This is a genomic window from Yeosuana sp. (assembly GCF_057126245.1).
On record NZ_DBNGMQ010000081.1, the window covers coordinates 56,936 to 109,261 of the forward strand.

General features: G+C 33.2%; 55 protein-coding genes and 2 pseudogenes (1 of these 57 running past the window's edge). 24 read left to right on the plus strand and 33 right to left on the minus strand.

What is annotated here, in order from left to right:
- Both AC15TD_RS11125 and AC15TD_RS11130 read right to left on the minus strand, forming a co-directional pair.
- Positions 1-1,562 carry the 5' portion of a T9SS type A sorting domain-containing protein gene (locus AC15TD_RS11125; RefSeq protein ID WP_484452222.1) on the minus strand. 169 nt of this gene lie to the left of the window's left edge, so 1,562 of the gene's 1,731 nt are visible here — the first part of the coding sequence; it begins with the start codon at positions 1,560-1,562; the stop codon falls past the left edge of the window.
- A gap of 100 nt (positions 1,563-1,662) precedes the next feature.
- Entirely contained in the window at positions 1,663-1,917 is a 255-nt protein-coding gene (locus tag AC15TD_RS11130; RefSeq protein WP_484452223.1) for a T9SS type A sorting domain-containing protein, read from the minus strand.
- 293 nt (positions 1,918-2,210) lie between these two features.
- Between AC15TD_RS11130 and AC15TD_RS11135 the strand changes: the two genes are divergently transcribed.
- Positions 2,211-2,891 (plus strand): response regulator transcription factor, encoded by a 681-nt coding sequence (locus tag AC15TD_RS11135; RefSeq protein WP_484452224.1) that lies wholly within the window; start codon positions 2,211-2,213, stop codon positions 2,889-2,891.
- Complete coding sequence (locus AC15TD_RS11140) at positions 2,891-3,934, plus strand: sensor histidine kinase (protein WP_484452225.1); 1,044 nt, start codon at positions 2,891-2,893, stop codon at positions 3,932-3,934. The genes AC15TD_RS11135 and AC15TD_RS11140 overlap by 1 nt, the downstream gene beginning before the upstream one ends.
- Here AC15TD_RS11140 and AC15TD_RS11145 read toward each other — a convergent pair.
- On the minus strand, positions 3,908-4,975 hold the full coding sequence (locus AC15TD_RS11145) for a glycosyltransferase (protein ID WP_484452226.1): 1,068 nt from the start codon (positions 4,973-4,975) through the stop codon (positions 3,908-3,910). The genes AC15TD_RS11140 and AC15TD_RS11145 overlap by 27 nt on opposite strands.
- Positions 4,976-5,119: 144 nt before the next feature.
- On the opposite strand from AC15TD_RS11145, the gene trmB reads away from it, so the two are divergent.
- The 5 genes from trmB to AC15TD_RS11170 all read left to right on the plus strand — a co-directional run bounded on the left by trmB (position 5,120) and on the right by AC15TD_RS11170 (position 8,456).
- Positions 5,120-5,794, plus strand: a complete 675-nt coding sequence (gene trmB, locus AC15TD_RS11150; protein ID WP_484452227.1) for a tRNA (guanosine(46)-N7)-methyltransferase TrmB — start codon at positions 5,120-5,122, stop codon at positions 5,792-5,794.
- Between the two features lie 2 nt (positions 5,795-5,796).
- Entirely contained in the window at positions 5,797-6,426 is a 630-nt protein-coding gene (locus AC15TD_RS11155; protein WP_484452228.1) for a lysine transporter LysE, read from the plus strand.
- A gap of 3 nt (positions 6,427-6,429) precedes the next feature.
- Positions 6,430-6,759, plus strand: a complete 330-nt coding sequence (locus tag AC15TD_RS11160; RefSeq protein ID WP_484452229.1) for an MGMT family protein — start codon at positions 6,430-6,432, stop codon at positions 6,757-6,759.
- A gap of 317 nt (positions 6,760-7,076) precedes the next feature.
- On the plus strand, positions 7,077-8,213 hold the full coding sequence (locus AC15TD_RS11165) for an Mrp/NBP35 family ATP-binding protein (RefSeq protein ID WP_484452230.1): 1,137 nt from the start codon (positions 7,077-7,079) through the stop codon (positions 8,211-8,213).
- A gap of 3 nt (positions 8,214-8,216) precedes the next feature.
- Positions 8,217-8,456, plus strand: a complete 240-nt coding sequence (locus tag AC15TD_RS11170) for a NifU family protein (RefSeq protein WP_484452231.1) — start codon at positions 8,217-8,219, stop codon at positions 8,454-8,456.
- Between the two features lie 75 nt (positions 8,457-8,531).
- Here AC15TD_RS11170 and AC15TD_RS11175 read toward each other — a convergent pair whose 3' ends face one another.
- From AC15TD_RS11175 to AC15TD_RS11185, 3 genes are all read right to left on the minus strand, one after another.
- Positions 8,532-8,906: a HEPN domain-containing protein gene (locus AC15TD_RS11175; RefSeq protein ID WP_484452232.1), complete on the minus strand. Its 375-nt coding sequence runs from the start codon at positions 8,904-8,906 to the stop codon at positions 8,532-8,534.
- Between the two features lie 113 nt (positions 8,907-9,019).
- Positions 9,020-12,553 carry a pyruvate:ferredoxin (flavodoxin) oxidoreductase gene (gene nifJ, locus AC15TD_RS11180; protein ID WP_484452233.1) on the minus strand — a complete coding sequence of 1,178 codons (3,534 nt, stop codon included), beginning with the start codon at positions 12,551-12,553 and terminating at the stop codon, positions 9,020-9,022.
- Between the two features lie 275 nt (positions 12,554-12,828).
- Positions 12,829-13,179, minus strand: a complete 351-nt coding sequence (locus AC15TD_RS11185; RefSeq protein WP_484452234.1) for a 4Fe-4S binding protein — start codon at positions 13,177-13,179, stop codon at positions 12,829-12,831.
- 156 nt (positions 13,180-13,335) lie between these two features.
- Here AC15TD_RS11185 and AC15TD_RS11190 point away from each other — a divergent pair, with 156 nt between their 5' ends.
- The 15 genes from AC15TD_RS11190 (at position 13,336) to AC15TD_RS11260 (ending at position 27,229) form a co-directional block, all read left to right on the plus strand.
- Entirely contained in the window at positions 13,336-15,192 is a 1,857-nt protein-coding gene (locus AC15TD_RS11190) for a 2-oxoacid:acceptor oxidoreductase subunit alpha (protein ID WP_484452235.1), read from the plus strand.
- 2 nt (positions 15,193-15,194) lie between these two features.
- On the plus strand, positions 15,195-16,208 hold the full coding sequence (locus AC15TD_RS11195) for a 2-oxoacid:ferredoxin oxidoreductase subunit beta (RefSeq protein WP_484452236.1): 1,014 nt from the start codon (positions 15,195-15,197) through the stop codon (positions 16,206-16,208).
- Positions 16,209-16,300: 92 nt separating this feature from the next.
- Positions 16,301-16,651 (plus strand): NADH-quinone oxidoreductase subunit A, encoded by a 351-nt coding sequence (locus tag AC15TD_RS11200; RefSeq protein WP_484452237.1) that lies wholly within the window; start codon positions 16,301-16,303, stop codon positions 16,649-16,651.
- Positions 16,642-17,235, plus strand: coding sequence for an NADH-quinone oxidoreductase subunit B (locus tag AC15TD_RS11205; protein WP_484452238.1), 594 nt, complete (start codon positions 16,642-16,644; stop codon positions 17,233-17,235). The genes AC15TD_RS11200 and AC15TD_RS11205 overlap by 10 nt, the downstream gene beginning before the upstream one ends.
- Positions 17,236-17,244: 9 nt before the next feature.
- Complete coding sequence (locus AC15TD_RS11210; protein WP_484452239.1) at positions 17,245-17,706, plus strand: NADH-quinone oxidoreductase subunit C; 462 nt, start codon at positions 17,245-17,247, stop codon at positions 17,704-17,706.
- 6 nt (positions 17,707-17,712) lie between these two features.
- On the plus strand, positions 17,713-18,834 hold the full coding sequence (locus tag AC15TD_RS11215) for an NADH-quinone oxidoreductase subunit D (protein WP_484452240.1): 1,122 nt from the start codon (positions 17,713-17,715) through the stop codon (positions 18,832-18,834).
- Between the two features lie 10 nt (positions 18,835-18,844).
- Complete coding sequence (nuoH, locus tag AC15TD_RS11220) at positions 18,845-19,909, plus strand: NADH-quinone oxidoreductase subunit NuoH (protein WP_484452241.1); 1,065 nt, start codon at positions 18,845-18,847, stop codon at positions 19,907-19,909.
- A 4-nt stretch (positions 19,910-19,913) separates the two neighbouring features.
- Complete coding sequence (locus tag AC15TD_RS11225; protein WP_484452242.1) at positions 19,914-20,390, plus strand: 4Fe-4S binding protein; 477 nt, start codon at positions 19,914-19,916, stop codon at positions 20,388-20,390.
- 4 nt (positions 20,391-20,394) lie between these two features.
- Complete coding sequence (locus AC15TD_RS11230; RefSeq protein ID WP_484452243.1) at positions 20,395-20,919, plus strand: NADH-quinone oxidoreductase subunit J family protein; 525 nt, start codon at positions 20,395-20,397, stop codon at positions 20,917-20,919.
- Positions 20,916-21,233, plus strand: coding sequence for an NADH-quinone oxidoreductase subunit NuoK (nuoK, locus tag AC15TD_RS11235; RefSeq protein ID WP_484452244.1), 318 nt, complete (start codon positions 20,916-20,918; stop codon positions 21,231-21,233). Before AC15TD_RS11230 ends, nuoK begins: the two co-directional genes overlap by 4 nt.
- A 100-nt stretch (positions 21,234-21,333) precedes the next feature.
- Positions 21,334-23,253 carry an NADH-quinone oxidoreductase subunit L gene (gene nuoL, locus AC15TD_RS11240; protein ID WP_484452245.1) on the plus strand — a complete coding sequence of 640 codons (1,920 nt, stop codon included), beginning with the start codon at positions 21,334-21,336 and terminating at the stop codon, positions 23,251-23,253.
- 10 nt (positions 23,254-23,263) lie between these two features.
- Positions 23,264-24,754, plus strand: a complete 1,491-nt coding sequence (locus AC15TD_RS11245; protein WP_484452246.1) for a complex I subunit 4 family protein — start codon at positions 23,264-23,266, stop codon at positions 24,752-24,754.
- Positions 24,755-24,773: 19 nt separating this feature from the next.
- On the plus strand, positions 24,774-26,201 hold the full coding sequence (locus tag AC15TD_RS11250) for an NADH-quinone oxidoreductase subunit N (protein WP_484452247.1): 1,428 nt from the start codon (positions 24,774-24,776) through the stop codon (positions 26,199-26,201).
- Positions 26,202-26,207: 6 nt separating this feature from the next.
- Positions 26,208-26,537: a hypothetical protein gene (locus AC15TD_RS11255; RefSeq protein WP_484452248.1), complete on the plus strand. Its 330-nt coding sequence runs from the start codon at positions 26,208-26,210 to the stop codon at positions 26,535-26,537.
- Between the two features lie 362 nt (positions 26,538-26,899).
- Positions 26,900-27,229: a 2Fe-2S iron-sulfur cluster-binding family protein gene (locus AC15TD_RS11260; protein ID WP_484452249.1), complete on the plus strand. Its 330-nt coding sequence runs from the start codon at positions 26,900-26,902 to the stop codon at positions 27,227-27,229.
- Between the two features lie 10 nt (positions 27,230-27,239).
- Here AC15TD_RS11260 and AC15TD_RS11265 read toward each other — a convergent pair whose 3' ends face one another.
- The 12 genes and pseudogenes from AC15TD_RS11265 to AC15TD_RS11320 all read right to left on the minus strand — a co-directional run bounded on the left by AC15TD_RS11265 (position 27,240) and on the right by AC15TD_RS11320 (position 37,803).
- Positions 27,240-27,815, minus strand: a complete 576-nt coding sequence (locus AC15TD_RS11265; protein WP_484452250.1) for an electron transport complex protein RnfA — start codon at positions 27,813-27,815, stop codon at positions 27,240-27,242.
- A gap of 2 nt (positions 27,816-27,817) precedes the next feature.
- Positions 27,818-28,423 (minus strand): RnfABCDGE type electron transport complex subunit E, encoded by a 606-nt coding sequence (locus AC15TD_RS11270; protein WP_484452251.1) that lies wholly within the window; start codon positions 28,421-28,423, stop codon positions 27,818-27,820.
- Positions 28,424-28,428: 5 nt separating this feature from the next.
- Positions 28,429-29,025, minus strand: coding sequence for an RnfABCDGE type electron transport complex subunit G (locus tag AC15TD_RS11275; protein WP_484452252.1), 597 nt, complete (start codon positions 29,023-29,025; stop codon positions 28,429-28,431).
- A 2-nt stretch (positions 29,026-29,027) separates the two neighbouring features.
- A complete protein-coding gene (locus tag AC15TD_RS11280; protein WP_484452253.1) occupies positions 29,028-30,038 on the minus strand; it encodes an RnfABCDGE type electron transport complex subunit D in 1,011 nt (336 codons plus the stop codon).
- A gap of 2 nt (positions 30,039-30,040) precedes the next feature.
- Positions 30,041-31,369, minus strand: coding sequence for an electron transport complex subunit RsxC (gene rsxC / locus AC15TD_RS11285; protein WP_484452254.1), 1,329 nt, complete (start codon positions 31,367-31,369; stop codon positions 30,041-30,043).
- Positions 31,362-32,252: a Fe-S cluster domain-containing protein gene (locus AC15TD_RS11290; protein ID WP_484452255.1), complete on the minus strand. Its 891-nt coding sequence runs from the start codon at positions 32,250-32,252 to the stop codon at positions 31,362-31,364. Before AC15TD_RS11290 ends, rsxC begins: the two co-directional genes overlap by 8 nt.
- Positions 32,253-32,257: 5 nt before the next feature.
- A complete protein-coding gene (locus AC15TD_RS11295) occupies positions 32,258-32,686 on the minus strand; it encodes a SoxR reducing system RseC family protein (protein ID WP_484452256.1) in 429 nt (142 codons plus the stop codon).
- Positions 32,687-32,822: 136 nt separating this feature from the next.
- Positions 32,823-33,721 (minus strand): annotated as a pseudogene (locus AC15TD_RS11300) (metallophosphoesterase).
- 60 nt (positions 33,722-33,781) lie between these two features.
- Positions 33,782-34,525, minus strand: a complete 744-nt coding sequence (locus AC15TD_RS11305; RefSeq protein WP_484452257.1) for an SGNH/GDSL hydrolase family protein — start codon at positions 34,523-34,525, stop codon at positions 33,782-33,784.
- A gap of 18 nt (positions 34,526-34,543) precedes the next feature.
- Entirely contained in the window at positions 34,544-35,308 is a 765-nt protein-coding gene (locus AC15TD_RS11310) for an SGNH/GDSL hydrolase family protein (protein ID WP_484452258.1), read from the minus strand.
- Between the two features lie 96 nt (positions 35,309-35,404).
- On the minus strand, positions 35,405-36,583 hold the full coding sequence (locus tag AC15TD_RS11315) for an acyl-CoA dehydrogenase family protein (protein ID WP_484452259.1): 1,179 nt from the start codon (positions 36,581-36,583) through the stop codon (positions 35,405-35,407).
- 131 nt (positions 36,584-36,714) lie between these two features.
- Complete coding sequence (locus AC15TD_RS11320; protein WP_484452260.1) at positions 36,715-37,803, minus strand: SRPBCC family protein; 1,089 nt, start codon at positions 37,801-37,803, stop codon at positions 36,715-36,717.
- Between the two features lie 75 nt (positions 37,804-37,878).
- Here AC15TD_RS11320 and AC15TD_RS11325 point away from each other — a divergent pair, with 75 nt between their 5' ends.
- The gene (locus AC15TD_RS11325; RefSeq protein ID WP_484452261.1) at positions 37,879-39,183 is read left to right on the plus strand and encodes an amino acid permease; all 1,305 of its coding nucleotides are present in this window, start codon (positions 37,879-37,881) and stop codon (positions 39,181-39,183) included.
- Between the two features lie 2 nt (positions 39,184-39,185).
- Positions 39,186-40,064 (plus strand): dimethylarginine dimethylaminohydrolase family protein, encoded by an 879-nt coding sequence (locus AC15TD_RS11330; RefSeq protein WP_484452262.1) that lies wholly within the window; start codon positions 39,186-39,188, stop codon positions 40,062-40,064.
- 1 nt (position 40,065) lies between these two features.
- On the opposite strand, the gene AC15TD_RS11335 is transcribed toward AC15TD_RS11330, so the two are convergent.
- The 15 genes and pseudogenes from AC15TD_RS11335 to AC15TD_RS11405 form a co-directional block, all read right to left on the minus strand.
- Positions 40,066-40,749, minus strand: a complete 684-nt coding sequence (locus tag AC15TD_RS11335; protein ID WP_484452263.1) for a tRNA1(Val) (adenine(37)-N6)-methyltransferase — start codon at positions 40,747-40,749, stop codon at positions 40,066-40,068.
- A gap of 90 nt (positions 40,750-40,839) precedes the next feature.
- Entirely contained in the window at positions 40,840-41,190 is a 351-nt protein-coding gene (locus AC15TD_RS11340; RefSeq protein ID WP_484452264.1) for a four helix bundle protein, read from the minus strand.
- Positions 41,191-41,249: 59 nt separating this feature from the next.
- Positions 41,250-41,774: a ribosome maturation factor RimM gene (rimM, locus tag AC15TD_RS11345; RefSeq protein WP_484452265.1), complete on the minus strand. Its 525-nt coding sequence runs from the start codon at positions 41,772-41,774 to the stop codon at positions 41,250-41,252.
- A gap of 62 nt (positions 41,775-41,836) precedes the next feature.
- The gene (locus AC15TD_RS11350; protein ID WP_484452266.1) at positions 41,837-42,475 is read right to left on the minus strand and encodes a 30S ribosomal protein S16; all 639 of its coding nucleotides are present in this window, start codon (positions 42,473-42,475) and stop codon (positions 41,837-41,839) included.
- A gap of 119 nt (positions 42,476-42,594) precedes the next feature.
- On the minus strand, positions 42,595-43,653 hold the full coding sequence (locus AC15TD_RS11355) for a lactonase family protein (protein WP_484452267.1): 1,059 nt from the start codon (positions 43,651-43,653) through the stop codon (positions 42,595-42,597).
- Positions 43,654-43,722: 69 nt separating this feature from the next.
- Positions 43,723-44,940 carry a glutamyl-tRNA reductase gene (hemA, locus tag AC15TD_RS11360; RefSeq protein WP_484452268.1) on the minus strand — a complete coding sequence of 406 codons (1,218 nt, stop codon included), beginning with the start codon at positions 44,938-44,940 and terminating at the stop codon, positions 43,723-43,725.
- A 200-nt stretch (positions 44,941-45,140) separates the two neighbouring features.
- Positions 45,141-45,554: a c-type cytochrome gene (locus AC15TD_RS11365; protein ID WP_484452269.1), complete on the minus strand. Its 414-nt coding sequence runs from the start codon at positions 45,552-45,554 to the stop codon at positions 45,141-45,143.
- A gap of 19 nt (positions 45,555-45,573) precedes the next feature.
- Entirely contained in the window at positions 45,574-46,158 is a 585-nt protein-coding gene (locus AC15TD_RS11370; protein ID WP_484452270.1) for a hypothetical protein, read from the minus strand.
- Complete coding sequence (gene nrfD, locus AC15TD_RS11375) at positions 46,145-47,500, minus strand: NrfD/PsrC family molybdoenzyme membrane anchor subunit (protein WP_484452271.1); 1,356 nt, start codon at positions 47,498-47,500, stop codon at positions 46,145-46,147. Before nrfD (AC15TD_RS11375) ends, AC15TD_RS11370 begins: the two co-directional genes overlap by 14 nt.
- Entirely contained in the window at positions 47,497-48,411 is a 915-nt protein-coding gene (locus AC15TD_RS11380) for a 4Fe-4S dicluster domain-containing protein (RefSeq protein ID WP_331629680.1), read from the minus strand. The genes nrfD (AC15TD_RS11375) and AC15TD_RS11380 overlap by 4 nt, the downstream gene beginning before the upstream one ends.
- 271 nt (positions 48,412-48,682) lie before the next feature.
- On the minus strand, positions 48,683-49,426 hold the full coding sequence (locus tag AC15TD_RS11385) for a c-type cytochrome (RefSeq protein ID WP_484452272.1): 744 nt from the start codon (positions 49,424-49,426) through the stop codon (positions 48,683-48,685).
- 70 nt (positions 49,427-49,496) lie between these two features.
- Complete coding sequence (locus AC15TD_RS11390) at positions 49,497-49,895, minus strand: c-type cytochrome (protein ID WP_484452273.1); 399 nt, start codon at positions 49,893-49,895, stop codon at positions 49,497-49,499.
- Between the two features lie 4 nt (positions 49,896-49,899).
- Positions 49,900-50,775: a hypothetical protein gene (locus AC15TD_RS11395; RefSeq protein WP_484452274.1), complete on the minus strand. Its 876-nt coding sequence runs from the start codon at positions 50,773-50,775 to the stop codon at positions 49,900-49,902.
- Positions 50,772-52,088 carry an NrfD/PsrC family molybdoenzyme membrane anchor subunit gene (nrfD, locus tag AC15TD_RS11400; protein ID WP_484452275.1) on the minus strand — a complete coding sequence of 439 codons (1,317 nt, stop codon included), beginning with the start codon at positions 52,086-52,088 and terminating at the stop codon, positions 50,772-50,774. The genes AC15TD_RS11395 and nrfD (AC15TD_RS11400) overlap by 4 nt, the downstream gene beginning before the upstream one ends.
- Positions 52,085-52,326 (minus strand): annotated as a pseudogene (locus AC15TD_RS11405) (4Fe-4S dicluster domain-containing protein); the annotation flags it as partial. The pseudogene AC15TD_RS11405 and the gene nrfD (AC15TD_RS11400), both read right to left, overlap by 4 nt.

A 52,326-nucleotide genomic window follows, 5' to 3' on the forward strand; every position in this document is an offset into this window, starting at 1 on the left:
TTGCTAGAAAGGGTAACATACCCTAAAGAGGTTGGATTGGGGTACATTTTAAAGTTGGCTATGCTAAAAGTTTTTGCGTCTAATGTAAAGTCAGCTAAACTTCTGGCATAAATTTGGGCGGTATTATTATATCTACCAGCAACAGCCGTTAAACTTGGTAATTGAGTAGAAGGTATTATTTGTCCTATATAATCAGCACCAAAGAAGTCAGTACGCATTATTACAATATTTGCTCCAGAATCAGATGAAACATCATAGTTTGAACCTGTGCTAAATGTTGCAACGCCATCACCTGCATCAAAAGTCACATTCTCTAGTTCTACTAACTCTGATTCATAAGTTATATAATTAGTATTAAAATCAGGAATGGTTACTATTTGAGGAGTAACTGTGTTTCCTGAAGATGACACAATACCACTATCTGTAGATGGTATCAATATTAAAAGGCCATTAGAAATTTCCGTTTGTCCTTTAAGACCAGTAACATTATCTCCAACATTATATGTTGTCATAAAATTATTACTGTCATATATTAATATTCCAGAAATATTAGTGTCTTGTACCCAATGTCTGTTAAAGTAGCTGTCTGTATGAGTTACAAGTGAAGCCCCCGTAATTTCATAATAAGATCCAGCACCATTAGAGCTAACATCTGCTCTTAAAGTAGCAATATCTGAAACTATTACATAACCTAGAGTGTTTGCTGTAAGCGTATATACTACAGGTGTAGAAAGTGAAGCACCACCGTTGTCTAAAAGCTCCGCGGTTAATGTATATGTTTTAAAAGGGTCTAATGCGGTAAATGGATAAGTTTGAGAAGTGTCAAATACATCTCCCGAATCATGAATTCCTCCATCGGTTATATTTAAAATTTCCCAATGAACGTAGCCATCACCTTGAGAGATAGTGCCTGGTTCACCAACAACAAAATTTGAAACAGCAAATTGAAAGTCACCAGCAAGATCTTCAGGACCAACAGTTACAGTGCCGCCACTTGTTTCAGAATCTAAAAGGGTGAGTGTTGGATCAGTTGAAGGAGGTTCCGCAAAAAATGAAAAATCATCCCAATAAACAGTAGCTCCATTATATGCTCTTACTTCCCATCTAAAACCATTTACTCCAGACGGTGCAACTACTGTTGCTGTATACTGTGCCCAAGCACCACCGTTATTGTCAAAATATGAGTTATTAGGACCTCTTAAAATTGCATCAGTATTTGCATCTGTAACTGTGCTTGTTCCATTTAGCCAATAACTCCATATACGTGCGTCACTGCCATCTCCTGCTTCAACTTTATACCAAATCGTAATAGTATATGAATTTCCTGATATAATTCCTGATATATCTTGAGCGATATCTTGTGTTGAAGTTACCAATTGCTTTGCAGAGTAAGTTCCACCGTGTATTTGAGTAGTTTCTTGAGTTGTGCTTTCTGCTTTAGAATAACTAGTTGGTGTACTTGTATCGTCCCAAGACTCAAAATTACCGTTCAAGAGCATTTCTTGAGAAAATATAAATGAAGTGGTTAAAATACTAAAAAATAAAATGTAAAGTTTTTTCATAATAATAAAGGATTAAATAGTCCTTTAAATTAATTAAAACTAAGTCATTAAAGAAAAAAACAATCTAAGAGGTTGTTTTTAATCGATGAAATACATCAGGTTATTTTATAACTAATTTCCTGGTTTCACTAATGTTGTTTTCAGTAATCTTTAAGATATATACTCCGGTACTAAATTGCGAAATATTTAATTCTTTACCAGATAAATCTATACTGTAGATTCTTTTCCCTAAAACATTATATACTTCTATTTTCTTAGATAGATTTTTTTGGGTAGTAATGTAAACAAATACTTTACCATTAGTTACAGGATTTGGATATATAGAAAGCCCTTCAATACGATCTTGCGAGGACATATTTTGTCTACTTGATTGAGAAAATCCTTGTACGGAAATCAAAAATAAAAGGGAAAATAGAAATAATACAAGGTAGTTTTTTTTCATAGTAGGTACTTACTTTCAGTAAATTTAATGAAATAGTTCAAAAGTTGTACCAAACTAATGTTAAAAAAAAAGGTTTTTCAACGAAAGGTTAAAACACTATAAGTTCAAGGTTATCATAAGGTTATCATAAGGTTATTTATATTAAATTTAATGTGAATATATGTTATTAGTTTTATCTTTACTCTTAGAAATAATTTCTAGCTGTTATGAATAAAAAAGATATTAAGATTCTTTTAGTTGATGATGAACCCGATATTTTAGAGATAGTTGGTTATAATTTGTCAAATGAAGGGTATCAAGTGTTAACTGCCGAAAATGGTGTTGAAGCTGTTAAAAAAGCAAAAAAGGAGCATCCACATTTAATTATTCTGGATGTAATGATGCCAGAAATGGATGGTATTGAGGCTTGCGAAATTATTAGGCAAAACAAAGATTTAAAAGATACAATTATTACGTTTTTAACGGCAAGAGGCGAGGACTATTCTCAAGTAGCAGGTTTTGATGCAGGTGCAGATGACTATATTACTAAACCAATAAAGCCAAAAGTATTAGTGAGTAAAGTAAAAGCACTTTTAAGACGCTTTAAGGAACAAGAAGTGGTAGATTCTGTTAAAATTGGAAACTTGGTTATTAATAGAGATGAATACAAAATTGTTTTAAATGGAACAGAAATTATTCTTCCGAGAAAAGAGTTTGAATTACTATCGTTGTTAGCATCAAAACCAGGAAAAGTTTTTAAACGTGATGAAATATTAGATAAAGTTTGGGGTAACGAAGTTGTTGTAGGCGGAAGAACGATAGATGTTCATATTAGAAAATTGCGAGAGAAAATAGGTGATGAATCTTTTAAGACAATAAAAGGCGTAGGGTATAAGTTTGTAGATTAATGCGAGCAAAATTTAAAAGAACATATAAGTTTGCGATTAAAACATCGCTGTATATAACACTTTTTATTACGCTCTTGATGAGTGTTTTTTTATATGGTTTTTATACAGTTAAATGGATAATTCTGCTCGTATTTGCGCTCTCGACGTATCTATTTTCATTTATTGTTATTCAATTTAGAGTTGAACGTTTTATCTATAAACGGGTAAAGAAAATTTATGATGATTTAACCCTATTAGAATCGGCAAGTTTAGCACGTGGACCCATAAATACCGATATGGTAACACTTACCCAAGAAATAGATAGGTTTGCCAGAGACAAAAAGCTTGAGATAGAAACGTTAAAAGTAAGAGAGCAATACAGGAAGGAGTTTTTTGGCAATGTATCTCATGAGTTAAAAACACCATTATTCACTGTTCAAGGTTATATTTTAACTTTATTGGACGGTGCCATGGACAACGATAAGATTAGAAAAAAATATCTCGAAAGAGCGAGTAAAGGCGTTGAAAGGTTGGTTTACATTGTCAATGATTTGGATATGATTACCAAATTAGAAATAGGAGATTTAAGACTTAATATTGAGAATTTTAATATTGTTGAAGTGGTTAGAAATGTCTTTGATATGTTTGAAATGAGAGCCGCAGAGAAAAAATTAACGCTCACTTTTGATCTGGATTACTCCAAGCCAATTATGGTGAACGCAGATAAAGAGCGTATTCAACAAGTATTGATTAACCTTATTGTTAATTCCATAAAATACGGAAGGGAAAAAGGTACGACCGAGGTTAGTATAGAAAATCTTATAAAAAACAAAGTAATTGTTAGAATTACTGATAATGGAATAGGACTTGGAAAAAGCGATTTATCAAGGATATTTGAACGTTTTTACAGAGTAGATAAAAGCGGATCAAGAGCTGAAGGCGGTTCTGGATTAGGTTTATCTATTGTAAAGCATATTATTGAAGCCCATGATGAAAAAATATATGTTGAAAGTGAAATGGGAGTAGGAAGTGAATTCTCATTCACCCTTGAAAAGACTAAATAAAGTTTTATAATTAACCTCATTTTCTAAGTGTTTAAATCCGTTATAAAGGTTCATATGTTTTAGCTTTTTAATCGTGAAGTCTTTTTGTTTACAGAAAGGTGCTATCTTACTTTTTTGCAGATTTTTGGCTAAATATAATTGTTCGTATTGCCCAGGTGTTGGAATAAAGAAAACTTTCTTTTCAAGAGAAGCAAAATCCATGATAGAAGTATACCCAGAACGCGAAATGATTAAATCACTGCTTTTAATAGTATGTTCAAGTTCAACAGTGGTCATAAAATTAAAAGTAGTTACCTTGTTCTGATGTGTTACTTTTTGAATATTTTCAACATTCCCTTGTATCACAACGACTGTTCCTTTATAGTCTTTTAATTCACATAAAACCTTTTGTTCTAAAAGTGTTCGTTGAGGTTCTGGACCTGATAATAATAGCATAATATCGTAATTTGAGTTTGACATGGTTTTGTTAAACCTACTCAAAGGACCTATAAATTTAAGATTTACCTTCCTCGTTTTAAGATGCCCTAATGTTCCACTCAAGTTAGGCTTATTATCAAAATCAGGAACCCAACATTCATGATACTTTTTTATAATTTGTTGATGAATTTTGGTAGTTAACCAGGTTGTCATGCCACTCAAAACTTGTAATTGATGCGTTAAATATACTGAAGGAATATTTCTGTTTACGCTGTAAACACCAAAACGATTATCAGAAATTATACCTTTAATATGATAGTTTTTAATGATTCTTTGAATTAATTTTTTTTCTTTTTTTATCGAAAAAAAAAGTTTCGGAAGGATTTTGAATAGCTCCCATTTTAATAAAAGACCATATTTAGAATACATAATATGATAAGAAGGAAGTTCTATGCATTTTAAAGCGGGGAATTCTTTTTCAAGTAACTTAAGTGAGGCACCGTCACTTGCTATTATGGGTTCAAAACCGGAATTAATTAAAGCATTAATAATTGGGATGCATCTTGTAGCATGACCTAAACCCCAATTTAAGGGGGCTATTAAAATGCGAGTTTTGAATTTCATCAGTTGGTCAATATTTTTTTTGGTCAGATGCAATTAGAATTTTTAATAAAACGAATTACCTATAAAGGTTAAGATTTTCATTTTATATAAAAACAAAGATAAAGCTAATTTGTTTCCTTAATTTTACCAAAATTTTTAAAAGGCGTGGGAAGCAAAAATAAACTGAAACGATTTAAAGAAAACGAAACATTTAAGAATGTATTTCAACCAACTAGAGATGAGCTGGTTAATAATGAATATGATTTAAAAGGACGTTGGAATGAGATATATTTTAAAAATGATAATCCATTAGTATTAGAATTAGGTTGTGGAAAAGGAGAGTATTCGGTTGCTTTAGCAGAAAAATATCCTAATAAAAACTTTATCGGAATAGATATTAAGGGCGCTCGTTTTTGGAGAGGCGCTAAAACTGCTATCGAAGAAAATCTTGACAATGTCGCTTTTTTAAGAACTCAAATAGAACTTATTGATTTTGCCTTTGCGAACAATGAAGTTGATGAAATATGGATTACTTTTCCAGACCCCCAAATAAAATATAAGCGAACAAAACACCGCATGACGAATTCAATATTTTTAAAAAAATATAAATCAATTCTAAAACCAGATGGTGTCGTTAATTTAAAAACAGATAGCGAGTTTATGCATGGATATACACTCGGTTTATTGCATGGTGAAGGCCATGAGGTATTGTATTCCAATCATAATGTGTATAAACAAGAAGGAAGTCCGGAAGAGGTAACTAGCATCCAAACTTTTTATGAGTCTCAATATTTAGAACAAAACAAACCAATTACGTATATTAGGTTCAAAATTAAATAGCATTGAACATTACTTTCATCTTTTTTTTAGGACTAATTGTGGCATTAATTGGGGTTGTACCGCCCGGTTTGTTAAATATGACCGCGGCTAAAATTAGCTTAAAAGAAGGACATGTAAGAGGCATCATGTTTTCTATTGGTGTTTGCGTTATTGTTTTTGCACAAACGTATATAGCCTCTATTTTCGCTAGATATTTATCGTATCATAGGGAGGTTATAGATATTCTTCAGCGTGTCGCCTTTGTTATTTTTATTTTAATTACTATTTATTATTTATTTATAGCAAAAGAAAAACTTAAATCACAAATAGAGCCTCAAATAAGAAGTAAACACAGCCGTTTTTTTCAAGGTGTATTATTGTCAGCAATTAATGTATTTCCTATTCCTTATCAAGCGTATATGACCATAACGTTGGCATCATTTGGGTGGTTAGATCTTAGTCAAATAAGTATCATATCATATGTTGCAGGTGCCGGTATGGGGACCTTTGTGATGCTTTATGTGTACATGTTCTTTTTTCATAAAATAAAAGATAAATCTATTGCTTCACAAAAAAGTATGAATTATCTAATTGGTTGTATTACTGGTATTATTTCTATAGTTACATTAGTGAATATTATTAAAGAATTATAGACTATGTCATTAGAATCATCCAGTTTTTTTGATAAAGTTTATGAGGTCGCCAAACAAATTCCTTTTGGAAAGGTTACTAGTTATGGTGCCATAGCTACCTATTTAGGAGCGGCCAAAAGCGCACGCATGGTGGGATATGCCATGAATGGTTCTCATAACAAAGATGTGCCTGCACACAGAGTAGTAAACCGTAAAGGGTTACTAACGGGGAAGCATCACTTTGAGGGAACTAACCTTATGCAGCAACTTTTAGAAAGCGAAGGTGTTAAAGTTGTGGATAACCAAATTCAAGATTTCGAAAGCGTGTTTTGGGATCCTAACCAAGAGATTTAACTAAAAAAATGTCCTTTAAATGATTATTTCATGTCTTATTTTTTTTGATATGATTTAAATCAGTTTTTATAATAATCAAAGCATATATCTTTATCAATCATTTCAATAAACCTGCTTTAAAGTATTAACTTTTCAATGTATATTTGTACTTTAGAATAAATCTAAATTAATGATTATAAATTAGATTTATTGAGATGATTTAAAATTCAAATTAAATTAAAAAGCAGATGAAACATTCATGACTATATATGTAGTCGCTCAGAGATATAATTTTATGAATGTAACATATGACGAAAAAAAACGATAAATTTTAACACATGAAATTAAGCAAACAAGATATACTTAAAGCACTTGAATCCATAACGGCTCCCGGTGACGGTGGCAATATGGTTGAAACTGGAGCTGTAAAAAATGTGATGACATTTGGTGATGAAGTTATCGTAGATATTACGATTACTAACCCAAGTTTGCAAGCAAAAAAAAGAACTGAAGTTGATATCATGAAAGTAATTCATGATAAGGTCTATGAAAAAGCTAAAATTACTGTTAATGTAAAAGTTGAAGCTTCAGAAAAACCAAAAGTTAACGTTATTAAAGGCAATGCCATTCCTGGAATTAAGAATATTGTAGCTGTGGCATCTGGAAAAGGTGGTGTAGGAAAGTCTACCGTTACAGCAAATTTAGCTGTATCATTACAGAAAATGGGTTTTAAAGTTGGTGTTTTAGATGCTGATATTTACGGACCTTCTATTCCTATTATGTTTGATGTTGCAAATGAGCGTCCCTTGGCTGTTGAAATTGGTGGAAAATCTAAAATGAAGCCTGTGGAAAATTATGGTGTTAAAGTACTTTCTATAGGGTTTTTTACTCAGCCAGATCAAGCAGTAGTTTGGCGTGGACCTATGGCAGCAAAGGCTTTAAACCAAATGATTTTTGATGCGCACTGGGGAGATATTGATTTTTTATTAATTGACTTACCTCCAGGGACGGGAGATATTCATTTAAGTATTATGCAGTCACTTCCTATTACAGGAGCTGTAATTGTAAGTACACCGCAAGTAGTAGCTTTAGCTGATGCCAAAAAAGGAGTAGCGATGTTTCAACAGGAGAGTATTAACGTGCCAGTACTTGGTATTATTGAAAACATGGCCTATTTTACACCAAATGAATTACCTAACTATAAATATTATATTTTTGGAAAAGATGGAGCAAAAAATCTTGCAGAAGATTTAGGTGTTAAATTTTTAGGAGCTATACCTTTAGTTCAAAGTATTCGTGAAGCTGGTGATGTTGGGAGTCCTGCTGCCTTACAAATAGACACACCTCTATCTGAGGCACTTAAAGTGATTACCCAAAATGTTGTTCAGGAGGTTGTTAATAGAAATGAAGATTTACCACCAACTGAAGCTATAAAAATCACCACAATGGCAGGATGTTCTGCCGTAAAAAAGTAGGTTATGACCACTGAAGAATTAAGAGAAAATATAGAAAAAGCATTAGATGAGATCCGCCCTTTTTTGCAAAATGATGGCGGTGATATTTCATTAGTTTCAATTGAAGATAACAAACATGTTAAGGTGCAACTTAAAGGTGCTTGTGTAGGATGTAGTGTTAATCAAATGACATTAAAATCTGGTGTTGAAATGACTATAAAAAAGTTTGCACCACAAATTGAAACGGTTACTAACGTTCTCTAATTACTAATATTACGATAATAGAAAAAGGCAGTTAATCTTAGATTAACTGCCTTTTTCAGCATTAATTAGTTTAGTTTAAATGATTTTTTCTTTTCTTAAGAATGTATCTAAGTTGTCAGCTGTATCAAAACAGTTGGTTACTGTTGGAATTTCAGTGCAAAATCGAGAATCTAAATTATGTCCTTTACATTGAAAATCTGATAAATCAACTTTTTCGAAATTTTTATTAATAACTAGACATTGGTCATATAGATTATCTATTGTGGTACAATCTTCAATATCAACGCCGTTTTTTAAAAGATAGCCTTTCAAATAATTTTCAATAGCAAATTGTGAGTTTTTGCAAACCAAGTATGAAACTATATCTTCTTCAGGTCTGAATAATTCTTTTTTGGCCTCATCTAGTTTTACTTGGGCACTTAGAAAATATTCCTTTGCTTTTGTTCCCATAATAAATGAATTTTAAAGTTTATTTTTAAAAGATATTCTAAATGCTAGTATTTCATAGCATCTAGAATATCGCTTTAAGGTATTTAACTTTCAACCTTTAGATTTTTATAGAATTACATATCTCTATAAATCTCTAAACGTTCCCATTTTGAATTTACTTCTTCTTGAGCTTGATTAAGCAGTGATTTACCTAACTCAGCATTCTCTTTTACAACTCTTGTAAAACGTGTTTCATTATACATGAAATCACTTAATGGAATAGTAGGTTTTTTAGAGTCTAATCTAAATTTTTTCCCTTTTACTTGTTGAGGATCAAATCTAAATAGAGGCCAATAACCAGATTCAACAGCTTTTCCTTGTTGTGAGGCTCCGTCTTTTAAATCATAGCCATGCTCACCACAATGAGAATAAGCAATAATTACTGAAGGTCCAGGATAAGCAGCAGCTTCTTCAAAAGCTTTAAGTGTTTGCATATCTTTTGCACCTATAGCTACTTGAGCTACATACACGTTTTGATAAGAAACAGCTTGTAAGGCTAAGTTTTTCTTACTTGTTAGCTTCCCAGATACTGAGAACTTAGCACTTGCACCTAGAGGCGTAGCTTTTGAGGTTTGTCCACCAGTATTGGAATAAACTTCGGTATCCATTATTAAAATATTAATATCTTCACCAGAAGCTAATACATGGTCTACACCACCATAACCTATATCGTATGCCCAACCGTCTCCACCAAGAATCCAAACGGCTTTTTTACGCAGATACTCAGTTAATTGACTAAGTTTAATAGCATCATCATTATTATCAAGAACGAGTAATGTTTTCTTAAGTTCTTCAATGTCTGCTATTTTTTTAGCTTTTTCTGTTTCTGTTACTTCAGGATTATTTAGAATTGATTCAACAATTTCACTACCAACTAGAAATTCTAATGATTTTAATAAATCAACAGCTATTTCTTGTTTCTTAGTGAGTGCTAATTTCATTCCTAAACCAAATTCAGCATTATCTTCAAAGAGTGAATTTGCCCATGCTGGCCCCCTTCCAAACTGATTAGTTTTGTAAGGCGTTGTTGGAAGATTTCCTCCATAAATAGAAGAACATCCTGTCGCATTCGCTATTAAAATACTATCGCCGTATAATTGAGTAAGTAATTTAATATAAGGTGTTTCACCACAACCAGAACAAGCGCCTGAGAATTCAAATAAAGGTTCTAAGAACTGTGATCCTTTTACATTAGTAATCTGTAATTCGTTACGATCATAATACGGAAGCGTTGTGAAATAGTCCCAATTTATATTTTCTTCTTTATCAAAATCAAGTTTTTTCCTCATGTTGATAGATTTAAAATCATCTATTTCTTTACTTACTGCAGGACAAACGGCTACACAAAGATCGCATCCAGTACAATCTTCTGGAGACACTTGTAAAACGTAAGATTCTGTTTTAGCATCAAAAGGCCGTCCTTTAGCAGGAACATGTTTTAATGATGATGGTGCATTTGTCAACATATCATTATTAACTACTTTTGATCGAATGGCAGCATGAGGGCAAATAGCAACACACTTATTACATTGGGTACAGATGCTTTCATCATCCCAAATAGGAATAAAGTCTGCAATACCACTTTTTTCATATTGTGTAGTGCCTGTTGGGAAGGTTCCATCAACAGGAAAGGCACTTACGGGAAGTTCATCCCCAGCTCCTGCTAGTATTTTCTCTAATACTTCAGTTACAAATCCGTCAGGAGCACCAGTCATTGCTGATTGTAATTGCTTTTCACTGGTTGAAATATTTGGGTATTCAACTTTCTGTAAATTCTCAAGGGCTTTATCAACTGCATTAAAATTCATTTTTACAACCTTTTCTCCTTTATGAGAATATGATTTTACAATGGCATCTTTAATTTTTTGAATGGCTTCTTCTTTTGGTAAGATACCAGAAATAGCAAAGAAACAAGTTTGTAAAACCGTATTTGCACGTTTTCCAAGGTTAGCATCTTGTGCAACCTTACTTGCATCTACTACATAAAACTCTACTTCTTTTTCAATAATTTCTTTTTGAAGTCTTTGAGGTAATTCATCCCAGATGTCATCTTTTGAATAAGGAGAATTTAATAAGAAGGTACCACCTTGTTTCAAGTCAACTAACATATTGTATTTTTCAATAAAGTTAAATTGATGACTTGCTATAAAATCGGCCTTATCAATTAAATAAGTAGAATGAATTGGGTCTGGACCAAAACGCAAGTGAGAAATAGTTTGTGCACCTGCTTTTTTAGAATCATAAACAAAATATCCTTGAACATAATTATCAGTAGTGTCACCAATAATTTTAATGGAGTTTTTATTGGCTCCAACTGTACCATCGGAACCTAAGCCATAAAACATACAATTGATAGTAGATCGTTTTACAGTAAAGTAATTGTCAATTTCTAAATTAGTATGTGTAACATCATCATAAATGCCAACAGTGAAATGGTTTTTAGGTTTGTCTTTTAATAATTCATCATAAACACCTTTAACCATTCTTGGGTTAAATTCTTTTGATGATAATCCGTAACGTCCACCAACCACAATAGGCATCTCTCTTTCACTCTCAGAAATTGCTGTAATAACATCTAAGTATAATGGTTCACCAATACTTCCAGGTTCTTTTGTTCTGTCTAATACAGCTATTTTATTAACGCTTTCAGGAATGGCGTTGATGAAATCTTCTATTGTGAATGGTCTAAATAATCTAACTAAAAGAGCCCCAACTTTTTCGCCTCTTTCTACCATTTCATTAACGGTCTCTTTAACGGCACCTTCACCAGAACCCATAATGATAATAACCCGTTCTGCTTCTGGATGACCTATATAGTCAAATAAATTATAGCGTCTTCCGGTATGTTCGTAAAACTCGTCCATGGTATTCTGAACAATTTCAGGAACGTTTTGATAAAATAAATTAGCAGCTTCACGTGCTTGGAAAAAGACATCTGGATTTTGAGACGTTCCTCTAATTACAGGATGATCTGGATCTAAAGAGCGTTTTTTATGATCCATAATATTATCTTCAGGCATCATAGCTTTTATAATACTATCAGGAATACTATCTATTTTTGAAATTTCATGGGAGGTTCTAAACCCATCAAAAATATTCAAAAAAGGCACTCTAGATTTTAAAGTAGCGACTTGAGAAATAAGAGCAAAATCTTGAGCTTCTTGCACAGAACTTCCAAAAAGCATCGCATAACCTGTCTGTCTGGCTGCCATAACATCTGAATGGTCACCAAATATTGATAAGGCGTGGGTAGCGATAGTTCTTGCTGCTACATGAATAACATTTGGTAATAATTCTCCAGCTATTTTATACATGTTCGGAATCATAAGGAGTAATCCTTGTGATGCTGTAAATGTTGTTGTTAATGCTCCAGCTTGTAATGATCCGTGAACTGCACCTGCAGCACCACCTTCACTTTGCATTTCAACAATTCTAGGAATATTATTCCAAATATTCGTTTGATGTTTTGAACTATAAACATCTACATGTTCACCCATAGGTGATGCAGGAGTTATAGGATAGATAGCACAAACCTCATTAGTTTTATGCGCTACTCGGGCTACCGCTTCATTGGCATCACATATTATCTTTTCAAATCCTTTTTCCATAATACTATATAATTTATTTTCAGATACTAAAAATATTAGGAAGTGAAATTATAAACATTGAATAAGTTATTCTATGATTAATGTCAGTTATAAAAAAAACATCAAATTTTTATTTTTATGATATATATCATATTTGAAGAAAAGCTAAACAAAAAAAGGTACAGACTAAATTTTAGCCTATACCTTTTTCTATATACCAAATTAAAAAAAATAGTATATTAAAGATGCTTAATCTTAAATATTGCCTAGAGCAAAAAGTAATTATTTTTTAAAAATTACTCGCCGTGTAACCAAGCTTTTTTCTCAAGAAGAGCTTCTTCAGATTCTACATGGTCTTCATCGGGAACACAACAGTCTACTGGGCAAACAGAAGCACATTGTGGTTCATCATGAAATCCTTTACATTCAGTACATTTATCTGTAACAATAAAATAGAATTCATCTGAAATTGGATCATTTTCCGCATCCGCATCAACTACTCTTCCATCGGGAGTTGTTACGCTTCCGCTTAAAGCTGTTTCATCAGAGTAAGACCAGTTTTGATCTGGCTCATAAATTGCATTGTTAGGACATTCAGAAACACATGCGTCGCAGTTTATACATTCATCAGTTATAATTATAGCCATAATTTAAAATGTTTTAATAAAAATATAGTGCAATATTAATCTTAATTTGAATTCTTTTAAATGACATAAATCATATTTCATATTAAAAAGTGAAATTATCTTTGATCACATTAAATATAATAACATTTAATGAATTTGAACTAAATTAAATAGATTATGTTAGCAGAAAAAATGGAACTCCAACCAGAAGTGTTAGAGGCCGTTGTTATTCGTTTTGTTGGAGATTCAGGTGATGGAATGCAATTAACAGGGACTCAATTTTCCGATACATCAGCCATGTTTGGTAATGATATTGCAACATTTCCTAATTATCCTTCAGAAATTAGAGCGCCGCAAGGAAGCTTATATGGTGTGTCAGGTTTTCAGGTACACATTGGAAGTGTTGAAGTAAGTACGCCAGGTGATAATTTAGATTTATTGGTGGCGATGAATCCTGCAGGTTTAAAAACAAACTTATATGCATTAAAGCCGGGTCATACTATTATAGTAGACACAAATGCTTTTAGTAAAAAGAATTTAGAGAAAGCACAATATGAAAACAATCCGCTTGAAGATCATAGTTTAGATAACTATAGAGTGATTCAAGTCGACATGACATCATTAACAAAAGAAGCGTTAAAAGATGTTGAAGGATTAGATAATAAATCCATAACTCGAAGTAAAAATATGTTTGCTTTAGGAATGGTGTATTGGATGTATGGACGTGCTAAAGAACATACTATTGATTTCTTCAATAAAAAATTTAAAACAAAACCGCATTTAATAGAAGCCAATACTAAGGTTTTAAATGCAGGTTACTATTTTGCTGAGACCTTGGAATTAATTCCAAACGCCTATACCATTTCACCTGCAAAAATGGCTGCAGGAACCTATAGGGTTATTATGGGTAATACGGCTACGGCTTGGGGATTTTTAGCGGCAGCTGAAAAATCAGGTTTAGAGTTGTATTTAGGATCCTATCCAATTACACCAGCTACAGACATATTACATGAACTGGTAAAACATAAACATTTTGGTGTAAAAGCCTTTCAGGCTGAAGATGAAATCGCTGGAATATCTTCTGCTATAGGTGCAGCTTTTGCCGGAGATTTAGCGATTACAACAACTTCTGGACCTGGGTTGGCTTTAAAAGGTGAAGCTTTAGGCTTGGCTATGATGATGGAATTGCCTTTAGTGGTTGTTAATGTGCAGCGTGGAGGTCCATCAACAGGCTTACCAACAAAAACAGAGCAATCAGATTTATTACAAGCTATGTATGGTAGAAATGGTGAAAGCCCAGTAATAGTTATTGCAGCAAGCACACCTTCTAATTGTTTTGATTTTGCGTTTCAAGCATCTAAATTAGCTTTAGAACATATGACACCAGTCATTCTGTTAACAGATGGATATGTTGCTAACGGATCTGCTCCTTGGAAAATCCAAAGTATTGATGATCTTCCAGAAATAAAAAATAATATATCTAAAGGTGTTATAGAAGATTGGCACCCTTACACAAGAAATGAAGACACTTTGGCTCGTAATTGGGGGATCCCAGGAACCTTAGGTTTTGAACATCGTTTAGGAGGTTTAGAAAAAGACAAAGTAACTGGTGATGTCAATCAGGCGCCAGAGAATCATCAAGAAATGACTAATATCAGAGCCGAAAAAGTGAAGCGCGTTCAAAATTATATTCCTGAAATTAAAACGGAATTTACTGATTCAGGAGATTTATTGGTTATCGGTTGGGGTGGAACCTATGGTTCATTACATTCTGCTGTAAAACAAATAAATGAAGACGGTTATAAAAACATTGGGTTTGCTCACTTTAATTACATTAATCCATTACCAAAAAACACAGGTGAATTGTTATCTAGATTCAAAAAAATTGTTGTTTGTGAATTAAATAATGGTCAGTTTGCTAAGGTTTTAAGGATTAATTTCAGTGGTATTGAATTTTTGCAATTTAATAAAGTTCAAGGCTTACCATTTGGAAACAATGAACTTATCGAAGAATTTAAAAAAATAGTAAAATAATTATGGAAGCAACTCTTGAAAAAAAATACACTTTTAAAGATTTCGCGAGCGATCAAGAAGTAAGATGGTGTCCTGGATGTGATGACTATGTTATTTTACGTTCTATGCAAAAAGCACTTCCAGAAATGGGGGTTAAAAAAGAAGATGTTGTATTTGTGTCCGGTATTGGGTGTTCATCACGTTTTCCTTATTATATGAATACCTACGGGATGCATACCATTCACGGTAGAGCTCCAGCCATTGCTACTGGAGTAAAATTGGCGAACCCAGAATTAAGTGTTTGGGTTATGACAGGTGACGGTGATGCCATGGCTATTGGTGGTAATCATTTTATCCATGTACTGCGTAGAAATGTTGATTTAAACATTGTATTGTTTAATAATGAGATTTACGGATTAACAAAAGGACAATTTTCACCAACATCATTAGTTGGTCAGAAAACCAAATCGTCTCCTTACGGAAATACACAACCACCATTTCGTCCTGGTGAGTTGGCATTAGGAGCAGGAGCTAGGTTTTTTGGTAGAATAGGAGGGAATGTGCCAAAAGATATTTCGCAAATGCTTATTGAGGCCCATCAGTTTAAAGGAACCTCATTAATTGAAGTCTTACAGAATTGTGTTATCTTTAATGACGGCTGTTTTAGTAATATTACAAATAAAGACGTAAAAGAAGATAAACAGATCTATTTAGAACATGGTAAACCAATGGTTTTTGGTAAAAACCGCGATAAAGGATTGGTTTTGAATAACCTAAAATTAGAAGTTGTTACTATTGGTGAGAATGGTATTACTGAAGATGATATTTTAATACATAACGCCAAAGAAAAGGATCCTACCATGCATCAAATGTTGGTGCGCTTAGAAGATCCTGTCGCAACTGGTATCATAAGAAGTTTTGATGACGTAACTCTAGAAGAGCGAGAAGATGACTTAACAAGACAAGTAAAGGCAAATTCTAAGTTTACAAAAACAAATGACTTGTTCTTTTCAGGAGAAATATATACGGTAAAATAAGCTTTAGTAATTAATTTTTAAAACCTGACATATGTTAGTATTCAGGTTAATAAATACAATTAATTTTGAATTTTTAAAATCAGATTATTTAAATGGGATCAGAAGCGATTATAGTATTTTTATTAGCTGGAATTGTATTAGTTGCAGGAGCGAATTTCTTATCAAATTTAATTTCTCATAAATCAGATAATCCACAAAAACGAGAACCTTATGAAAGCGGAATGGTTACTATTGGACCTACTTGGGTACAGTTTAAAGTTGGCTATTACCTCTTTGCTATATTATTCTTAATTTTTGATGTTGAGGTGGCATTTTTAGTGCCCTGGGCTGTTGTTTTTAAAGATTTTGGATCTGTAGCTATTATTGAGATACTTGTTTTCCTATTTATTTTAGGATTAGGGTTAATTTATGCATGGAAAAAAGGAGCATTAAAATGGGAGTAGACGACAAAGAACGATATTTATCACAAGCCGAATATAGAAACAATCAAATTCCTGAAGATTTCCCTGGAAAAGTTATTCCGGCGGGAAATGGAGCTAACGTGATTGTTACTTCATTGGACAAAATAATCAATTGGGGGCGATCAAATTCACTTTGGTCGCTTTACTTTGGTACCAGTTGTTGTGCCATTGAAATGATGCAAACTGGTGCGGCCAGACATGACTATTCAAGATTTGGTTTTGAAGTAGCAAGACCTTCCCCGAGACAAGCAGATTTAATTATTATCGCAGGAACTATTGTCAATAAAATGGCACCGGTATTACGTCGTTTGTACGACCAGATGGCAGAACCAAAATATGTTATTGCCATGGGAGCTTGTGCAATTTCAGGAGGCCCATTTTTCTATAACACCTATTCTGTAGTAAAAGGAGCAGATCATGTTATTCCAGTTGATGTGTACGTACCTGGTTGTCCGCCTCGTCCAGAAGCGTTGTTACAAGGTATGCTCATGCTTCAAGATAAAATTAGAACTGAGAATTTGAAGCATAAAGAAAATCCTATTGACGGATTTGATGAAGGTAAATAATAAGAAGCTATGACTAACGAAGCCTTACAAAGTTTAATAAGCAACTGGATTCCAGATTTAGAATTTTCTGAGGAAGAATCGCAATTTTTAAATATTGCGGTTACGCCCGAACATCTTCATAAATTAATGAGAGATTTAAAGACTAATAAAGAAACTAGTTTCGATTATTTATTCTGTTTAAGTGGTGTAGACTGGCAACCAGAATTAGGTGTTGTTTATCATTTAGAGTCTACAGCGCATAGGCATATGATGGTTGTGAAAGTAAAAACTGCTGATAGGGAAAATCCAAAATTGGATTCCGTTTGTGATATATGGAAAACAGCCGAATTTCATGAACGTGAGGTTTTTGATTTCTTTGGAATAACATTCAATAATCATCCTAACTTAAAGCGTTTGTTTTTAACAGAAGAATGGGAAGGCTTTCCTTTAAGAAAAGACTATGAAGATGAGATTAATATGGTTATTAAATAAATGATGATGGAAACAGCGGCAATTAAGAGCAATTTCAAATCAGAGGAATATTTCATTAATATGGGGCCACAGCATCCTGCTACGCATGGGGTGTTACGACTTTTATTAACTATTGATGGTGAAATCATTAAAAAAGTGGAGCCAGATTTAGGATACATACATCGTTCTATTGAAAAAATGTGTGAACGCGATAGCTATCAGCAAATCGTGCATCTTACGGACAGAATGGATTATTTGTCATCTCATATAAATAATGAAGCCGTTTGTTTAACGGTTGAAAATGCCCTTGAATTAGAAATCCCAGACCGTGTAAAAGTGATTAGAACTATTCTTAGTGAGTTAACGAGAATAGCGTCTCATTGTTTATGGTGGGGTGTAATGGGAATGGATGTAGGTGCGTTAACAACCTATTTCTATGGCTTTAGAGATCGTGAAATGATTAATGATATTTTTGAAGAAACATGTGGTGCGCGACTCACGATGAATTATAATATTCCTGGTGGATTAATGTTTGATATTCATCCTAATTTTGTTAATAGAACCAAAGCGTTTATTGCTCATTTTAAAACAAAATTACCTGAGTATGATACCTTATTAACAGGTAACGTTATCTTTCAAAAAAGAACAAAAGGGGTAGGCGTTTTATCAAAAGAAGATGCTATTTCATTCGGGGCTTCTGGTCCCGTTGGTCGCGGCTCTGGTTATTCATGTGATGTTAGAAAACATCATCCCTACAGTGCCTATGATAGAGTTACTTTTAATGAAGCGCTTCTAACAGAAGGAGATACCTTCGCAAGATATCAAGTGAGGATTCAGGAAATGTGGGAGTCAATGGCAATCATTGAACAATTGATTGATAATATTCCAGAAGGAGAACATAAAGTAGCAACCAAGGCTGTTATAAAATTACCAAAAGGTGAATTTTATCAAAAAGTAGAAACGGCGCGTGGTGAATTAGGAGTTTATATTATTAGTACAGGAACAAAAAATCCGTATCGAGTCAAGTTCCGTTCACCTGGATTTTCAAATTTATCATTATTAAACCATATAGCAGTTGGTGGAAAAATAGGGGATTTAGTAGCATCTATGGCTACGTTAGATCTTGTAATACCAGATATTGACAGATAATATGAGCACAATGAATATATCTTTAAGCATAACAGAAACAATTCAAGATTGGCTTATTACGATGATGCCAGAAGGCGTTGCGAGCATTGTTGCAATGGCCTTAGTTGCATTGATTTATTTAGCAATTTTTGCTGTGGCTGGATTGTACTTGGTACTTCTAGAGCGAAAGGTGGCTGCTTGGTTTCAATTGCGAATCGGACCCAATAGAGTTGGTTTTTGGGGACTGTTTCAAACCATGGCAGATGCCTTAAAATTAGTTTCAAAAGAGTTGACAGGTACTGTTAAAGCCGATAAATTTTTATACAATTTAGCGCCTTATTTTGTCATTATATCTTCATTAATGGCATTAGCGGTGTTTCCGTTTACCAAAGAATTTCAAGCCTTTGATATTAATATAGGAATCTTCTTTTTAATTGCCATTTCATCCATTGGTGTTATTGGTATTTTATTAGCTGGTTGGAGCAGTAATAACAAGTTTGCTCTTATTGGAGCAATGCGTAGTGGTGTGCAAACTATCAGTTATGAATTGTCAATTGGGTTGTCTTTGTTAACGATGATATTATTAACAGGCAGTTTACAATTATCAGAAATTGTAGAGTCACAAAAGGAAGGCTGGCTAATTCTACAAGGTCATGTGCCTGCTATCATAGCGTTTATGGTATATATGATCGCTGGAACCGCGGAAACTAATAGAGCACCTTTTGATATGGTTGAAGCTGAATCTGAATTAGGAGCAGGTTTCCATACAGAGTATTCTGGAATGAAATTCGCCTATTTCTTTTTGGCAGAGTTCATCAATATGTTCATTATTGCAGCGATTGCAACAACGGTATTTTTTGGTGCTTGGTTATCCCCTTTCGGAATAACAGAATCTCTTCCTTGGTTAGGTGTTTTCTGGTTCTTAGGCAAAACCTTGGTATTAGTATTTCTAATGATGTGGTTTAGATGGACATTCCCGCGCTTGAGAGTAGATCAGTTATTAACACTTGAATGGAAATATTTGTTACCAATCAATTTGGTTAACATCGTGATAATGGCCATCATTGTTTGGTTGAACTTAACCATTAAATTTTAGAGGCATGAGTTATTTTTCAGATATATATAACGGAATAAAAACACTGCTAACCGGTATGAGTGTTACCGGAAAGTACTTTTTAACTTCCAGAAAAGGAGCGATTACACAGGAATATCCCGATAACAGAGATACCTTAAAGATGTTTGAACGTTTTCGTGGTGAAGTCGTGATGCCTCATGACGAAAATAACGAGCATCAATGTACTGGTTGCCAAAAATGTGAAATAGCTTGTCCTAACGGAAGTATAGAAATAATATGGGATAGGGGTATTGATGAAGCAACGGGAAAAAAGAAAAAAAAAATAGACAAGCACGTATATCATTTAGGATTATGTACCATGTGTGGTTTGTGTATTGAAGCGTGTCCTACTGATGCTATTGTCTGGGCTCAAAATTATGAGAACTCAACGTATGATAGAACGCAATTAACAAAAGTGTTGAACAGACCGGGATCAAAAATTAAAGCTGGCGTAGAAGATTAAGCATATGGAAAAATATATATTTTACATTTTATCGGTTATAATCATTGCATTTGCATTGGCTTCAGTTAGCAGCCGTAAAATGCTTCGTTCTGTGATATACCTATTATTCGTTTTGTGTGGAATAGCAGGTATCTATTTTTTAATTGATTACAATTTTTTAGCAGCCATTCAACTTACCGTTTATGCAGGTGGTATTATAGTACTTATTATTTTTTCGGTATTGCTCGTACATCATATTGAAATGGAACTTGAAATGGCTAAACCATTAAGGAAAGTCCTTACGAGCTTATTATGTTTATTAGGTTTAGGCGTTTTTTTATATACCATTTATAATAATGATTTTAATGTTGTAGAAAATAACGTTACTACTTCAACGGCTGATATAGGAGCGAAACTTTTAAGCTACGATACAGGCGGATTTATATTGCCATTTGAGGTAATAAGTGTATTGCTCTTAGCTTCTATGATTGGATCTATTGTGATAGCTAAAGGAAGAAAACTAAATGATAAAAATAACGAGGCGTTATGATAGCAGGCATTAGTATATACGAGATTTTAACGGTAACATCCATGTTGTTTTTTATTGGGATATACGGTTTTATAACACGGAAAAATTTGATTTCAGTATTGATTTCTATTGAATTAATATTGAACGCATCTGTGGTGAATTTTGTGGTGATTAATAAGTATTTATATCCAGATATGTTGCAAGGGGTGATTTTTTCAATTTTTATTATAGCCGTTGCAGCCGCCGAAACAGCCTTGGCAGTTTCCATAATTATTAATCTTTATAGACAGATTAGTTCTGTTGAGGTTAAAGACACTGAAATCATGAAATATTAATAGGTTGAATTATGAAATACTCATTTGCAAAATATACAACCCAACTGAAGATATTTTTAAGAGTATTCCATCTGACTACTAAAATAATAAACACAAACAGATGAATATTAGTTACACGATATTAATTCCTTTAATTCCACTGGCAGTATTTTTATTGTTAGGGCTTAATAGTAAAAGAATAAAACCTGCAATTTCTGGTTACATAGGAGTTCTTGGGTTGTCTACTTCTGCGGTATTATCGTTTTATACAGCCTATCAATACTTTTTTGTAAATGGAAAAGTGGATGGCGTTTATCAAACCTTTGTCAATAAAAGTGTATGGATGAATTTTACAGACACCTTGCATATTGATATGGGTGTTTTAATTGATCCTATTTCAATCATGATGCTTATCGTGGTTTCTATTGTATCACTCATGGTTCATATTTATAGTAGAGGTTATATGAAAGGCGACGACGGGTACACCCGATTTTTCTCATACTTATCACTGTTTACGTTCTCCATGTATGGATTGGTTTTGGCCACAAACCTCTTCCAAATTTATATTTTTTGGGAATTGGTGGGAGTGTCTTCGTTTTTGTTGATTGGCTATTATTATACTAAACCATCAGCTGTTTCTGCAGCGAAAAAAGCTTTTATAGTCACGAGGTTTGCCGACTTAGGATTCCTAATAGGGATTTTAATTATGGGTTATTTTACAGGAACCTATGATTTTGAAACCTTAAATAACCCAGAAGGAAGTGCTATTTTAAGTTGGGCATCTACATCATTTATGGGTCTTTCAGTTATCACTTGGGCATTATTATTAATATTTTTAGGGGGCGCTGGAAAATCGGCTATGTTCCCGTTGCATATTTGGTTGCCCGATGCTATGGAAGGTCCAACACCTGTTTCCGCATTAATCCACGCAGCTACTATGGTTGTGGCTGGGGTTTATTTAGTAGCGCGACTATTCCCAATGTTCTATTTTGTCGAACATGGTTTTGCATTGAATGTTGTAGCGTATGTAGGTGCTTTTTCTTCATTGTTTGCAGCAATCATAGCAATTACTCAAACCGATATAAAACGAGTTTTGGCATTTTCAACCATGTCACAAATTGGTTATATGATGCTAGCTTTAGGCGTATCTGGTTATGATGGTCACGAAGGCGTAGGGTATATGGCATCTATGTTCCATTTGTTTACGCATGCCATGTTTAAAGCCTTATTGTTTTTAGGAGCTGGTTCTGTAATTCATGCAGTACACAGTAATTATTTAAAAGATATGGGCGGTTTACGTAAGTATATGCCTATTACGAACATCACTTTTTTAATCGCAGCATTGGCCATTTCGGGTGTGCCACCATTTGCAGGATTTTGGAGTAAAGATGAAATTTTAGTAGCTGCTTTTGAACACAATAAACTTATCTATTATGTTGGTGTGTTTGTAGCAGGATTAACAGCCTTTTATATGTTTAGAATTTACTTCGGAATCTTCTGGGGAAAAGAAAAAAAATATGAGCACGTCCCTCATGAATCACCACTATCAATGACAGGACCTTTAATTGTTCTTGCTATATTTAGTGTTTTAGGAGGGTTTATTCCTTTCAGTGAATTTATTACTCCAGATGGAGCAGGATTTGAACCTCATTTAAACTATAAATTAGCTGCCATTGCAACAGGTGTCGGTTTCATTGGAATTACACTGGCATGGGTATTTTATAAAAAAGAGAACAGCCTATCAGACAAATACGCAACCGCATTTGGTCCTTTTTATAAATGGGCATCTGATAAATTCTATTTTGATGAAATTTATTTATTCATCACAAGGAAAATCATATTCAAGTATCTTTCTGCGCCTATTGCAAAGTTCGACAAAAAATATGTAGATGGTACCATGGAAGGCATTGGTAACAAAACCGTTTTAATTTCTAAAGCCATAAAAGGAATTCAATCGGGTAGGGTGCAAGATTATGCGTTTTCATTTGTTATGGGAGCTGTCATCATAGCATTAGTATTTATTTATTTATGGACAAACTAAATGGATTAATATGGATATTTTAACTCTTTTCATAATTGTACCTATCATCACCGTTATAGCTTTAATCTTTTCTAAAGGTTTAGAACGAGCGCGTGTTGTTTCAATGATTGGAAGTTTCATTCAACTGGGTATGGCAATCAATTTAGTGTTTGCATATTTGAGAGAAATAAAGGTTAATAGCGACATTATGGTATTTACCAAAGATGTTGTCTGGTTCAAAAATTTTAATATTCATTATAATATTGGGGTTGATGGTATTTCGGTTGCTTTGATATTATTAACGGCTATTGTAGTTCTGGCTGGTGTTTTTATTTCATGGAAGATGAAAGAATTGCCTAAAGAATTCTTTATTTCACTTATTGTACTGTCATTAGGGGTTTATGGGGTGTTTATTTCCATTGATTTATTTACCTTATTTGTGTTCTTTGAGATCGCTGTAATCCCCATGTATTTGTTAATTGGTATTTGGGGCTCTGGTCCTAGAGAATATTCAGCAATGAAGTTAACCTTAATGCTTATGGGTGCTTCGGCTGTTTTATTAGTGGGTATCTTAGGAATCTATTTTAATTCCAATGCAGATGGAGGTGCTTTAACATTCAATATTCTGGAAATAGCTAAGGTTAGTATTCCTATTGAAGCACAAAAATTATTTTTCCCATTTGTATTTATCGGTTTTGCTGTTATCAGTGCATTATTTCCATTTCATACATGGTCACCAGATGGTCATGCTTCGGCACCAACAGCGGTATCAATGTTGCACGCCGGTGTTTTAATGAAATTAGGAGGTTATGGCGTGTTTAGAATTGCTATGTTTTTACTACCAGAAGGCGCATTGCATTGGTCTTGGTTCTTTATTATTTTAGCGGCTATCGGTGTTGTTTATGGGGCTTTTTCAGCCATTAGGCAAACCGATTTAAAATACATCAATGCCTATGCCTCTGTGAGTCATCTAGGTTTGGTATTGTTTGCGCTATTAACGCTCAATAAAATAGCTTGGAATGGAGCCATCATTCAATCACTATCACATGGATTATTAACGGCCTTATTTTTTGCACTTATTGGAATGATTTATGGAAGAACGCATACAAGAGATATAACCAAACTAGGAGGGATGATGAAAATTTTACCTTTTATTGGGGCAATTTATGTTATTACCGGATTGGCCTATTTAGGATTGCCAGGGTTTAGTGGTTTTGTGGCAGAAATGAACATTTTTGTTGGGGCCTTTCAACAAAATTCAGATACGTTTAATAGAATACTTACTATTTTGGTAGTGTCTTCAATAGTTGTGACATCGGTATATATTCTAAGATTAGTTGGAAAAATTATGATGGGACCTTTAGAAACCAATGATATTAATGACCTGCCAAAAGCAACTTGGTATGAAAAAACAGGTATTTTGTTATTAATGATTCCAGTAATTGGAATTGGTGTAGCACCGTTCTGGTTAAGTGAAATGATTATGAATAGTTTAGAACCCTTTATTCAAGGAGTATTATAAAATTAAACAGATAACTAAAATGAATTTTAGTAGCTTTTTATTGATGCGACAAGAGATTATACTTCTAACAATTATAGTATTGTTATTAGTTGCTGAAATTTCAATTCCAAAAACCAAAAAACAGAGCATCGTTCATTTGGCAATTTTCTTATTTGGAATTCATACGATTGTTGGTTTTTTTGCCATGGATTCAAGTAGTCTATTCGGAGGTATGTTTAGAACAAGTGAATTAATTCACTTTTTTAAAAATGTGCTTAATGTTGGGGTATTTATTCTATTGCTTCAATCAGCAGACTGGTTACAAGAGAAAATAGTAGATCAAAATAGAGGAACTGAATTTTTCATCCTCTTATTTTCCTCATTATTAGGAATGTATTTTATGATTTCATCAGGTGATTTCTTGATGTTTTATTTAGGATTAGAACTCTCTACATTACCAGTAGCAGCTTTAGCAGCTTTTGAAGTAACTAAAAGAATTTCTAGTGAAGCAGGAATTAAATTAATTTTGTCCGCAGCCTTGGCTTCGGGTGTTTCGTTATTTGGTATTTCCATGTTGTATGCAACCTCAGGATCCATTTATTTTGATGATATTATCACAATGATTTCGTCCACGAATTTAACAATATTAGGATTTATATTATTCTTTACTGGTTTAGCCTTTAAAATATCCTTAGTGCCATTTCATTTTTGGACTGCCGATGTCTATGAAGGTGCACCTATTAGTGTGGCTTCCTATTTATCAGTTATTTCAAAAGGAGCGGCTGTTTTTATACTCATGATTTTATTGTTTACCGTATTTAAAACCTTAATGCATGTTTGGGAAAACATAGTTTATGTAATAGCACTGGCAACCATGTTTATAGGTAATTTATTCGCCATAAGACAGCAAAACATGAAACGCTTTTTAGCATTTTCATCTATCGCACAGGCAGGATTTATTTTGTTAGGATTAATCACAGGAACCCAATTAGGAACCGCTACCATTATATACTTTGTAATGATTTATATCTTTTCCAATTTGGCAGCATTCGGTGTCGTTCAGGCCATTTCATTAAAAACGGGCAAGGAGAATATGAATGATTATGAAGGCTTATACAGAACCAACCCTAATCTAAGTTTGGTCATGATGTTAGCGTTATTTTCACTCGCTGGAATTCCACCAGTGGCTGGTTTTTTCGGTAAGTTTTTCTTGTTTACAGCGGCCGCAAGTGAAGGATATTATGTATTGGTCTTTTTAGCTGTTGTTAATGTAACCATCTCATTATACTACTATTTGTTGGTAGTAAGAGCTATGTTTTTAAGAACAAGTGATCAAGCCATTCCGTATTTTAAAAATAAATTATATATGAGATTAGGGCTTTTAGTCACTGTTATAGGGATTTTAGTTATAGGTCTTTATAGCCCATTGTATGATTATATTTTTGAATTAAGTAGTAATTTAAATTAGAAGATTATGTCATTGACAGGAAGTCATAAGTTTGGGAGTATTGGAGAAACGAGAGTTACGTTTGTTGAAAAAGGAGTTGATGATAATAGGCGAGATTTTTTAAAAAAACTATTAGAACATAATGGTTTTGAGGTTATTATCGATGAAGAAAAACGAAAATCCGAAGAAGACCCACAGTTATACACAGTAGCCGTAACCGATATGGTTTTTAATCCAACCATATGGGTGTATCAAAGAAAATTAAAAACCTTTGATGGCCATAAAGTTAATCAAGATTATTGGGAACAACGTTCTGAAGATACCAATCCGCATTATTGGAATAATGGAGAGAAATAATTTTCTTTATATTTTAAACGCAAGAACTCCATATATTCTTCTATTTTAAACCTGAGTCGATTACTCTAAAAAATATATAAAGCTATGAAGTTAATTATCAGGTTGTGTACAGTCGAAACCTGATAAAATCTCGGTAGTTTAAACCTTTCGTTTCACGTCGTAAGGCGACATTGTTATATTTTTAATTGAATTAAATTCTTAAAATTAGTATATTATTTTTTACTTGTTTTTATCTCTTAGAGCATCATATTCCTACTAAATTAATAGGAATTATTTTTTTATTCTGAATTAAATTTTATTTTTGCTACTATTTCTTATTCTTTTAGGAAAATGAGAAATAAAAAGAAAAAAAATTAATTGCTATGGAAGATGTTACCATTAAAATAACAGATAGAAAAGGAACCAAACATGACATTGTAGCGCCAACCGATATGGCTATGAACCTTATGGAAGTGGTGCGTTCTTATGAATTAGCTCCTGAAGGAACTATTGGAGTTTGCGGTGGGATGGCTATGTGTGCTTCTTGCCAGTGTTATATATTAAGTGATACAGAATTACCAATAAAGCAAGACGAAGAAGATGCGATGCTTTCGGAGGCGTTTTATGTAAAACAAAATAGTCGTTTAGGCTGTCAAATACCTATTACACCAAACCTTCATGGTTTAGAAGTAGAATTGGCTCCTGAGAGTTAATATTTTTAATTTAAACTAAGGCTGTAAATCCTAAAAAAGCTAAAGATAAAAGTCCTGCAACTAATAAGTTAATTGGGACACCTTTCATGCCTTTTGGAATATCAGCTAGTTCAAGTTGTTCGCGTATACTTGCAAAAACAATTAATGCTAAGGCAAATCCTATCGAGTTTGAAATAGCGAAAAATACGGCTTTTAATAAGCTGCTATTATCTAAACCTAGCGCTAATATGGCGACACCTAAAACGGCACAATTTGTTGTTATTAAAGGAAGAAAAACCCCTAATGCTTGATATAAAGGTGGACTTACTTTTTTCAGAATTATTTCTACCATTTGAACTAATGCGGCAATAACCAGAATAAAGGTGATGGTTCTTAAATAATTTAATCCGGTAGGAACTAACACATATTCATGTAACAAATATGTCACGGTCGTAGCTATGGTCATTACAAATAATACAGCGCCAGACATTCCGATGGATGTTGATACTTTATTAGAAACTCCTAAAAAAGGGCAGATACCTAGAAATTGTGATAATACAATATTGTTTACGAATACGGCAGCTATGAGTATAATGACATAATCCATATCTAAGTGGTTTTTGTTGTTAATTTATTGAAGATAACGGTTAAATACGCCAAGGCTATAAAAGCGCCTGGTGGCAGTATGAATAGTATAAACGTATTCGCATCATCAGGAACAAAAGAAACCCCGAACAAACTACCACTCCCTAATATTTCACGCACAGCCCCTAAAGCAGTTAAAGCTAACGTAAATCCTAAGCCCATTCCTAAGGCGTCAATTACAGAAGACAATACATTGTTTTTTGAAGCATATGCTTCTGCTCTTCCTAATATGAGGCAATTAACCACGATAAGCGGAATAAAAATTCCTAATTGCTCGTATAAAAAAGGAACAAATGCTTCTAAAACCATTTCAACAATTGTTACAAATGATGCTATAATGATAATAAAAGCAGGTATTCGAACTTTTGCTGGTATTTGGTTTTTTACTAATGAAACAACAACATTAGACATTAGTAATACAAAAGCTGTAGCTACACCCATACCCAGACCATTAAAGGCCGAAGAGGTAACACCCAACGTTGGGCACATACCTAATAACATTACAAAAATGGGATTTTCTTTAATAACTCCTTTTAAGAAATTTTGCTTTTGATTAAGTGTTTCAGCCATAATTCTTAATGTTTTAATTCAATTAACGAACTATTATTTTTTATAAAAGCATCATAAGCCATTTGTGTTGCATCACAAAAAGCTCTTGAAGAAATAGTAGCACCTGTTAAAGCATCAACATCACCTCCATCTTTTTTTACTTGCAATTTAAAGTCTGAAATATTGATGCCTTTAAATTGTTTTATAAATTTATCTTCTGTCATTTTAGTGCCTAAACCAGGTGTTTCTTTTTGTTCTAGAACAACCGCATTTTCAATATCTCCATTTGGTTTGAAACCAACCATAAGTTTCACTAAACCACTAAACCCTTTGTTCGTTGAGCCAATAACGGCAGCGCCAACAAATTCATTTTTTGAATATGCAGGATATATTTCTATGCTATCTGAAACCTTATCATATTTTATCATTTTGATATCTTCAACAGGATTATTATCAAACACAGGTAACACCAATTTTAAGGCATTGATCTTTTTTTCTAGCTTTGCTTTGGCCTTTGGTTCTATGGTTAAATCATTAACAAACCCTAATGCAAAACCAGATACTAATGTAATGACCAAAAGTGATAGCAACATTCCGAAAAAAGTAGATTCTTTCTTGCTCATAGTTATACGATTTTAGCTTTTATTTTTGAGCCAAATCTTCGAGGCTTAAAATATTTATTGATTAATGGCACGAAGGCGTTCATAATTAAAATAGCAAACGAAATACCTTCGGGATATGCTCCAAAAAGCCTTATAACAACCGTTATTATTCCTATGCCAATAGCAAAAATAATCATGCCTTTTTTCGTCATAGGGCTGGTCACTAAATCTGTTGCCATATAAAAGGCCCCCAAAATAGCGCCACCTGATAAAATGTGAATAATAGGGTTGGCATAATGTTCAGGATCTAATAACCAGAAAACACCAGTCAAAACCGCCATAGTCATTAAAACCATAACTGGAATATGCCATGAAATAACGTTTCTAAATATTAAATATAGGCCTCCAAGTAATAGGGCTAGGGCCGACATTTCTCCTATAGAACCTCCAGTAAATCCAAATAACATCTCAATAGTAGAAGGGATTCTCGAACTAATTTCAGTCATAGTTTCGCCATATTGAAGTCCTTCTTTTATAACGCCAAGAGAGGTGGCTCCAGTTACCGCATCTACAACATTGGTGTTATTTTCTATGGCTGTTGGCCACATCGTCATTTGAACGGGAAAGGATACCAATAAAAATACACGACCAACTAAAGCGGGGTTAAAAATATTAAAGCCTAAACCTCCAAAAGATAGTTTAGCAACGCCGATGGCAACTAATCCACCAACAATAACCATCCAAATAGGTAAGTTTGAAGGTAAATTGAATGCGAGTAAAATTCCTGTGAGTAATGCAGAACCATCGGTAATTGTTACCGCTGTTTGTAAAAGATATTTCTGAATGAGATATTCAAACAACACACATGAGGCAATAGCAATAGAGGTTACGATTAAAGCGCTTATTCCAAAAACATACATAGATACTAAAAAGGCAGGTAGTAATGCTAGAATGACATCATACATTAGTTTTTTAGACGTTCTATCTGAATGCACATGTGGAGAAGCGGATACAATAATGGGTTGCGTACTCATAGTTAGTTTTTAGCAGTATTTAATTTTTTTACAATAGTTTTTCCGAACCTGATATAATCTAATAACGGACGATGAGACGGACATATATAACTGCAAGAGCCACACTCTATACACGTCATAATATCTTCGGAAGCAGCTTTTTCATACATACCTTTTTCAGCTAAATTCATTAAAAGATGAGGTTCTATTCCCATCGGGCAAACATCGACACATTCACCGCAACGAATGCAGTTTTTTGGTTCGCCTCTACTAGCTTCATCTTCAGAAATGACTAAAATTCCTGAGGTTCCTTTAGTTACGGGAACATCTAAGTTTTTAATAGCTTTCCCCATCATAGGGCCGCCATTAACAATTTTCCGGGTTCCTTCGGGTAATCCGCCAACTTCTACGACTAAATCTTTAATAGGCGTACCAATTTTTACCCAATAATTTGAGGCGTGTTCAAGTTTCTTTCCAGTAACGGTAACAACTCGTTCTGTTAAAGGTCTGTTATGCTGAATGGCCTGATAAATAGCAAAAATAGTTCCTACATTATGGACAATCACACCAACATCAAGTGGCAATCCGTTTTTTGGAACTTCCCTGTTTAATATAGCTCTAACCAATTGTTTTTCCCCGCCTTGCGGATACTTAACTTGTAAAGCTGCTACTTTAATACCATAATCGTTCGTAGTGAGTTTTTTGAAAATATCAATAGCATCTTTCTTATTGTTTTCAATCCCAATAATCGCCTTATCAATATGTAGTGCAAGCATTAAAATTTTAATTCCAACGATTATTTCTTCAGCTTTTTCAAGCATTAGACGATGGTCGGCTGTTAAATAAGGTTCGCATTCTACACCATTAATGATAAGGTGGTCTAAAACAGTACTCTCATTAACACTTAATTTTACATGAGACGGAAATGTAGCACCACCTAAACCAACAATACCATAGTCTCTAATGCGTTGAAGAATGTCCTTTGGTTCCATAGTGATATCCTTTATTAAGGGATGGGCTATATCTTCAAAGTTAGATTCGTTTTTTGTATCAGTTCTTATGACAATGCATTGTTTCTTGTATCCACTGGTATCAATTATCTTATCTAGTTTAGTAACAACCCCTGCCACTGGAGTATGTACATTTGAAGAAACAAAACCACCAGATTTAGCAATTACTTGACCTATTTCTACTTTATCCTTAACATTAACAATTATTTCTGCTGGAATACCTATATGTTGCGAAATGGGTACGTAGACCATTTTTGGGACAGTCATTTTTTTGATGCTTTTCCCTGAGGTTAACTTATTTTCTGGTGGATGAATACCGCCTTTTGGAAATGTTTTAAGCATTGGTCTTTATTTTTTCAGATTCAACTTTCGCTTCAACTTTCGGCGCTTCTTTTTTTACTTTCTTCGGCGGAAAATTTGTTTCTATAATAGAATTTGTTGGACAAACATCTACACATTTTCTACAAAGCGTGCAAACGGATGGGTCGATGTATGCTAAATTGTTTACCATAGTCACAGCATCTTTTGGACAAATATCTTGACACTTAGAACAGCCAATACAAGCTACATCACAGGCTTTTTTAGCAATACCGGCTTTATCTTCATTAAGGCAACCAACAAATATTTTTAAATCTCTTTTGTGCTTTGGTCTCATTTCAATAATATCTCTTGGGCAAGCTTCTACACAGGCGCCACAAGAGGTGCATTTGTCTGAGATTATGACTGGTAATCCTGTAGCTTTATCCATATACATGGCATCAAACTTACATACAACAACACAATCACCGTCACCTAAACAGCCATACTGGCAATCGGTTTCTCCACTATAAATCATAGAAGAAATAGCACACGATCTAGGACCTTGGTATTCGGTAGTTTTTGGTCTCACATCACAGCCACCTTGACAGCGAACAACAGCAAGTGTAGGGTCTTTTTCTGTAACTTCTTTTCCTAAAACTTCGGCAACAAGTTTCATAATGTCATTACCACCAACAGGACAAAATAGGTTTGAAATATCCTCGCTATTAACTAATTTTTCAGCGAAAGATTTGCAACCAGGAGAGCCACAACCAGCACAGTTAGCAGCGGGTAATAAGTCTTCAACTTGAGCAATTAAAGGGTCTTCGTAAACATAGAATTTTTTAGAAACAACATACAGTACAATCGCTGCAATAGATCCTAAAGAGACTAATAAGAAAACACTATATAAAACAGATTGTGACATAATATTTATGTTTTTAAAATGGATATCTCAAAGGCACTTTTAAGTGTATTCTTTAATACATAAAGTGTTACGTAATATGGCAATAACACAATAAGTGATAATACGCCTGCCAACCATTCTTTTAAAAAGCTTGATGCTAATATTAATGTTGAAAACATGAGTATAAATGGAAATATATAAGCCCAGAATACAGCTTTAAAACCTAAAGCTTTTTTTAAAACTACCTTAACTTGTTCGTTAATTTTAAAAGAATCGTTAGAGTTTACAATTTCGATTTCTTTAGTATTTGATTCTGAAATACCGCAAGCGGATTTTGCTCGACAAGATTCACAATGTATATTTTGTTCTAAAGAGACCGTAATAGAGTCACTAGTGATTTTAGAAATAACACCAGAATGAACAAATGTATTATGTTTAGATAATTGAGAACTCATATACCCTTTTAATATCAACTAAGCTAAAGTACTATTTGAGTATATGAGAATATATGATTTATATCAGATTAGGAGGATTAATTCATTCGTTTTTATGTACGAAATCGGTGTAGTTAATTTATTTTAAATAACTATTCTACGCTGTTTTATAATCAATAATGTTTTGGGGACCTTCAAGAATTTCTCGTATTATTTGAAGTGTTCCATCTTCTTTGGTTGAAATTTGCCATTTAATTAATGAAATTTGGCTATTTTCAATCTCGATGCCAGTAATGCTTCTAGGATGAACGCAACTTCCATCATTAAAAAATGCAATGTCACCAGGTTCAGGAAATCGTGGCCTGTGTGTATGACCCGCAATTGTTATTAAATTATTGTTTTGGGCAATCCATTTTTTAGTTCTGTGTTCAACTTTAATAAGTTCTTTATAGTTTTTCGCTGGGCTTGTTGGGTCGGCAATGCCCATGACATTCAGTGGTTTCCAAAGAATTCTAACCATAAACCGGCTCCATTTCCAAAACAGATAATTCCACCAATCGGCTTGATGCCATGTGTTAAAAACAATTCTTGCTGAGTTTCTTTATGTTTTAAAACAATACCTTCTTGATATTTAAGGTCTTTAAAGAGTTCAATATCTTCCTCTGTTTTAGGATCGAAATACGTGGATAAATGTTTTTTAACATAATCATGATTTCTGTAAACCATATCATGATTTCCCCATATTAAATGCAATCTGTTTTCGATATAAAATTGCTTCATTAGCAAATACACATTTTTATGAGCATTAAAAATGGAGCTAAATGATAGGTTTTCCCAAAGTTCATCACCATCACCAACTTCACAATATATAAAACCGCTTTTAAAATAATGCTTTAAAGCATGGAAGTAGATATTACGGTTATTGGCAAAATCATCTGCAAAACTATTATCGCCTCTATGGCAATCACTAAACAAAATAAATTTGGAAGTCGTGTCAAACTCAATAACTTTAGCCGTTCTATATGCGTTGTCTAAACGTTTTTGTGATGAAAGCATAAAGTAAATGTAAACAAAAAAGTGTTTCAATTTGAAACGCTTTTTTAAAATGTTATCACATTAATTTTTAAGTTTTTGAATAGCAAAAGGAAGTATGCGTTCCACAAATTTTGTATAAGCTAATTCAGATGGGTGTAAATTGTCTGTGGCTACTAATACCGGATTATCTAATCCCATCCTTGTAATATCTGTAATGTTAATGAACGTAATATCATTTTCAATACAGTACTTTTCTGCAAAATAATTATATTCATCGATTCTTTCAGAAATATTAGGGTTTCCATTGCCAAAAGGTGTAAAGGCATAATCAGGTATAGAAATAACAATAACATTATTTTTGTTCCCTTCTCCCTTGGAAATAGCCGTGTTTACTAGTTCGGGAAATTCCTTTTCATACACTGAAAATGGTCTGTTTTGATATTCATTATTTACTCCAATTAAAAGTGTTACTAAATCGTAATATGTCGATGGATTATCGGTTTGAATAGCACTTATTAAGCTGCCAGTTGGCCATCCTGTTTGCGCTATAATTTTTAAACTAATACTGATTTCGGAATCAAATTTTAATTTAAGACTATCTTTTAATTGTTCGGGAAAACGGCACGTTTGACAGACGCTTTGACCTATTGTATAGCTATCTCCTAATGCTAAAAGGTTATAATCTCCTTGAATCTCAGGGCCATTAACTGAAGGGTCAAAACCAATGTTAATTGGTTTTGAATAATCGTCAATTGAGCCTCTTTCGGTGCTACAGTTGTAATTTAGTATTAAGCAACATATAAGTACATATACATTCTTTTTCATCTTTTTTCTATAAAGATATTAATTTTTAAGTTTTTGAATAGCAAAAGGAAGTATGCGTTCCACAAATTTTGTATAAGCTAATTCAGATGGGTGTAAATTGTCTGTGGCTACTAATTCAGGATTGTCTAAGCCCATTCTGGTGATGTCTGTAATCGGTATAAAGTTTATGTTTTTTGAGACACAATAGTTGTTGGCGAACGCATTATAGCGATCTAACTCATTTGAAATAGTTTCATCACTATTGCCAAAAGGTGTATAGGCATAATCTGGTATAGATACTACAATAAGATTGTTTAAATCTCCTTTTGCTTTAGTAATTGCCATATTCACAAGTTGCGGAAATTCACTTTCATAAATAGAAAAATCTTTGTTTTGATATTGATTGTTGACACCAATTAAAAGCGTTACCAAATCAAAATTATTAGTTAAGTTTTCTGAATTTATAGCATTAATTAAGTTAGTAGTCGTCCATCCAGTTCTAGCAATAATTTTTAATTCAAATGTTTTGTCTGAATCAAATTCTGAAATTAATGCTTCTTTTAATTGTTCTGGAAATCTACAAGTTTCGCATACACTTTGCCCGATGGTATAGCTATCTCCCAAAGCTAGTATTTTGTAGGTATCTTGTGTGCTCGTATTTTGGTCTGTTCCTGAAGTGTCGCCTGTTTCTTCTGGAATATCTATTTTAACTTCTTTTTCTATTTCAGGTTCTTGTACCGCCGCATTTGTGCTGCAGCAACTTAGGATTAAGCAGTAGATTATTAAGTAAAATATCTTTTTCATTTTTCTATAAATATACATAATTATCTATTCTTAAGTTTTTTGCAAAAAAAAGTGCTCTTAACTAAAAGAAGCACTTTAATTATAAATTATAAAATTTTACTTAAATGCATTTAAACCTGTGATGTCTAACCCTGTAATAAGCAAATGAATATCGTGAGTACCTTCATAAGTAATCACGCTTTCTAAATTCATAGAATGACGCATAATACTGTATTCGCCAGTAATTCCCATGCCTCCTAACATTTGTCTGGCTTCACGAGCTATATGTATAGCCATATCCACATTATTACGTTTGGCCATTGAAATTTGTGCCGATGTTGCTTTTCCTTCATTACGCAAAGTTCCTAAACGCCATGTTAATAATTGTGCTTTGGTAATTTCGGTAATCATTTCTGCTAACTTTTTTTGTTGTAATTGAAATTGTCCTATAGGTTTGCCAAACTGCATGCGTTCTTTGCTGTATCTCAACGCGGTATCATAACAATCCATCGCTGCACCAATAGCACCCCAAGCAATGCCATATCTGGCAGAATCTAAACAGCCAAGCGGAGCACCTAAGCCAGATTTATTGGGTAGTAAATTTTCTTTAGGAACTTTAACATTATCAAAAATAAGCTCTCCGGTAGCACTAGCTCTTAATGACCATTTATTGTGTGTTTCAGGTGTTGAAAATCCTTCCATACCGCGTTCTACAATCAACCCATGAATACGACCTTCTTCATTTTTAGCCCATACTATAGCGACTTGTGCAAAAGGCGCATTAGAAATCCACATTTTAGCACCATTGAGAAGATAATGATTACCTTTATCTTTAAAATTTGTGGTCATGCCACTAGGATTACTTCCATGATCTGGTTCAGTTAATCCAAAGCATCCCATCCATTCACCACTTGCTAATTTTGGTAGATATTTTTGTCGTTGCGCTTCATTGCCATATTTCCAAATCGGATACATCACTAACGACGATTGAACCGAAGCTGTGCTTCTAACACCCGAATCACCACGTTCAATTTCTTGCATTATCAATCCATATGAAATTTGGTCTAAACCAGCACCACCATATTCCATAGGTATATAAGGGCCAAAGGCGCCTATTTCTGCCAAACCATTAATTATTTGTTTAGGAAATTCTGCTTTTTGGGCATACTCTTCAATAATAGGAGATACTTCACGTTTTACCCATTCGCGAGCCGCATCCCGAACTAATTTATGCTCTTCTGTTAAGAGTTCATCTAAATTATAGTAATCTGGTGCTTCAAATAAATCTGGTTTCATTCTAATATGTTTTATACTGACTGCATAATTCTAAGATTATGGAGTCTTTTTTTATTAAATCCGTAACAGATATCAAATTTAGCCAAAGTAAGTTGATTTTGTATTACTAAATAAGGAAATAATTAAAGAAATTATACTTTCAAAAATTCTGTAAGTAAACGGTGAAAATGATGTACACCTTGCTCTTTTGTTGGAGAAAAACGACCTGCTTTATAAAATGATGAATGTACCCCTTTTTGTACATTTTCAACGATTTCTTCATCTTCCTGTTCTACTTTATCCAACGCACTACCGGCTCCTTTATTTAATTGATCAGCATTATATACGTATGATATAAAAGAGACTTTTGTTTTCTTAATATTTATGGGTTGAACAATATTTATTGAAAGTCCCCAAGGATAAAAATTGAACATCATATTTGGGAAAACCCAGTAGTAATAGGCGGCGACATTTTTCCCGTAATCTGCATGGTCTTCAGGTAAATTAAAAACGTTTTGTGAATCTTTTGTAAATCCAATTTGCAGATTACAATACTCATAAATTTCTGTTTTATATCGTCCGTAATCCAATACAGCATTTAAGTCTTTATGAACAAAAGGCACATGAAAACCTTCTAAATAATTATCACAATATAATGCCCAATGGGCATCAACCGTAAAGTCTCTATTTAAGGACGAATCTAAAATAAATTCATTCAAAGGGAGAAACCCTATTCGCTCATTCATCTTATCAATAACCTGTTGAAAATCAAAAGAAGGATTAAGACCAGCAAACAACAATGGCCCCCATTTTTTTAAGGGAAACGTATGCAAATTATCACAAGTGCGAGGGAAATCTTGAGTTTTTTCAAATTCAGGCATATATTCAAACTTGCCATTTAAATTAAATCGCCTGCCATGATAGCTGCACTTTAGTTGTTTGGAAACCTCAGGTTTTAAAGATATTAAGTTTCCTCGATGCGTGCATACGTTTGTCAAACACGCAATGTCATTTCCAGTATTTTTTGTTAATAACATGGGTTCATTAAGAAAGCCATCCAGCAATACGAATGGATGCGTTGATTGTTTTAAAGACACTAATGTCTCATCACCAATCCATTGCCAGGATTTAAGAAATATTTTCTCCTTAATAGTTTCAAATAAATTGTGATCTCTATAAAATGAAGCAGGAAGTGTTTCTGCTTTAGAAATATCGGGATGGATGTAAAAATTATATGACATTGATACTATTATAATTGTATATTTAAGCGCCTTCTAATTTACATATTAATTCTTAGCTCTTTTAAATTTAATTAAATGACCGAAAAAACACAAAAAATTGGGCTATTAACTGCAACCTCACTTGTAATAGGAAATATGATTGGAGTTGGAATATTTGTATTACCTGCAGTATTGTCAAACTACGGTAGTATAAGTCTTCTAGGCTGGGTATTTACTGCTACGGGCGCATTAATCTTGGCGAAAATATTTAGTAATTTAAGTAAAATGGTTGTTAGTAAAAGTGGAGGGCCATATGTTTATACAAGGGAAGGCTTTGGTGATTTTACGGCATTCTTAGTGGCTTGGGGTTATTGGATAGCTTGTTGGGTAGCCAATGGAACTATTGCAATTGCAATTATTGGAGCCGCTAGCTTTTTTATTCCAGAACTAGCAACAAACTCTTATTTATCGGTTAGCTTGGGATTAATTCTGATATGGTTTTTTACATGGATTAATTCTTTGGGAATAAAGGAATCAGGAAAAATTCAGCTGATTACAACCGTAATTAAAATAATGCCAATTATTTTTATAATTATTATAGGAGTTTTCTTTTTTGACATTAATAATTTGCCTTCTTTTAATCTAACTTCGGAAAGTGATTTCTCCACTTTTTCTTCAGTAGCTACTTTAACATTATTTGCTTTTTTAGGTATTGAATCTGCCACAATTCCTGCAGGTAATATTGAAAACCCTGAGAAAACAATTCCTAGAGCGACCATGATAGGAACCATAATTGTAACAATTCTTTACATTCTTGGAACAGTGGTTTTATTTGGTATATTACCTTTAGATATTTTACAAAAATCACCTGCGCCTTTTGCTGAAGCTGCAAAAATTATTGGGGGAGATTATGGAGGATACTTTGTTGCTGTTGGCGTCATAGTATCAGGTTTAGGCGTTTTAAATGGTTGGATTTTAATTACGGGACAAATTTCTATGTCGACTGCAAAAGACAATTTATTTCCTAGTTTTTTTGAAAGAGAAAATAAAAAGGGAGCTCCAGTTTTAGGTTTTATCATTGGCGGTGTCTTATCTTCTGCGGTCATGTTGATGAGTTTTTCTGATGGATTGGTTGATCAATTTGAATTTATTGTTCAGCTCACCGTATTTGTAGCATTAGTGCCTTATCTTTTTTCTGCTGCTGCTTATGCCTTAATTATAATAGAGAAAAAAATTCATCCACAAAACTGGGTAAAAACATTTGTCTTAGCTACGTTTGGTTTTGGTTATTCATTGTGGGCAATCTATGGATCAGGAAGTGATACCGTTTATTATGGGTTTTTACTATTGCTACTTGGTATTCCTGTATATATTTACATGAAATGGATTAAAGCAAAATAGATATGAATACGACAAGTCATTCAGAATATTTGAAATTAGTTTCAGTATTTATTAAACCTGTTGAACATGCCTTTATTTCGAGTAATAAGTTAGAAAATGAATGGCAAGAATTAAATTATTTATCCTTGCCAGATTTTAAAAAGGCCACCGAAGAATATGAAGTTTTTGAGAATAAATTAAAGAACCATAATATTAATATAGAACACTTTTCCATAAACGAATTGATTTCAATAGATTCAATGTATTGCAGAGATGCCTCTATAGCTTCTGATTTTGGGATGATTATTTGCAGAATGGGAAAAGTGGGAAGAGCTCTAGAGCCAGACGCTCATGAACAATTTTTTAAAAATAAAAAGATCAAAATTTTAGGAAAAATTGAAGCCCCAGGAACAATTGAAGGTGGGGATGTTGCCTGGTTAGATAAACACACCCTGGCTGTAGGACATACCTACCGCACGAATGAAGATGGAATCAAGCAATTAAAAGCATTATTGGAGCCAAAGGGTATTTCTGTTATTGTTGTTGATTTACCGCACTATAAAGGAAAAAAAGATGTGTTTCATTTGATGTCGATTTTGAGTCCAGTTGATAAAAATCTTGCTGTTGTATATTCTCCTTTGATGCCTATTAAATTTAGGAATGAATTATTACGTAGAGGATTTGAACTTATTGAAGTTCCTGAAGAAGAATTTGAGACTATGGGGTGTAATGTTCTTGCTATGGCTCCTAGGCATTGCATGATGGTTGACGGGAATGATATAACTAAAAAAAGAATGGAAGCTTCTGGATGTACTGTAGAAACTTATAGTGGAAATAATATTAGTGTGAAAGGTGGAGGTGGACCAACATGTTTAACAAGACCTCTGTTAAGAGTCTTATAACTTACATTTTCAAATAAAAATATTTAGTAAGATTGATGTAGTCTTGAGTGTACGCATGTCTGGAAGTTTCAATAATGAGTTCCTCTGTTTTTATATCACAACTTCGACCTTGCTCAGCACAGGTTTCGCGGAAGGAAAATTCTAAAAGGCTTCGTTTAATTTCAGAAGTTGGATTGCCTTTTACATGAAGCACTCTGTTGGGAAATAAATTAAATTTTGAAGCTAGAAATATAAAGTTTGGTTCTTCTTTGTAAGGAATAATAACAGAAAAAATACCGTCTTCAGCCAGTAATCGAGATACACTTTTTAATAAATGTTTAAATGGTAAAGCGTCCGAAAATCGGGCGATATCCCGTTGTGAATTATCGGTTTTATAATCTTCGGAATAGAATGGCGGATTGGATACAATTAGATTGTATGTATCTTCAATCTCTTCAATAAATTCTTCTAATGAGGCATGATAGCAAAACAAACGGTCACTCCAAGGAGCATTTTCGAAATTATTGACACATTGCTCAAAAGCATTATCATCAATTTCAATAGCATCAATGAGTTCTGCATGGCTGCGTTGTGCTAGCATAAGTGAAATAATGCCAGTACCAGCGCCAATATCTAAAATTGAAAACGGTTTTTTTTCTATAGAAGTCCAAGCGCCAAGTAAAACAGCATCGGTACCTATTTTCATAGCACAACGATCTTGCTGTATTTCGAATTGTTTAAATTTGAATGGTTTCACAATAAATTCCAAATTTTAAATTCCAAAATCCAAATGGGTTTAGGATTTATTGATTATTGCAGATAAAATTTTACGTAATTCTTCTGCTTCATTTAAGAGCGCCTCTAATTCGTTATTAAAACTATCATTTAAATCTTTTAAAAGCTTTAACCAAAGTACCGTTTCTTTTGCTTCTTTTCTAGCAATTTTCAGTCGGAATTTAAAGTCTTTTTCTCCGAGTTTTTCATTAGCTTCAATATAATTTGCAGCAATTGATCCAGATGAACGAATTAATTGTTTGCCATCTTCAATATTTGATAAGGTTTTTGGAAGCAATTGAATTGCTAATCTGCAATTTTTTGCAAATAAGTAACTGCGTTTTTCTAAATCATATATTTTCTTATTTGCCATGAATAAATTAAAATCGGGTGCTTAAGCTTTGGAATTTGTTATTTTTAAAATTGGAATTTTTATAAATATAAATCAATCAACCCTTCTGGTGTATTGACAATAATTGTTTTTTTCTTCCGGTCAACCTTAACAATAAACGCATCATTAATAGGAATTAAAATTTCTTTTCCATCTTTTTCAATTTCAAATAAGGCTTGAGCTGTTGAATCGTTTACCCCTGTTATGGTTCCAACGGATCCATAATTTTCATCTTTAATGGTAAACCCTATAATTTCATGAAAATAGAACTTATTACCTTCAAGTTTTGGTAAAAATTCTAAAGGTAGATATACATCACTTTTTATTAAACTATCTGCATCGGCTTCTGTGGTGACATCCTCAAACTGAACTCGTAATAAATCAGATTTATGTAGTTGAGAACTTTCAATAAAAAAAGGGATAAACGTATTTCTGTAATCAATAAAAACAGCGTCTAAGTTTTCATATAGTTCTGGTTGGTCTGTATCTAACTTTATAAGTAGTTCACCATTAAAACTATATTTTCTTACAATTTTACCTAGATAAAAGCAATCTTCAATCTTCATATTCTTAAAATAAAAAACTCCGATAAAAGTATCGGAGTTTAAAAGTATAAAAAATTATATTTTTATTCTTCTTTTGCTTTAGGAGCATCTTTAGCTACAGGTTCTGTAGTCTTTTCAACAACTTCCTCGGCAGTTTCTTCCACAACAGCTTCAGTTTTTTCTTCGGTTGCAGCTTCTTCAGCTACTTCCTCAGCAGTTTCTTCTACTACAGCTTCCGTTTCTTCGGTTGCAGCCTCTTCAGCTACTTCTTCTTCAACTACCGCAGCAGCAGCTCTAGCTTCATTAACAGCTTTTTCAGCTTCTAATGCTTTTGCTTTTGCTTCAGCTTCAGCTTTTGCTAAACTATCAGATTTAGCACCAACTTTTGAATTTTTATCTTCTAACCAAGCGTTAAATTTTGCTTCAGCTTGCTCTTCAGTTAAGGCACCTTTTCTAACACCACCTGCAAGATGGTTTTTTAATAAGGCTCCTTTGTAAGATAAAATGGCTTTTGCCGTATCTGTAGGCTGAGCACCATTTTGTAACCATGTTACTGCACCATCAACGTCTAATTCAATAGTTGCTGGATTTGTGTTTGGATTGTAAGCACCTAATTTTTCTAAGTATTTACCATCTCTCTTTGAACGTGCATCGGCTGCAACAATCCAATAGTAAGGTTTCCCTTTTTTACCGTGTCTTTGTAATCTAATTTTTACTGGCATAATAATTAATTATTTGAGGTTCTCGACCTCGGTTATTAATAAGAGCGCAAAGATACTACATTTTTTTAATTTACAACACATTATTTTATAATGAATTATAGACTTTAAAAGGGGTAGTTTTAGAATAGTAAACATGAGGGATTTGGTGCCTTAACTGAGTTTAAAAAGGATAGCATGCCGGTTTTAGAATTTATTTTAAAAATAGAGATATTATCGCTTTTTTTATTGGCGACTAGTAGAAATTTTCCAGATGGATCAAGCGTAAAGTTTCTTGGCCAATCCCCGTGAACCGACATGGTTTGAATTTTTTCTATAGTACCATCTAATTTATTTCTTTTAAAAACGGCAATGGTATTTTCGCCTCTGTTTGAGGCGTACACGTATAGTTCATTTTTGGATAAATGGATATCAGCACAAGAATTATCTCCTTTATAATCGTCATCTAATGTAGAATCATAATCAATCTGTTCAAAACCATGCTCTGTTTTTTTTACTGTGGTTACTGAACTTCCATATTCGTTTATAATATAGATAAATTGACCGTTTCGTGTTAAAACAAAATGCCTTGGTCCCAAATTACCTGATATCTTTACAATAGCTGGAGAAACCAGTTCATAGTTGTTGTTCTTTAATTTGTACTGATATAAAGCATTCATGCCTAAATCTGAAACAAAGAGTTCATCGTTAAAAAATTGAGCTGAATGTGCGTGTGATTTTTGGTCTGAAGTATTGTATTTAAAAACTTGTGATGCTTCCTTGAGTTTACCGTCTCTTGAGATACTGTAAATAGAAGCAGAACCACCACCATAATTCGATACAACTGCTCTGTTACTTGTTTTGTTTAATGAAATATGACAAGGCCAATCCCCATTACTACTTACTTTATTTAATAATTTTAGCAGTCCGTTTTCTTGAACTTTAAAAGAAGAAACCGTTCCGCTACTTTCGTTTACGGCATATAAATATTTTTTGTTTCGTGAATATGCTATAAATGAGGGGCTTTCTGAAGATACGGCAAATTGCAGATTGCTTAATTCGCCTGTTGTCAAATTAAATTGTAATCTATAAATACCCTCACTATTGCCATCAGTATATGTGCCAATATATAATGGGATTGTTTGAGCTTTGCAATTATATAGACTTAACATAAGGCATAAAAAAAATAGTTTAAAATTCATCTTGAATATTTTAATACTCTAAAGTATGACTTTTAAACTATTTAAATAAAAATTCTTAGGGAGAACTTTTTAAAAATTTAATGCTGAAATTTCATTAGAAATTAAGTCATCCATATTATCTACAGATATTGATGTTTTACGTTTTGTCATCAAATTTTTCATAACTTGATTCGTGACTTCTTTAATGCTTGAGTCTTTTAAATTTGTTTCAAAATGAGATGTAACTTTTTTACTTACTTTAATTTTTAATTCTGCCAGAAGCGCTCTTAGGGGTGCACCTTCCAGCCATTCGATATAAGATTTTATTTCTTCATTAATAATAGAATCAACATCGCCAATTGCCGTTAACCTGTGTTCTTTTGTTTCTTTAAGCTCAACGGAAATAGAATCTAAATCATGAAATATAACATTGTTTTTGTCGACTAGTTTTTTATCTATATTGCATGGTACTGCTAAATCAATCAGTAATATTTTTTTATTTGAATTTGCTATTTTTTTAATCAAATTAGGGCAATTACTTGCAGCGCTAATAATCACGTCAAAATCATCAAAGTTGTTAGCAATCACATTAGCCCATGGATATGTTTTGCATTGATTGTTTTCGGCAAGAATAATGGCTTTTTCTTCACTTCGGTTACTTATACATATATTGTTGAAGTTGAATTTTGAATTGTATTTAAATAATTGTTTTACAATATCACCAGCACCAACAAATAATATTTTTTTAGACTTCACAGAAGCTTTATCAAAGGTTTGTCTAATTACCTTTAATGATTTGTAGGCAACGGAAGTTGTGCCGTCTCTAAAATCAGTTTCATTACTAATACGTTTGTGAGTTTTAAATACAGCTTGTAAAGCACGCTCCAGTAAAGAACCCTGTAATTTATGTTTCATTGAAAACTGGTGCGCTTTTTTTATTTGATGAATTATCTCTGCATCGCCAAACACCATAGATTCTAAACCAGAAGAAACTTCTAAAAGATGTTTTACTGTATTAGAAGTGGCATCGCTATAATTGAATAATGCGTTTTCTTCTTTTGTGTTTTCTATTGATTTATAATTGATAAAAAACTGGAGAAGCTTGCTGGCAGGTGTTTCAACAGATTCAAAATAAACTTCTGTTCTGTTACAAGTAGCCAAAATTAATAAACCTGACACATCCGTGTAATTATCATTAATAAGCTTGGTTAAATGTTCTTTTTCTTCTTCAGAAATATGATATTTTTCTCGTTGAACAGTAGCTGCTGTTTTATGTGAAATACTTATGTAGCGTAATGATTTTTCCATAAATAGTTTAACTATAATATCCTCAAAAAAATGGTGGTTAAAATGTAATCTGTTTTCAAAGGTACTAACACAACCTTAGATAGATAATGACAATTATCATGTTTTGTAACATATGTTACAAATAGAAGGTTTTATTTATAAAGTGAAGTATAACAAAAAACCTCACCATTAGGTAAGGTTTTTTGATAATTTATTAACTATTATTTTGATAAGCTTTTAATATAATTTACTAGCAGCCATTGATCTTCAGTTTCAGTTATTTTCTTTTCAAAACTTGGCATATCGTCTCTACCAATAAATGTTTTGTAATATAAAGAACCATCGGTTTGCTTACTAAATGATGGATTGGTGAAATCTGGTACGGGTGTGTCTATACTTTCAGCTTTTGTGCCATCTCCTTTTCCCTTAGTGCCGTGACATGATTTGCAATGTTTTGAATATAGTACGCGACCAATATTATCATCGTCTGCAGCATTGGCAAAAGGATTTTCCATTTTAACGTATTTGGCTGGTGCTTCCCAAGGATCTTGAAGGATGGAATTGCTAGAGATCATCGATATTAAAGTAAAACTTCCAACAAGAATAGCGATTAAAGTAAAAAATAGATTTTTCATAATGATTGAATTTAGATTACTAATTAGTTAATGGTTTAATTCTACTGATTTTATATAGTTTGAAAATTATATAAAATATAATATACCAGACTGCAATGATCATTGAGGTAACAATGACAATTAAACTTATTGGCGCATTAGCCGCTGCAGCCCATAACGATCTTTTTTCAGTTTTAGGATCTTCTATTACTGTAGGTATTCCCCAGTTTTTGGAAACTTCAAGTGTTTGATCATTATATAAGTCTGATTCAAGTATTTTTACAACAATAATCACATTTCCTTCTGTGTCACCTGGTAAGTCATTAGGAAACTTTACTTCTATTATTCCATTTTCATCGGTGGAATTAAAAGGATCTCCAATAGGTAATAAGCTGAAGGTTCTTTTAACAAAATAATATAATTCAAGGTCCTCAATCGGTATCCCAGATTGATCAGCTGCTTTTGTTGTAATAATTTTAGTGTCATTATCTTCAGAGAAAGAAACAGTTAAAATAGCATCCTCCATAGAATCTTGTCCATATACACTTGAGCTAATGAAAGCTATTAAACTCAAAAGGATTAAGAGCTTAGAAACAAATCTATTTAAATAATTATTGATTCTCATTTTTAAAGACATTTAGTTTAACGACTGTTTCAGGTTTAAGTTTTTCCTTAAGAATTGGTATTACTGGAAATAATTTAATCAACACTGTAATGATTAACAAAAACCATGCAAAAGAGGACATGGTGATAGCCCATTCCTCCCAAGTAGGATTGTAATGTAAATAAGATTCGTCTACATTTTGGATTGGTAAATAAGGATGTTGAAGCGATGGGATAACAATTAAAAACCGTTTAAACCATGCTCCTAAAACAACAAGTATGGATATTATAAAAATTGGTAAAGGTTTACGAAATGGTTTGAAGATCAATAAAACTATAGGTAAAATGAGTCCCCCTATTTGTACAAACCAGTACATTGGGGCATACTTTCCTGTAAATAATTCTGTGATATGTTCACCTTCAACACCAACCATTTTAAACGCTGGGCCTAAGTACTCATTAATATTAAAGTAAAGATAAACTAGTGATAATAATACTAAAAGCCTACCCATTTTTTCAAAATGCATCTCTGTGATATAATCTTTGAGTTTTAAATGGATTCTAATTAGGTACATTGCAACAATAATTACAGCTGCGCCTGCCATAAAAGCCCCCGATACAAAATATGGTCCCAAATTTGTGCTATCCCAGCCTGGTCGCCAAGTTGTGGCAAATAACCACGATGTAACTGTATGGATTGCAAATGCAACGGGTAATACTGAAATCGCTAATATTATAGTTATTTTATGGTGCATCTTTATTTGTTTGGGATGATTGCTCCAATTGATTGCCATAATTCGGTACATCTTTTTTTTCCACTTTGGGATGGCTGTTAAACGATCACGACAAAGCGCGATATCTGGTAATAAAGAGAGGTAGAGTAATAAAAGACTAATAACTAAATATGTTGAAATAATAATAACATCCCAAATAATAGGTGATTGGATTCTTAAATGCATGATAACATAGAAGAAACGATCTGGGCGCCCCATGTCAACTATAATTATTACTACAGCACAAATAATTGCTGAAACAGCGATTATTTCAGATACTCTTGTTAAAGGTCTTGACCAATTATTTTTATTTAGTTTCAAAATGGAACTGATTAATGACCCCACTAAACTTATGGCTACAAAAAACACAAAATTGGATATATATATACCCCAAGATGTATAATCTCTCATTGCTGTAACAATAAGTCCAAATTTTAACTGTCTATAATAAGCATATCCGCCTATACAAATTATGAGGATTAGAAAAGCAACCCATAACTTATATTTCAAGGAGGTATTAACTGTATGACTCAATAAGGCTTGGCCTCTTTTAGTTCTATATACTTGCTCTTTTTGTACTGTTGCTTTCATGATTCACTATTTTCTTCATTGTTCTTTTCAAAAGGGAAAAGTCTATTTACTGGAGGCAAATAATAAACCCGTGGTTTTGTTCCTAATTCTTCCATATATCTATATCCTGCTTTGTCTCGCAAAAGATTGCTTAACCTTACAGTTTCTTCACCATTTGTAACGGTATCATCATTTTCATCTCCAAAATAAATGACACCATTTGGACAGGAAGTGATACAATGTGGAAGTTTGTTATCTCGAAGCATATCTGGACAAAAATCACATTTGGCAACAGTTCCTTTTTTACTTGGAAGACTGGTTTCAGGTGAATATGGGAGTTCTAATTTACCTTCAGGTGGATCTCCCCAATTAAAGACTCTTGCAGAATAAGGACAGGCAGCCATACAAAAGCGGCAGCCAATACAACGTTCATTATCTATGAGAACGATTCCATCTGATCTCTTATAAGTAGCCCCTACAGGACAAACTTTTACACATGGAGGATTGTCACAATGAAAACATTTTTTTGGCATCCAATATGGAGATGACTTTTCGTTATCTCTCATCTCTAGAACCTTAATGTAAGGCCTGTCTGGAGTTAAGTTGTGATGTTTATCACATGATTGTACACATTTTCTAGCATTTTTGCATTTTCCTAAATCCACAACCATAACCCATTTTTTGCCAGGAATACCTTGTCGAGATTCCATGGGTGGTGCGGCATGATGTAAATGTTCCATAGTCTCAATTTCTGAGTTTGGAACTTGTACTAATTTACCGTCAGTGGTTAATAAAGTAGTTTTTTCTTTGGAAGTGTCTTTGCATGATGCCAGTGAATTAAAAGCTAGCCCCGAGACAGCAATCAGACTTCCTTTTGAAATATTTTTCAAAAAATCTCTTCTGGAATCTGTTTTAGAAGGTTCTTTTTTCATGTGATTATTATTATGAATATATGTTAAAAAATAATAAAATCTAAAACGAAAGAAGTTTCACGCCCTCTTTCTAAAATAAGAATAAAAAAATTAACAAATGGGGCAATATTTTCGCACTTACATTTTGGTCTTTAACTCGTCTTTGTCTAAAGATAAATTCTAATTATCACATATTTAATGACTTATGTCATGTTTGTGTATTATTTTTTAATCAGGCATAAAAAAAACCGAACAAAGGTCCGGTTTTTTAATATTATGCTATTTTAAAAAGTTATTCTTTTAAAGTTCTCATGTAGTTTACAATTAACCAACGGTCTTCATCATCTGTTAATTTTTTTGAAAACTCTGGCATATCATCGCGTCCAAAAGTCGTTTTGTAGAATAATTCACCGTCTGTTTGTTTATGGAATTCGGCTGTTGAAAAATCTCCTAAATCACCTTTTAAACCATCGGCTTTTGATCCGTCTCCGTATCCTTCTTTACCATGGCAAGATTTACAATGTTTATCATATAATGATTTTCCAATAGCAGCGTCTTGTTTTGGCGGTATAGGATTTTTTATGGTTACATATTTGGATGGTACTTTCCAATTTTTTGAGTTAGCAGTTGTAGGTGCTTCTATGACTTTAGGTTCCGTTTTTGATTCAACAGGGGCATCCATTATGACCTCAGTCTTAGTTTCAGTTTTTGTTGTAACAGGTATGTTCTTTGTTTCCTCCGTTTCCGTTTCTATAACGGGGTTAGTAACTATTTTAGTTGTAGTTTCAACTTTTACAGGGACAGGTATAGTTTTACTTACTTCTGCTGTGTTTTTTGTAAGCGTAATCACTTCAGGTTCATTTTTTTCAAATTCTTTTTTAATAGGACTTACCTGAACGTTCGTGTCTGTTTCTTCTAAAACTATGGTATTTGTTTTTTGAGGAACCACTATTTCTTTGGGTTGTGGTTCTTTATTTTTACAATTGTAAACAACAAATGCTAATAGCAGTGTTCCCAGTATTAATGTTTTTTTCATGGTTTGTGTTTAAAGCAAAAAAAACCGAACAAAAGGTTCGGTTTTTTTAAGATTATATCAATTCAATACGTTATTCTTTTAAAGTTCTCATATAGTTTACTATTAACCAACGGTCTTCATCATCTGGTAATTTTTTTGCAAACTCAGGCATATCATCTCTTCCAAAGGTAGTTTTATAAAATAACTCACCGTCCGTTTGTTTATGGTATTCTGCTGTTGAAAAATCTCCTAAATTTCCTTCTAAACCATCGGCTTTAGGTCCGTCTCCGTATCCTTCTTTACCATGGCAAGACTTGCAATGTTTATCATATAACGATTTTCCAATAGCCGCATCAGTTTTGGCAGGTACTGGGTTTTTCATAGTAACATATTTTGCAGGTACAACCCATTTATCCTGAATAATAGTTGTGAAAGAAAAGAAAATAAAGGAAACTATTCCCACAATGGTAAAAATTTTAACTGTTTTCATTTTTTTAAATTTTAGATTTTGATATTTTAATTAAATTAATAAATAGATAAATAATAAAAGCCCACATTCCAAATATGACTAAATTTGGAAAAATTAACAAAAATATAGGTGTTTTATTTCTTGGAGACCACATTTTTCTGTCATCAAATGTTGATTGATCAACAATTGGTACGCCAAGAGGTGCAGTAACTAAGGTTTTTACAGTGCCATAGTCGTCATTTTCTAAAAGAACAACTTCAAAAGTTAAATTACCATCAACACCAGGTATTCCTTCTTCTATAGGCACAATAATGGTGCCATGTTCATCCGTACTATTAAATTCTTCACCAATTCTTAAATTTCTGAATAATCGTTGTACGTGCACGTTTAAAAGTTGATCACTAAGTAAACTGTCTTTGGCGGTGTCTTTTAAGGTGGCTGTTATATAATGAACACTATCAATAACAATAATTTTGGCTTCTATAGAAGCATCTTTATAGCTCACACTTTTTGAGGCACGTTTAAAGGTATCATTTCCTTTAAATGAAAAATTTACAGTATACAGACCGGAAGAGTCTGGTTTTATAAGATTATAATCTTTTATGACAAATTTACCGGAACCATCCATGTTTGTGATTATTGACCCTAATTCAACTTCGTTATCATCGTATTCATTAGAAACTATAATTGGAATATTGGTCACATCAACATTTTGGTTATCAACTTTAGAGGTAGCTTTAATTTTGAAAGTAACCTCTTTATTCATGGTTTTCACATAATCGGCCTTAATTCTAACCCTGCTTTTTTTAACCTCCTGAGCGTTAACTTTTAGTATAGAACCACTGGCTAGAACCATTATCATTGCTAGAAAAATGAAACGTATGTTATAATTTATTTTCATGATTCAGTATTTTTAGTATTTTTTAACATGTCTCGCTCCTCAGCTGTTCTTTGAATTGGAATTACAGGTAAAAATCTAACTAAAAAGGTGATAATTAACATACACATAGCTAAGGTTGCTGCTGTAATTAACCATTCATGAATGCTTGGAAAATAATGATGCCAAGATTCCGGAACCCCTTCAATAGGTAAAAATGGATGTAGTAAAGTTGGTGTCACAATTACATATCGTTTCCACCAAGAGCCTACAACAACCATCATTCCAACTACAAACATAGGAAATGGTTTTCTTCCGTTTTTAAATAACACTATTAAAAGTGGTAAAAGCAGTCCAACTATTTGTGCAAACCAAAATAAAAACGCATATTCACCAGATACTAGGGCATTTAAATGAATGTCTTCTTCAACAGGAGCCGTAAAAATCGGGAGCAAATATTCATTAATATTGAAGTATAAATAGGTTAAACAAGCTAATCCCAAAAACTTACCCATTTTGTCAAAATGATAATCCGAAATATAGTTTTCCAGTTTTCTAACTCGTCTAATCACATAAACCACAGCAATGAGCGCTCCAACTCCAGCTACAAAGGCTCCAGATATAAAATAGGCCCCCATGTTTGTGCTGTCCCAACCAATTCTGTATGTTGTTGAAAATAACCAGGCATCAATGGTTTGTAATATAATACCAACCGGAATAATCAAAATCGCAATAATTTTTATGGATTTCGCCTGAATTAATTTTTGTGCAGGGCTTCCAGTCCAGTTTAATGCTAATTTTCCATACCAATTACTAAGTTTTGGTTTTGTTTTACTATAATGTTTTTTAAGAATCGCTAAATCAGGGAGTAATGGAAAATACAATAACAAAAAACTTAAAGCAATAGAAGTAGGAACAATAATAACATCCCAGGTTATAGGAGATTGCAGTCTGGCATATATAAATAGATTTAGTAATCTGTCTGGTCTGCCCATGTCTATCATAATAGTAATACCGGCCATAACAATGGCTGCTAAACTAATAATTTCAGCTATTCTAACTAACGGTGTTCTCCAGTTATTGTTGGTTAATCGTAAAATGGCGACTGTTACTGAACCAACAAAACTTGTGGCAACAAAAAAAACAAAATTCGAAATATATATTCCCCAAAGGGCATAATCGCGCATGTTCGTTACAACCTGTCCTTTTATAACCTGATCTATATAGGCTATAAGTCCGGCGATAACAATCACCGATAAAAATAATGTCCAGATAGTACCTCGCTTACCAAACTTTTTTGGCTCTAAATCTTCTAGTAGTGTATCATAATTTTTCATGATTCGGCAGGTTTTTCTACGGATTCAAATTCTTTATAATTTTCTAGACCATCTTCAAAGTCAACCAATCTGTTAACCGGAGGCAGATAATATACACTTGGTGCAGTCCCCAGTTCTTCTAATAATCTGTAGCCTGCTTTATCCTCTAATAATTTGCTTAATCTCAAGGTTTCTTCGCCGTTTGTAACGGTGTCTTCATATTTGTCACCAAAGTAAAATACACCATTTGGGCAAGCAG

Excerpts from the sequence above, each read along its gene's own strand:
- AC15TD_RS11130 (WP_484452223.1), bottom strand. The coding sequence starts at position 1,917 with ATGTCCTCGCAAGATCGTATTGAAGGGCTTTCTATATATCCAAATCCT.
- AC15TD_RS11135 (WP_484452224.1), top strand. The coding sequence starts at position 2,211 with ATGAATAAAAAAGATATTAAGATTCTTTTAGTTGATGATGAACCCGAT.
- AC15TD_RS11140 (WP_484452225.1), top strand. The coding sequence starts at position 2,891 with ATGCGAGCAAAATTTAAAAGAACATATAAGTTTGCGATTAAAACATCG.
- AC15TD_RS11145 (WP_484452226.1), bottom strand. The coding sequence starts at position 4,975 with ATGAAATTCAAAACTCGCATTTTAATAGCCCCCTTAAATTGGGGTTTA.
- AC15TD_RS11160 (WP_484452229.1), top strand. The coding sequence starts at position 6,430 with ATGTCATTAGAATCATCCAGTTTTTTTGATAAAGTTTATGAGGTCGCC.
- AC15TD_RS11165 (WP_484452230.1), top strand. The coding sequence starts at position 7,077 with ATGAAATTAAGCAAACAAGATATACTTAAAGCACTTGAATCCATAACG.
- AC15TD_RS11170 (WP_484452231.1), top strand. The coding sequence starts at position 8,217 with ATGACCACTGAAGAATTAAGAGAAAATATAGAAAAAGCATTAGATGAG.
- AC15TD_RS11175 (WP_484452232.1), bottom strand. The coding sequence starts at position 8,906 with ATGGGAACAAAAGCAAAGGAATATTTTCTAAGTGCCCAAGTAAAACTA.
- nifJ (WP_484452233.1), bottom strand. The coding sequence starts at position 12,553 with ATGGAAAAAGGATTTGAAAAGATAATATGTGATGCCAATGAAGCGGTA.
- AC15TD_RS11185 (WP_484452234.1), bottom strand. The coding sequence starts at position 13,179 with ATGGCTATAATTATAACTGATGAATGTATAAACTGCGACGCATGTGTT.
- AC15TD_RS11190 (WP_484452235.1), top strand. The coding sequence starts at position 13,336 with ATGTTAGCAGAAAAAATGGAACTCCAACCAGAAGTGTTAGAGGCCGTT.
- AC15TD_RS11195 (WP_484452236.1), top strand. The coding sequence starts at position 15,195 with ATGGAAGCAACTCTTGAAAAAAAATACACTTTTAAAGATTTCGCGAGC.
- AC15TD_RS11200 (WP_484452237.1), top strand. The coding sequence starts at position 16,301 with ATGGGATCAGAAGCGATTATAGTATTTTTATTAGCTGGAATTGTATTA.
- AC15TD_RS11205 (WP_484452238.1), top strand. The coding sequence starts at position 16,642 with ATGGGAGTAGACGACAAAGAACGATATTTATCACAAGCCGAATATAGA.
- AC15TD_RS11210 (WP_484452239.1), top strand. The coding sequence starts at position 17,245 with ATGACTAACGAAGCCTTACAAAGTTTAATAAGCAACTGGATTCCAGAT.
- AC15TD_RS11215 (WP_484452240.1), top strand. The coding sequence starts at position 17,713 with ATGGAAACAGCGGCAATTAAGAGCAATTTCAAATCAGAGGAATATTTC.
- nuoH (WP_484452241.1), top strand. The coding sequence starts at position 18,845 with ATGAATATATCTTTAAGCATAACAGAAACAATTCAAGATTGGCTTATT.
- AC15TD_RS11225 (WP_484452242.1), top strand. The coding sequence starts at position 19,914 with ATGAGTTATTTTTCAGATATATATAACGGAATAAAAACACTGCTAACC.
- AC15TD_RS11230 (WP_484452243.1), top strand. The coding sequence starts at position 20,395 with ATGGAAAAATATATATTTTACATTTTATCGGTTATAATCATTGCATTT.
- nuoK (WP_484452244.1), top strand. The coding sequence starts at position 20,916 with ATGATAGCAGGCATTAGTATATACGAGATTTTAACGGTAACATCCATG.
- nuoL (WP_484452245.1), top strand. The coding sequence starts at position 21,334 with ATGAATATTAGTTACACGATATTAATTCCTTTAATTCCACTGGCAGTA.
- AC15TD_RS11245 (WP_484452246.1), top strand. The coding sequence starts at position 23,264 with ATGGATATTTTAACTCTTTTCATAATTGTACCTATCATCACCGTTATA.
- AC15TD_RS11250 (WP_484452247.1), top strand. The coding sequence starts at position 24,774 with ATGAATTTTAGTAGCTTTTTATTGATGCGACAAGAGATTATACTTCTA.
- AC15TD_RS11255 (WP_484452248.1), top strand. The coding sequence starts at position 26,208 with ATGTCATTGACAGGAAGTCATAAGTTTGGGAGTATTGGAGAAACGAGA.
- AC15TD_RS11260 (WP_484452249.1), top strand. The coding sequence starts at position 26,900 with ATGGAAGATGTTACCATTAAAATAACAGATAGAAAAGGAACCAAACAT.
- AC15TD_RS11265 (WP_484452250.1), bottom strand. The coding sequence starts at position 27,815 with ATGGATTATGTCATTATACTCATAGCTGCCGTATTCGTAAACAATATT.
- AC15TD_RS11270 (WP_484452251.1), bottom strand. The coding sequence starts at position 28,423 with ATGGCTGAAACACTTAATCAAAAGCAAAATTTCTTAAAAGGAGTTATT.
- AC15TD_RS11275 (WP_484452252.1), bottom strand. The coding sequence starts at position 29,025 with ATGAGCAAGAAAGAATCTACTTTTTTCGGAATGTTGCTATCACTTTTG.
- AC15TD_RS11280 (WP_484452253.1), bottom strand. The coding sequence starts at position 30,038 with ATGAGTACGCAACCCATTATTGTATCCGCTTCTCCACATGTGCATTCA.
- rsxC (WP_484452254.1), bottom strand. The coding sequence starts at position 31,369 with ATGCTTAAAACATTTCCAAAAGGCGGTATTCATCCACCAGAAAATAAG.
- AC15TD_RS11290 (WP_484452255.1), bottom strand. The coding sequence starts at position 32,252 with ATGTCACAATCTGTTTTATATAGTGTTTTCTTATTAGTCTCTTTAGGA.
- AC15TD_RS11295 (WP_484452256.1), bottom strand. The coding sequence starts at position 32,686 with ATGAGTTCTCAATTATCTAAACATAATACATTTGTTCATTCTGGTGTT.
- AC15TD_RS11305 (WP_484452257.1), bottom strand. The coding sequence starts at position 34,525 with ATGAAAAAGAATGTATATGTACTTATATGTTGCTTAATACTAAATTAC.
- AC15TD_RS11310 (WP_484452258.1), bottom strand. The coding sequence starts at position 35,308 with ATGAAAAAGATATTTTACTTAATAATCTACTGCTTAATCCTAAGTTGC.
- AC15TD_RS11315 (WP_484452259.1), bottom strand. The coding sequence starts at position 36,583 with ATGAAACCAGATTTATTTGAAGCACCAGATTACTATAATTTAGATGAA.
- AC15TD_RS11320 (WP_484452260.1), bottom strand. The coding sequence starts at position 37,803 with ATGTCATATAATTTTTACATCCATCCCGATATTTCTAAAGCAGAAACA.
- AC15TD_RS11325 (WP_484452261.1), top strand. The coding sequence starts at position 37,879 with ATGACCGAAAAAACACAAAAAATTGGGCTATTAACTGCAACCTCACTT.
- AC15TD_RS11330 (WP_484452262.1), top strand. The coding sequence starts at position 39,186 with ATGAATACGACAAGTCATTCAGAATATTTGAAATTAGTTTCAGTATTT.
- AC15TD_RS11335 (WP_484452263.1), bottom strand. The coding sequence starts at position 40,749 with ATGAAAATAGGTACCGATGCTGTTTTACTTGGCGCTTGGACTTCTATA.
- AC15TD_RS11340 (WP_484452264.1), bottom strand. The coding sequence starts at position 41,190 with ATGGCAAATAAGAAAATATATGATTTAGAAAAACGCAGTTACTTATTT.
- rimM (WP_484452265.1), bottom strand. The coding sequence starts at position 41,774 with ATGAAGATTGAAGATTGCTTTTATCTAGGTAAAATTGTAAGAAAATAT.
- AC15TD_RS11350 (WP_484452266.1), bottom strand. The coding sequence starts at position 42,475 with ATGCCAGTAAAAATTAGATTACAAAGACACGGTAAAAAAGGGAAACCT.
- AC15TD_RS11355 (WP_484452267.1), bottom strand. The coding sequence starts at position 43,653 with ATGAATTTTAAACTATTTTTTTTATGCCTTATGTTAAGTCTATATAAT.
- hemA (WP_484452268.1), bottom strand. The coding sequence starts at position 44,940 with ATGGAAAAATCATTACGCTACATAAGTATTTCACATAAAACAGCAGCT.
- AC15TD_RS11365 (WP_484452269.1), bottom strand. The coding sequence starts at position 45,554 with ATGAAAAATCTATTTTTTACTTTAATCGCTATTCTTGTTGGAAGTTTT.
- AC15TD_RS11370 (WP_484452270.1), bottom strand. The coding sequence starts at position 46,158 with ATGAGAATCAATAATTATTTAAATAGATTTGTTTCTAAGCTCTTAATC.
- nrfD (WP_484452271.1), bottom strand. The coding sequence starts at position 47,500 with ATGAAAGCAACAGTACAAAAAGAGCAAGTATATAGAACTAAAAGAGGC.
- AC15TD_RS11380 (WP_331629680.1), bottom strand. The coding sequence starts at position 48,411 with ATGAAAAAAGAACCTTCTAAAACAGATTCCAGAAGAGATTTTTTGAAA.
- AC15TD_RS11385 (WP_484452272.1), bottom strand. The coding sequence starts at position 49,426 with ATGAAAAAAACATTAATACTGGGAACACTGCTATTAGCATTTGTTGTT.
- AC15TD_RS11390 (WP_484452273.1), bottom strand. The coding sequence starts at position 49,895 with ATGAAAACAGTTAAAATTTTTACCATTGTGGGAATAGTTTCCTTTATT.
- AC15TD_RS11395 (WP_484452274.1), bottom strand. The coding sequence starts at position 50,775 with ATGAAAATAAATTATAACATACGTTTCATTTTTCTAGCAATGATAATG.
- nrfD (WP_484452275.1), bottom strand. The coding sequence starts at position 52,088 with ATGAAAAATTATGATACACTACTAGAAGATTTAGAGCCAAAAAAGTTT.